The sequence below is a fragment of the Streptomyces sp. NPDC048600 genome, assembly GCF_055587025.1.
Genome location: NZ_JBVJGZ010000004.1, coordinates 303,688 through 361,358, shown reverse-complemented (window position 1 = coordinate 361,358; position 57,671 = coordinate 303,688). Strand labels below are relative to the sequence as shown.

31 protein-coding genes (1 of these 31 running past the window's edge) are annotated in these 57,671 nt (G+C 72.9%); 17 read left to right on the top strand and 14 right to left on the bottom strand.

Annotated features, from left to right (window positions below):
* Together ACZ6SQ_RS07690 and ACZ6SQ_RS07685 are read right to left on the bottom strand one after the other, a co-directional pair.
* A protein-coding gene (locus ACZ6SQ_RS07690) for a pectate lyase family protein (RefSeq protein ID WP_469557703.1) crosses the window boundary here: on the bottom strand, positions 1–629 show its start. Its footprint begins 922 nt before the window's first position; only the first 629 of its 1,551 coding nucleotides appear in the window; the start codon lies at positions 627–629; the stop codon falls past the left edge of the window.
* 209 nt (positions 630–838) lie between these two features.
* Complete coding sequence (locus ACZ6SQ_RS07685; RefSeq protein WP_469557702.1) at positions 839–1,954, bottom strand: NUDIX hydrolase; 1,116 nt, start codon at positions 1,952–1,954, stop codon at positions 839–841.
* Between the two features lie 77 nt (positions 1,955–2,031).
* On the opposite strand from ACZ6SQ_RS07685, the gene ACZ6SQ_RS07680 reads away from it, so the two are divergent.
* Complete coding sequence (locus ACZ6SQ_RS07680) at positions 2,032–3,234, top strand: MalY/PatB family protein (protein WP_469557701.1); 1,203 nt, start codon at positions 2,032–2,034, stop codon at positions 3,232–3,234.
* 481 nt (positions 3,235–3,715) lie between these two features.
* The gene (locus ACZ6SQ_RS07675) at positions 3,716–6,721 is read left to right on the top strand and encodes a carbohydrate binding domain-containing protein (protein WP_469557699.1); all 3,006 of its coding nucleotides are present in this window, start codon (positions 3,716–3,718) and stop codon (positions 6,719–6,721) included.
* 54 nt (positions 6,722–6,775) lie between these two features.
* On the opposite strand, the gene ACZ6SQ_RS07670 is transcribed toward ACZ6SQ_RS07675, so the two are convergent.
* From ACZ6SQ_RS07670 to ACZ6SQ_RS07655, 4 genes are all read right to left on the bottom strand, one after another.
* Positions 6,776–8,305, bottom strand: a complete 1,530-nt coding sequence (locus ACZ6SQ_RS07670) for a hypothetical protein (protein WP_469557698.1) — start codon at positions 8,303–8,305, stop codon at positions 6,776–6,778.
* Entirely contained in the window at positions 8,305–9,480 is a 1,176-nt protein-coding gene (locus ACZ6SQ_RS07665; protein ID WP_469557696.1) for an FAD-dependent monooxygenase, read from the bottom strand. The genes ACZ6SQ_RS07670 and ACZ6SQ_RS07665 overlap by 1 nt, the downstream gene beginning before the upstream one ends.
* A 224-nt stretch (positions 9,481–9,704) precedes the next feature.
* Complete coding sequence (locus ACZ6SQ_RS07660) at positions 9,705–10,985, bottom strand: MFS transporter (protein WP_469557694.1); 1,281 nt, start codon at positions 10,983–10,985, stop codon at positions 9,705–9,707.
* Positions 10,986–11,145: 160 nt separating this feature from the next.
* Positions 11,146–11,823, bottom strand: a complete 678-nt coding sequence (locus ACZ6SQ_RS07655) for an ArsR/SmtB family transcription factor (protein WP_469557692.1) — start codon at positions 11,821–11,823, stop codon at positions 11,146–11,148.
* Positions 11,824–12,177: 354 nt separating this feature from the next.
* Between ACZ6SQ_RS07655 and ACZ6SQ_RS07650 the strand changes: the two genes are divergently transcribed.
* Positions 12,178–13,014, top strand: a complete 837-nt coding sequence (locus ACZ6SQ_RS07650; protein ID WP_469557690.1) for an SDR family NAD(P)-dependent oxidoreductase — start codon at positions 12,178–12,180, stop codon at positions 13,012–13,014.
* Positions 13,015–13,051: 37 nt separating this feature from the next.
* Here ACZ6SQ_RS07650 and ACZ6SQ_RS07645 read toward each other — a convergent pair whose 3' ends face one another.
* Positions 13,052–14,194 carry an FAD-dependent oxidoreductase gene (locus ACZ6SQ_RS07645; protein WP_469557687.1) on the bottom strand — a complete coding sequence of 381 codons (1,143 nt, stop codon included), beginning with the start codon at positions 14,192–14,194 and terminating at the stop codon, positions 13,052–13,054.
* Positions 14,195–14,440: 246 nt separating this feature from the next.
* Between ACZ6SQ_RS07645 and ACZ6SQ_RS07640 the strand changes: the two genes are divergently transcribed.
* The 4 genes from ACZ6SQ_RS07640 (at position 14,441) to ACZ6SQ_RS07625 (ending at position 18,573) form a co-directional block, all read left to right on the top strand.
* Positions 14,441–15,397, top strand: a complete 957-nt coding sequence (locus tag ACZ6SQ_RS07640; RefSeq protein WP_469557685.1) for an AfsR/SARP family transcriptional regulator — start codon at positions 14,441–14,443, stop codon at positions 15,395–15,397.
* Between the two features lie 83 nt (positions 15,398–15,480).
* Positions 15,481–15,906 carry a type II toxin-antitoxin system RatA family toxin gene (locus tag ACZ6SQ_RS07635; protein WP_386382313.1) on the top strand — a complete coding sequence of 142 codons (426 nt, stop codon included), beginning with the start codon at positions 15,481–15,483 and terminating at the stop codon, positions 15,904–15,906.
* Between the two features lie 5 nt (positions 15,907–15,911).
* Positions 15,912–17,153: an aspartate aminotransferase family protein gene (locus ACZ6SQ_RS07630; protein WP_469557683.1), complete on the top strand. Its 1,242-nt coding sequence runs from the start codon at positions 15,912–15,914 to the stop codon at positions 17,151–17,153.
* Positions 17,154–17,388: 235 nt separating this feature from the next.
* A complete protein-coding gene (locus tag ACZ6SQ_RS07625; protein ID WP_469557680.1) occupies positions 17,389–18,573 on the top strand; it encodes a thioester reductase domain-containing protein in 1,185 nt (394 codons plus the stop codon).
* Positions 18,574–18,644: 71 nt separating this feature from the next.
* Here the strand turns inward: ACZ6SQ_RS07625 and ACZ6SQ_RS07620 are convergent, their stop codons facing one another.
* From ACZ6SQ_RS07620 to ACZ6SQ_RS07605, 4 genes are all read right to left on the bottom strand, one after another.
* Positions 18,645–21,575 carry a helix-turn-helix transcriptional regulator gene (locus ACZ6SQ_RS07620; RefSeq protein ID WP_469557678.1) on the bottom strand — a complete coding sequence of 977 codons (2,931 nt, stop codon included), beginning with the start codon at positions 21,573–21,575 and terminating at the stop codon, positions 18,645–18,647.
* 396 nt (positions 21,576–21,971) lie between these two features.
* Positions 21,972–23,708, bottom strand: a complete 1,737-nt coding sequence (locus tag ACZ6SQ_RS07615; protein WP_469557676.1) for an ABC transporter ATP-binding protein — start codon at positions 23,706–23,708, stop codon at positions 21,972–21,974.
* The gene (locus ACZ6SQ_RS07610; RefSeq protein ID WP_469557674.1) at positions 23,708–25,501 is read right to left on the bottom strand and encodes an ABC transporter ATP-binding protein; all 1,794 of its coding nucleotides are present in this window, start codon (positions 25,499–25,501) and stop codon (positions 23,708–23,710) included. Before ACZ6SQ_RS07610 ends, ACZ6SQ_RS07615 begins: the two co-directional genes overlap by 1 nt.
* Positions 25,502–25,692: 191 nt before the next feature.
* The gene (locus tag ACZ6SQ_RS07605; protein WP_469557673.1) at positions 25,693–27,816 is read right to left on the bottom strand and encodes an MMPL family transporter; all 2,124 of its coding nucleotides are present in this window, start codon (positions 27,814–27,816) and stop codon (positions 25,693–25,695) included.
* 319 nt (positions 27,817–28,135) lie between these two features.
* Between ACZ6SQ_RS07605 and ACZ6SQ_RS07600 the strand changes: the two genes are divergently transcribed.
* The 9 genes from ACZ6SQ_RS07600 (at position 28,136) to ACZ6SQ_RS07560 (ending at position 52,897) form a co-directional block, all read left to right on the top strand.
* Entirely contained in the window at positions 28,136–28,750 is a 615-nt protein-coding gene (locus tag ACZ6SQ_RS07600) for a TetR/AcrR family transcriptional regulator (protein ID WP_469557671.1), read from the top strand.
* 169 nt (positions 28,751–28,919) lie between these two features.
* Entirely contained in the window at positions 28,920–30,245 is a 1,326-nt protein-coding gene (locus ACZ6SQ_RS07595; protein WP_469557669.1) for a BTAD domain-containing putative transcriptional regulator, read from the top strand.
* A 517-nt stretch (positions 30,246–30,762) separates the two neighbouring features.
* Positions 30,763–31,029: an acyl carrier protein gene (locus ACZ6SQ_RS07590; RefSeq protein ID WP_386382340.1), complete on the top strand. Its 267-nt coding sequence runs from the start codon at positions 30,763–30,765 to the stop codon at positions 31,027–31,029.
* A gap of 359 nt (positions 31,030–31,388) precedes the next feature.
* Positions 31,389–38,558, top strand: a complete 7,170-nt coding sequence (locus tag ACZ6SQ_RS07585) for an SDR family NAD(P)-dependent oxidoreductase (protein WP_469557667.1) — start codon at positions 31,389–31,391, stop codon at positions 38,556–38,558.
* A 97-nt stretch (positions 38,559–38,655) separates the two neighbouring features.
* Positions 38,656–46,209 carry a beta-ketoacyl synthase N-terminal-like domain-containing protein gene (locus ACZ6SQ_RS07580; RefSeq protein WP_469557665.1) on the top strand — a complete coding sequence of 2,518 codons (7,554 nt, stop codon included), beginning with the start codon at positions 38,656–38,658 and terminating at the stop codon, positions 46,207–46,209.
* 51 nt (positions 46,210–46,260) lie between these two features.
* Positions 46,261–47,886: a PfaD family polyunsaturated fatty acid/polyketide biosynthesis protein gene (locus tag ACZ6SQ_RS07575; RefSeq protein ID WP_469557663.1), complete on the top strand. Its 1,626-nt coding sequence runs from the start codon at positions 46,261–46,263 to the stop codon at positions 47,884–47,886.
* Positions 47,883–49,571, top strand: coding sequence for an acyl-CoA dehydrogenase family protein (locus tag ACZ6SQ_RS07570; RefSeq protein WP_469557661.1), 1,689 nt, complete (start codon positions 47,883–47,885; stop codon positions 49,569–49,571). Before ACZ6SQ_RS07575 ends, ACZ6SQ_RS07570 begins: the two co-directional genes overlap by 4 nt.
* 207 nt (positions 49,572–49,778) lie before the next feature.
* Positions 49,779–51,554, top strand: a complete 1,776-nt coding sequence (locus tag ACZ6SQ_RS07565) for an acyl-CoA dehydrogenase family protein (protein WP_469557659.1) — start codon at positions 49,779–49,781, stop codon at positions 51,552–51,554.
* 53 nt (positions 51,555–51,607) lie between these two features.
* Positions 51,608–52,897 (top strand): NAD(P)/FAD-dependent oxidoreductase, encoded by a 1,290-nt coding sequence (locus tag ACZ6SQ_RS07560; RefSeq protein WP_469557658.1) that lies wholly within the window; start codon positions 51,608–51,610, stop codon positions 52,895–52,897.
* Between the two features lie 78 nt (positions 52,898–52,975).
* On the opposite strand, the gene ACZ6SQ_RS07555 is transcribed toward ACZ6SQ_RS07560, so the two are convergent.
* From ACZ6SQ_RS07555 to ACZ6SQ_RS07545, 3 genes are all read right to left on the bottom strand, one after another.
* On the bottom strand, positions 52,976–53,872 hold the full coding sequence (locus ACZ6SQ_RS07555; RefSeq protein WP_469557656.1) for an AfsR/SARP family transcriptional regulator: 897 nt from the start codon (positions 53,870–53,872) through the stop codon (positions 52,976–52,978).
* 174 nt (positions 53,873–54,046) lie between these two features.
* A complete protein-coding gene (locus ACZ6SQ_RS07550) occupies positions 54,047–54,712 on the bottom strand; it encodes a MerR family transcriptional regulator (protein WP_389331824.1) in 666 nt (221 codons plus the stop codon).
* Positions 54,713–55,068: 356 nt separating this feature from the next.
* Positions 55,069–56,610 carry an MFS transporter gene (locus ACZ6SQ_RS07545; RefSeq protein WP_469557653.1) on the bottom strand — a complete coding sequence of 514 codons (1,542 nt, stop codon included), beginning with the start codon at positions 56,608–56,610 and terminating at the stop codon, positions 55,069–55,071.
* A 263-nt stretch (positions 56,611–56,873) separates the two neighbouring features.
* Here ACZ6SQ_RS07545 and ACZ6SQ_RS07540 point away from each other — a divergent pair, with 263 nt between their 5' ends.
* Positions 56,874–57,575, top strand: a complete 702-nt coding sequence (locus ACZ6SQ_RS07540) for a TetR/AcrR family transcriptional regulator (RefSeq protein WP_469557651.1) — start codon at positions 56,874–56,876, stop codon at positions 57,573–57,575.
* Positions 57,576–57,671 lie beyond the last annotated feature (96 nt).

The window sequence follows — 57,671 nt, the reverse complement described above, 5'->3', positions numbered from 1 at the left end:
CGCAGGACGCTGTAGGACAGGGTCACGTACTGGGTGTTGTCCTTCATGTCGAACAGACCGTCGTAGCCCTCCGATTCACCGCCCGAGGCCTCCAGGGTCGTGTGGTCGACCCATACGTTGCGGACGCCGCTCTCCATGCCGATGGCGTCGCCGCCGTTGGACGTGGGGGAGCCGGACTTCTTGACGTTCCGCACGGTCACGTTCTGGATGATGATGTTGCTGGACTCACGTATGTGGATGCCCAGTTGGTCGAAGACCGCGCCGGAGCCGACCCCGACGATCGTGACGTTGCTGATCTGCTTGAGCTCGATCACGCCGTCGGCGGTGTTGCAGCTGGAGCCGGAGACCTTGCTGGTGTTGGCGTGGTTGATGGTTCCCTCGACCTGGATGACGATCGGGGTGCTGCTGTCGGCGCGGCCGCACAGGGCCGCGTGGATCGCCGTTCCGGTGGTGGCCCGGACCGTCTGGCCGCCCGCGCCGCCGGTGGTGCCGCCGTTCTGGGTCGCGTAGCCGGTGGCACCGGCGGTGGCCGCCGACGCCTCGTGCGTCGTCAGGACCGCGCCGGTCGCGGCGGCCAGAGCCAGTGTGGCCAGCGCCGCATGGAGTCGCACTGCGACTGGTCGTCTCATTCTCGCCTGCCCATTCGTCGTCATGCAGGGGGAAGTCCACGTGGATAGAAAGCGCTTGCTCTGGAAGGTAGGGGGTTTGTTTCAGACACGTCAATAGACGCGTACTTGATTCCTGTTCATTGATATGAACCAGCGAGGCTCGGTCGGACGTCACGCCGCCTCGTCCGAACCGGAGCCCCTCATCGGTGAGTCGGCGAGAGGCCCTGGCGTCAGCGCGTGCGGCGTACGGCCCTGGCCTCCGCGCGTTCCACCGCGCCCCGTCCGTGGGTGTGGACCAGGGCCAGATGGAACAGGGCGGGGGTGACCGGGGCCCAGCGGTGCAGTCGGTCCGGTCGGAGCAGGAGGTCGACGACGTCCGCAGGGCGGAAGGGTACGTACTCCATGCCCTGGTGCTCCCAGCGGTCGGCCACGCCGTGCGAGACGCGGGAGCGCAGGGCGTCGCCGGTGAGTTCCTTCAGGTGGGCGGCGAAGTGGGCGCTCCACTGGCGGCGGCCCACGTCCAGGACGAAGGCCAGCAGGGTGAGGCCGTACTCGTGCGGTTCCAGGGATAGTTCCTCGCGCATACCGCGCCGGGCCACCTCGTGCAGATCGGGTGCGCCCCGCCCGGCCGAGTCGATGTGCCGGGACAGGCCCTCGTTCACGGAGGACCCCCACAGGCCGGGGCCGGAGCGCACGCTGTCCGACCGGCGGCTCACCACGAGCAGATGGTCGGCGGTCACCACGGCCACGTTCACACCGAAGCTGCACTGGAGGAAGACGGGAGCCTCCAGCGGCCGGTCGGGGTCGAGGTAGCGCTCGCGCGGGGTGGTTCCGTCCGGGAGCCGGCGGTCGAGCTGCTGGGCCGCGAGGAAGGTGAAGTAGTCGGTGGGGCGCAGCCGCAGCGTGACGTCCGCGTCCTCCTCCAGTGCCGTACGCGAGATCTCCAGGCCCTCCACGGCGTAGCGCGGGCCGTTCCAGGCGCGCACCCGGGTTCCGGACGAGTGCGCCGCGGACTCCTCGGCCTCGATCTCCGCCCGCCAGGGCGCCATGTCCGCCGGGAGGGCGACCTCACCCTCCAGCACCTGCACCCGGACCGTCTCCGGCGCGATGCCGTGCACGCCGTCACCCTCGACCACCAGGGCGGGCGTCTGCAACGGCCCGATCGCGAAGGTCGACCACGAGGCCGCCCCCGGGTCGCCCTGCCGGTACGTCAGACTGCGCACCCGGGTGGCGGACCGCCGTCTGAACCTGAACCAGGCGTCCTGGAGGGGCTGTTGGAGCAGCGTCGTGCACAGGATGCCCAGCAGCGCGCCGACGGTGCCGTTGACAAGATCGATTCCACTCACGGAGGGGCAGCGTATCGGCCTCGACAGGCCGGATGAACAGGAGTGCGGTGAACCGGTGTTCGCCTACGTTGAGTTCCATGGACACTCCTCGAGACACCCCGGCCGCCGCGAACCCGCTGCGCGTGCTGTCCCTGGACCGGTTGCGGCGCCGTACGAGCGTGAAGTGGCGGACGTACCCCGACGACGTACTCCCGCTGTGGGTGGCGGAGATGGACGTGCCACTCGCCGAGCCCGCCGCACGGGCGATCACCGACGCGGTCGCGCTGGGGGACACCGGATACCCGGTCGGCGGCGAGGAGTACGCGGCGGCGCTGGGGGAGTTCGCCAGGAAGCGGTGGGAGTGGGACGGACTCGCCGTGGAGCGGACGGCGATCGTGCCGGACGTGATGCTGGGTGTCGTCGAGATGCTGAGGCTCGTCTCGGGACCGGAGGACCCCGTCGTCGTCAACTGCCCTGTCTATCCGCCCTTCTACCAGTTCGTCAGGAGCATGGGTCGGCCGGTCGTCGAGGCGCCGCTGGGCGCCGACGGGCGGATCGACCCGCAGGCGCTGGACGACGCCTTCGCGCGGGCCGCCGGGAGCCGGGCACGCTCCGGGGGAGGGGGAGTGCGGCCCGTGTACCTCCTGTGCAGTCCCCACAATCCGACCGGTGTGCTGCACACGCGTGCGGAGCTGACGGAGGTCGCCCGGCTCGCGCGGGTGCACGGTGTGCGGGTCGTCGCCGACGAGATCCACGCGCCGCTCGTGGCGCGCGGCGCGACCTTCGTGCCGTACCTGAGCGTGCCCGGGGCCGAGAACGGGCTGTCGCTGATGTCGGCGTCCAAGGCGTGGAACCTGGCCGGACTGAAGGCCGCCGTCGCCGTCGCCGGCCCCGAGGCGGCGGAGGATCTCGCCCGGCTCCCCGAGGAGGTCTCGCACGGGCCCAGCCATCTCGGCGTCCTGGCCCACACCGCCGCCCTGCGCGACGGCGGGGACTGGCTCGACGGGCTGTTGGCGGGTCTCGACGAGAACCGGGCGCTGCTGGGCGAGTTGCTCGCCGAGTATCTGCCCGGTGTGCGCTACACGCCGGGCCAGGCCACGTATCTCGCCTGGCTCGACTGCCGCGGGCTCGGGGTGGGCGGCGATCCGGCCGCCGTGTTCCTCGAGCGCGGCCGGGTCGCCCTGAACTCGGGCATCCCGTTCGGCACGGGCGGGGCGGGCTTCGTCCGGCTGAACCTCGCGACCTCGCCGGAGGTGCTCACCGAGGCCGTCCGGCGGATGGGGTCCTCCGTGCGTGTGTAAGGGGCGTTGCCTGAGCGGTGCCCCTGAGGATCGCCTCGGTCGCTGATCGGCCGGGTTCCGGCGTGACCCGGCCGGGGTGCCGGTTGATCGTCTCCGTTCGTACCTGACCTGGCCCGGGTCCCGGTTGATCGTCTCCGTTCGTACCTGACCCGGCCCGGGTCCCGGCGGATCGCCTCCGCGCGCACCTCACCCGGCGGCCCTCGAGCCGCGTTCGCTGATCGCGTTTCAGTCGCCCCCGCGTCGCACTCCGAGTCGCGCCGGAGCGTTTCCGTGTGCCCCCAACTCCCGCTCTCACCACCACGGTTGGCCGAGTGCGCCCGCGTTCCCGCAGCGAGGCGCCCCCGCCGTCGTCGATTCTGCGACAACTCTTTACCGGCTCAATTTCTTGCACTACTTTTCGGCAAGATTCAGCAAGCCTTTTCAGCTCACGGCGTCCCCGGGCGGACGCCGGAGTTTCCCCTGCCTGCCTTCAGGAGCCGCCGTGTCCATCCACCGCCCCCCGCTCCCGCCCCGAAGAAAGCGCTCACCCCTGCCCGCTGCCCTGGTCGCCGCGCTACTGGGACTGTTCGCCGCCGTGCTCCCCGCACTGCCCGTCGCCCCGGCGGCCGCCGCCACGACCGCGGCCGACACCGCGACCGTGTACTACTACACGCCGACCCGGAACTGGTCGGCCTACAACCTGCACTGGGCCCCGGACGGCGGCAGCTGGACGACCGTCCCCGGCACCCGGATGACCGCCGCCTGCGCCGACTGGGTCTCGCTGACCGTCGACCTCGGCACGGCCACCACCTGGCAGGCGACCTTCAACAACGGGTCGGGCACCTGGGACAACAACAACGGCGCCAACTACCGCCTCGGCACCGGCACGGTGACCGTGAAGGACGGTGTCGTCGCCCACAGCGACCCGTGCGGTTCGACCGAGCCCCCGCAGGGCAATGCGGCGACCGTCTGGTACTCGACCACGAACGTCGCCTGGCCCACCGTCAACCTGCACTGGGCGCCCACCGGCGGCAGTTGGACCACCGTCCCCGGGGTCGGCATGGAAGCCGCCTGCACCGGCTGGGTGAAGAAGACCGTGGACCTTGGCACCGCCACCACCTGGCAGGCGACCTTCAACAACGGCAACGGCGTCTGGGACAACAACAACGGCGCCAACTACCAGCTCGCACAGGGCAATACACGAGTCAAGGACCGTGTGATCACCGCGAGCGCGACCGACCCCTGTGTCACCACGGACCCCGACACCACCGCGCCGACGGCACCCACGGGCGTGAGCGCGAGCGTCACCGGCACCTCCGCCGTGGTCACCTGGAACGCCGCCGGCGACAACATCGGCGTCACCGGCTACCAGGTCACCCGCACCGGAGGCACACGCGGCACCTCGGTGACCGACACCAGCTCCACCGTCGAGTCGCAGAGCGGCCTGGAGGCGAGCACCCGGTACTGCTGGACCGTGAAGGCCCGCGACGCGGCCGGCAACCTGTCCGACCCGAGCGGCTCCGGGTGCGCCACCACCGGAGACACCCCGCCGCCCGCCCCCTCCGGAAGCCCGCTCGGCGGCGACCCCCGCAAGGACCCCATCTACTTCGTGATGACGGCCCGCTTCAACGACGGTGACAGCTCCAACAACCGCGGCGGCAGCCAGCACACCAAGTCCGGCAACGCCGCCAACAACGACCCCATGTTCCGCGGCGACTTCAAGGGCCTGGTCCAGAAGCTCGACTACATCAAGGGCCTCGGCTTCTCCGCGATCTGGATCACCCCGGTCGTGCTCAACCGCTCCGACTACGACTACCACGGCTACCACGGCTACGACTTCTACAAGGTCGACCCGCGCCTGGAGTCCGCCGGCGCCTCCTACCAGGACCTGATCGACGCGGCCCACGCCAAGGGCATGAAGATCTACCAGGACGTGGTCTACAACCACTCCTCCCGCTGGGGCGCCAAGGGCCTGTTCACGCCCACCGTCTACGGGGTGCGCGACTCCCAGTGGAGCTGGTACTACGACGCGCCCAACTCCGGCTTCGAGTACGACGGTCTGACCGTCGACCCCGTCTCGGGCAAGTCGTACTACAACGGCGATCTGTGGTCCACGGCCGAGCCCAGCGGCAACACCTGCCTCAACTGGGGCAAGCCGACCGGCGGCAGGAGTGCCGAGGGCTACACCCTCTACAACTGCCAGTGGCCGAGCCCCACCTCCAAGATGTTCCCGTCGAAGTACTACCACCAGTGCTGGCTCGGCAACTGGGAGGGCGAGGACTCCCGTTCCTGCTGGCTGCACGAGGACCTGGCCGACTTCAACACCGAGAACGCCGAGGTGCAGAACTACCTGATCGGCGCCTACGACAAGTACATCGACATGGGCGTGGACGGCTTCCGCGTCGACACCGCCGTACACGTGCCCCGCGTCACCTGGAACCGCCGGTTCCTGCCCGCGATCTTCGACCGGGTGACCCGCTCCCACGGCGCCGACAAGGCGAAGGACTTCTTCGTCTTCGGCGAGGTCGCGGCCTTCGTCAACGACAAGTGGAACCACGGCTCGGTGAACCACTCCGCGCAGTTCTTCACCTGGAAGGAGAGCCGGGAGTACACCTCCGACGACGTGCAGGCGGCGCTCGACCAGTACAACTACGAGCAGAACCTCGGCCCGGCCGGGCAGCCCACGTCGTCCAACGCCTTCCTGAACGGCAACAGCTACCACACCCCGGACCACAGCCGGTTCAGCGGCATGAACATCATCGACATGCGGATGCACAACAACTTCGGCTACGCGTCCAACGCCTTCAACAACGGCAGGGACTCCGACGACGCCACCAACGACGCCACCTACAACGTCGTCTACGTCGACAGCCACGACTACGGCCCCAACAAGTCGAACACGCGCTACAGCGGCGGCACCGACGCCTGGGCCGAGAACATGTCCCTGATGTGGACCTTCCGCGGCATCCCCACCCTGTACTACGGCTCGGAGACCGAGTTCCAGGCCGGCAAGCAGATCGACTGCGGCCCCAGCTGCCCGCTGGCGGGCACGGGCCGTGCCTACTACGGCGACAAGATCGCCGGCGAGGTCACCGCGAGCGACTTCTCCAAGGTCACCAGCGCCGGTGGAGCCGTGGCCACCACGCTCCAGCAGCCCCTGGTCAGGCATGTGCAGCGGCTCAACCAGATCCGCCGCGCGATCCCCGCGCTCCAGATGGGCCAGTACTCCACCGAGGGCGTGAGCGGTGACATGGCCTTCAAGCGCCGGTACACCGCGAACGGTGTCGACAGCTACGCCCTGGTCTCCGTCGGCAACGGCGCCACCTTCTCCGGTGTCCTCAACGGCACCTACAAGGAGGCTGTGACCGGCCAGACCGTCACCGTCACCAACGGCACCCTGAGCGCCCCCGCCTCCGGCAAGGGCAACCTGCGTGTCTACGTGCTCGACCTCGGCGGCGCCAATGCGGCGCCCGGCAAGATCGGCACGGACGGGCCGTACCTGAAGTAGTGTCCGGCGGCCGGGCGGCAGGGCGTGATGCGCTCTGCCGCCCGGTTCCGCACGTCAGCCGTCCGACGGCCGCGCGCACAGGTACGGCCGCGCGAGCAGCAGCCCCGTGGCCGTCAGCACGATGCCGAGGTGGACCGGCGCGAGATGGACGAAGTCGGTGTAGCCGATGGCCCCGTGCACCACCACGGCGGGGAGGAAACCCGCGGCCGCGGCCACGGCCAGGCTCCAGAACACCCAGGCCTCGCCCCGCCGCCAGCCCCACAGGGACACCAGCGTGATCGCCACCGCGGCGGACATCAGGGCGCCCCCGAAGCCCGCCCGGTCATGGGCGACGAACGGCACGAGGCGGTCGTTGACGGCCTCCAGGGCCTGCCCGCTGGTGCCCAGGAAGGTCAGGTCGGTCGGCACGAACACGCCGGTCAGACCGACGACCGAGATCACCGCCCCGCCGACGAACAGCCCCGCGCCGGTGACGATCAGCAGCAACTGGCCGACCAGCGCCCGCCGCCGCTCCCGCTCCGGCCCCTCGGGCACGGCACGCCAGCGCGGGGTGCGCGGGGCTCGGCGGACCCCGGCCACGAACATCGGGAACAGCACCAGGGCCGTCGCCGTGTGCAGCGGCTCCACGAACCCGGTGGCCAGGAAGTAGAACAGGGTCGGGAAGCCGATCGCCCCCGACACCAGATACGCCTCCCGGGCCCAGGACCGGCCCTGCCGGACGCCGCCCGCCGCGAGGCCGGTGTAGAGGGCGCCGATCGCCACCATCGTGCCGGCCATGGTGATCCGGTCGTGCTGGACGAAGTGCACCAGATGGTGGTTGGCGGCGTGCAGTTCGTGCACGCTCATGCCGAGGTAGTCGCGGTCGTACCAGAGCAGTACGGGGCCCAGGGTGATCGCCGCGGCGCCCAGTCCGGCGACCGTCATGCCCAGTCCGACCAGCAGGCCCCAGATCCAGGCGGGCCAGCGGCGCGGGTCGGGTCCGGCGTCCTTGAGGCCCGGCGCGGGCTCGGTGGGTGTGGCCGCCTCGGTGACCCGGGCGAACCAGCCGGGCCCGGCCGAGACCAGTACCGAGGGCCGCGCCAGCACGACCGCCTCCGGGTCGTCGAGCGCGGCGGCCGCGGAGCTCACCGACGGGTCGGACACCCGGAGCAGACGCGGGTCGTCGTCGCCGGTGAAGCCGTCGACGTGCGGTGCGAGCGCGGCCCGGGCCTGCGGGTCCGCCGTGCGGACGACCAGCGGTATCGCCCGGCCGGCGGCGGCCCGCCGCACGGTCCCGACGTCGGCCGCCGAGACCGGCCCGACCTCCACGACACCGGCCCCGAGCGGCGGCACGGCACGGACGGTCTCGTGGGCGAGCGCGGGCGGCACGCGGACACCGAGGCGGACCGCCACGGGCACGCCGGCGACCTCACCGGCGAGCCGCCCGGGCGGATGACGGTGGCCGAACCCCCGCGCGATCAGCCGCGCGCCGCCCGGGCGGGAGCCGATCGAGGCCAGCAGCCGCAGGGCCGTGCGCTGCGAACGCCGCTCGCCGAGCAGGGCGGCGGCCGCGCCGCGCAGGGGGTGATACGTCCAGTCCGGCATCAGTGTCTCTCGTTCTCGGTCACCGGTCCGCCGGGCGCCTGCCAGCCCAGGACCGGGGTCATGGAGCGCAGCGTCGCCCGCACCGGGGTGAGCCGGGCGGCCGTGTCGCGCAGCAGTGCCGCGGGTGGCCACGCCAACTGGCCGACCGTGCCCAGCCGGGCCGAGCGCCGTGCCACGGACTGGGCCCTCGGGCGACGTGCCAGATCGTAGGCGCGCAGCGCGGTGGCGGTGTCCGGGTGCGTGTCCAGGCAGTGGGCGAGGGTGACCGCGTCCTCCAGCGCCTGGCACGCGCCCTGGCCCAGGTTGGGCGTCATCGCGTGGGCCGCGTCGCCCAGCAGCGCGATCCGGCCGCCCACGAAGGTGTCCAGCGGCGGAAGTTCGTACAGGTCGTGACGGAGCACCACGTCCGCGGGGACGGCGGCGAGCAGCGCGGGGATCGGGTCCGGCCATGCCCCGAACCGGCGCAGCACCTCGGCGTACTCGGAGGAGCCGGTGGGTGTGCCCTCCGGCAGGGTCGCGGTGCCGAAGCAGTACATGCGCCCGCCCGGCAGCGCCGTGTAGCCGAAGCGCTCGCCGCGGCCCCAGGTGGCGGCGCCCTCGACGGGCGGTCCGGGGAGGGGTTCGGTGACCATGCGCCAGGCGGTGTAACCGGCGTACCGGGGGCCGGGCGCGTCCGGCAGGAGGGTCCGGCGGACCGCGCTGCGCAGCCCGTCGGCTCCCACGACCAGGTCGGAGCGGGACGTACCGCCCCGGTGCTCCACGACGACCCGGGGCCCGTCCTCGTGGACGGCCGACACCTCGCCGCCCGGCCGCAGACACTCGGCGGGCAGCGCCTCGGCGAGCGCGCGGAGCAGGTCCGCGCGGTGCAGGACGGCCAGGGGGTGACCGAAGCGCCGTGCCAGCTCGGTGTTGTCCGTACGGGACAGCCAGCGGCCCCGTAGGTCGCGTACGCCGCCCGCGGTCTCCACCGCGCCGAGCGCTCGGACCCGTTCGGCCAGCCCGAGCGCGGCCAGCGCGCGGAAGGCGTTCGGCCAGAGGGAGATGCCCGCGCCGATCTCGGTGAACTCCGGCGCGCGTTCGAGGACTTCGACGCGCCAGCCCCTTCGGTGCAGGGCGACGGCCGCGGCGAGGCCGCCGATCCCGCCGCCGACGACGGTCGCGGCGCGCTGCGGCATGGTTCCTCGCTCTGCTTCGGGGCGCCCGGCCCGGATGCCCGGTGGTCGGTGAGCCGCCCGCCCGGAGCGCGCTCGCGCGCGCGTCCGGTCGAGCGGCGTCCCATGGCAACACGCTGAAACACGCGTGTCAAAGCGCGGTGAGGGGTACCGCGCTCCGGCGACCGGCCGGGTGAGCGGGCCGGTGGTGTTCTCGTGCCACGGGGCGCGCTGCGCCCTGCCGGGCGTCAGCGCCGGTACGCCGTCGCCGCGACGGCCGGCAGCAGGGCGAGGGCGAGCACGCCGCCGGTGAGGGCGAGGACGGGGTAGCTGCCGACGGCGACCAGGAAGCCGGAGGCCATGCCGCCGGTGGCCCCGGCGACGGCGATGGACACGTCGACCATGCCCTGCGTACGGGCGCGGTTGGCCAGCGGCACCGCGTCGGTGATGATCGCGGTGCCGGACACCAGCCCCAGGTTCCAGCCGAGTCCGAGCAGGGCCAGGGCCAGAGTGAGCAGCGCCAGCGAGTCGGCCGGTGCCATGGCGGCGAGGACACCGGCGGCCAGCAGGGTGAGGCCGGACGCGGCGGCGATCCGCAGCCGGCCGTACCGGTCGACGAGCCAGCCGGTGAGCGGCGAGGGCAGGTACATGGCGCCGATGTGGATCGCGATCACCAGCCCGGAGGCGGCCGTGCCATGGCCGTGCTCGGCCATGTGGATCGGCGTCATCGTCATGATCGCGACCATCACCAGCTGGGTCAGCACCATGACGAGCCCGCCGAGCACCACGCCGCCCCGGCCGTCGCGCTCCGACACGGTGGAGGCCTTCGCGGTGGCTCCCGCGCCGCCGGCGGGTTCGGCGGCGGCCACGGCGCGGGCCGTCAGCAGCGGGTCCGGCCGCAGCCAGACCGCCAGCACCAGCGCGGCCAGGGCGTAGGCGGCGCCGGACAGCAGGAAGGGCCCGGCCAGCCGGGGGATGCCCAGGGGTTCGGCGAAGTCGCCCATGGGGGCTGCCAGGTTGGGGCCCGCGACACCGCCGAGGGTGGTGGCGACCAGGACCCGGGACAGGGCACGGGCGCGGTGGTCGGGGCGGGCGAGGTCGGCCCCGGCGTACCGGGCCTGGAGGTTGGTGGCGGTGCCGGCGCCGTACACGAACAGGGCGACGAACAGCAGCACCGGGCTGTCCAGCACGGCGGCCGCGATCACCAGGCCGCTGCCGACGGCCCCGGCGAGATACCCGGCGGCGAGGCCGGGGCGGCGGCCGTGCGACTGCGAGACCCGGCCGATCGTGACGGCGGTCAGCGCGGAGCCGGCGGTGAACAGGGCGCTGGGCAGTCCGGCCAGGCTCGTCGTGCCGAGCATGTCCTGGGCGAGCAGGGCCCCCACGGTGACACCGGCCGCGAGACCGGCACCGCTGAGGACCTGGGAGGCGACGAGCACCCGCAGGATGCGGCGCTGCGCCTGGTCGGCGTCGGGGACGTCGGATATGAGGCCGCCTCGGGTGCCGGCGGCCGGTACGGGTCTGGTCATGCGCCCTTCCGGGTGGCTGGGTGCGCGGGCCCGACGGGTGCGGGTGGCGCCGGTACGGTGCTGCCGGGACGGTGCGCGCGCTCCCGCGTGGAGCGTGACGGCCTCCCGGGACGGTGCGCGCGCTCCCGCGGGAAGCGGGACGGCCTCCGGGGCGCTGGGCTCACGCCGAGTCCCCTTCGTCTACGGGCAGTTCGGCCAGGCGCCACTCCAGCATCCCGTCGTTCAGACGGATCGCGCGGCGGCCGTGGCCGGTCAGCAGGCGTACCGCGTCATGGGCCAGTACGCAGTACTCGCCGCGGCAGTAGACGACGATCTCCGTCCCCTCGGGCAACTCGCCGATCCGGTCGGCCAGTTCCCCGACCGGGATGGAGCGGGCGCCGGGGATGTGCCCGGCCCGGTACTCCTCGGCCGGCCGTACGTCCAGCAGCACCACGTCCCCCGCCGCCACCCGGGCGCGCAGCTCCTCGCGGCCGACCTCCGGCGCCTCGTCCTCGCCGAGGTAGGCGTCCCGGGCCGCGGGCACGGCGGACTGGTGGGCCTCTGCGACCTTGCGCAGCAGCGCGAACAGCTGGGCCACGTCCTCACCGGCGAGCCGGTAGTGGATGCGTACGCCCGCGCGGCGGGTGGCGACGAAGCCGGCCTGCTTGAGGGTCTGGAGATGCGCGGAGGCGGTGGTCAGGTTCAGCCCCGCCGCCTTGGCCAGGGCGTCGACCGTGCGCTCGCCCTGGGCCAGCAGATCGAGCAGTTCCAGGCGCTTTCCGCTGGCCAGGGCCTTGCCGCTGGCCGCGAACGCGTCATAGAGCCGTGCCTTCGAGTCGGTCGGGGTGTCCTTCGCCATGCCATCCTCCATAAATCCATGGAATAGTGTAGATGAGACGGCGTGACGAGGCGGGCTGGTGGCTCACCTCTCCGGCCCCTCCCCGCCGGCCCGCCCGACACGCGCACCGGATCGTCGTAGGGACATGTGCCGCGTACGACCCCGCCGCCTCCCCGGACGGCCTGCGCGGCTCCGAGGGCACCTTCTCGCTCTGCGGCTTGCACTCGACGAGGAGGACGGGCGCGCGCAGGGCATGTCGGGCGGATCCCCGCCCGCCGGACGGCGTCAGCCTCTGTCAGGGCACGGGCGTGCCCCGCGAACCGCTGACTAGCGTGTCGCCCGCCCGCCGCCGCAGAGCCGAATGGGGATCCAGACATGGACAGCACGGCCGGTCCGACCGCCCTCGTCACCGGAGCCTCCTCCGGACTCGGCAGCGAGTTCGCGATCCAGCTCGCCGCCCGGGGGCACGACGTGATCCTGCTCGCCCGCTCCCGTGACCGGCTGGAGTCGCTCGCCGAGCGGATCGGCGCCGTCCATGGCGTCAAGACGCACGTCCTGGTGGCGGACCTGTCGCGGGCCGACGCGGGCCGCCGGGTCGCCGAGGAACTCGCGGAGCGCGGACTCCGGGTGGACGTCCTGATCAACAACGCGGGGTTCGGCACCACCGGCCGCTTCGAGGAGATCGACCCGGGCCGTGACCACGACCAGCTGATGGTGAACGTGGTCGCGCTCGTCGACCTCACCCACGCCGTCCTGCCCGGCATGCTCGCGCGGGGCGGCGGCAAGGTGCTCAACGTCGGCTCCACCGCCGGGTACCAGCCCAGCCCGTACCTGGCGGTGTACAGCGCCGGCAAGACCTTCGTGCTCAACTTCTCGCTCGCGCTGCGCCAGGAGCTCCGCGGGCGCGGCGTCCATGTCACCGCCCTGTGCCCGGGGCCGGTGGAGACCCGGTTCTTCGAGGTGATCGGCACCCGCAACGCGGCCGTCGTGGGCCGGTTCACCACTCCGGAGCCCGTGGTGCGGGCCGGGCTGCGGGCGCTGGAGCGCAACCGGGCCTATGCCACTCCGGGGGCGGGCAACGCGTTCATGGCCCACTTCAACCCGCGCCGCCCGCGCAACCTGGTCGCCTGGGTGGGGGAGCGCGTCTGCCGCAAGGCGCTGCAGCCCGAGCGGGACCGGCCTGCCGCGGTGCGCGACGGCGCCACGGCCTGAACGGCTGCCCGCCGGCCAGGCCGATGCCGTGCGCCGCTCAGCCGAAACGTCCCGGCGACAGGAACTCCACGGGCGTACCCGGGCGTTCGCCCCGCACCAGGTCCGCCACCGCCTCACCGGCTCCCGGTGCGTGGGCCGGACCGTGGGACCCGGCGCCGGCCGCGAGCAGGATGCGGGTGTCGTCGCCGACGGCCCCGAGCAGCGGCAGCCCGTCCGGGGTGCGCGTCTGGGTGCCCACCGTGATCCGCGACGGCGGGCTCTGCAGGCCCGGCACCTTCGCGGGCAGCAGCCTGGCCACGTCCTGCCAGTCGTCCGGCGTCACCGAACGGTCGGTGTCCTCCGGGTCCAGCGGCTTCGGCGTCAGCCGCAGATCCTCCAGACCGAGCCGGACACCGTACCCGCCCTCCTCGCCGCTGCCCCAGAGCACCCGGGCGTCGTCCAGCTCGCGCCGGAACGCCGGGAACACCTCCAGGTCGAAGCTGCCGTCCGGCTCGATCGGCCGGAACCGGGTGAACGGCGCCCGCACGGTCGCGAGCGGCAGCCCGGACAGCGCCGCCGGCAGCCACGAGCCGGCCGCCACCACCAGGTGACGCACCTTCACCAGCCTCTGAGGAGTCCGCAGATGAACGCCCCCGGTCACCACCTCCGCCTGGAGCACCCGGGTGTCCGGATACAGCCGGGCGCCCGCGTCGCGTGCCTGCGCCACCATGGCCCGCACGGCCCGCTCCGCGTGCACCAGACCCGCACCCGGGTCCCACACGCCCGTGTGATGACCGGGCACACCGGTGTGCCTCGGGTACTGCATACGCAGCGCGTTCGCGGTGAACGTACGCACCTTCAGGCCGTGCGCGTGGGCCGCCCGCAGCGCGCCGCCGGCGACAGGCCCGGCCTCCGGGCCGATCGACAGACCGCCGCACGGCTGGAACACCCGGTCCCCGCGTGCCCCGTCCAGCTCCGTCCACAGCTCGCGCGAGCGCAGGGCCAGCGGGACGAGGCCGGGGTGCTCCGCGCAGGCCAGCCGGAACATGTGCGGGCCGCCGTGCGACGAGCCGAGCGCGTGACCGGGCGTGCGGCGCTCGAATCCGAGGACGTCCACCCCCCGCACCGCCAGCCGCCACAGCGCCGCCGCGCCCCACGCGCCGAGCCCCACGACCGCGGCTTCGGCATCCCATCGAGGCATGCCACCAACTCCCTTCATAGCGGGGTGAGTTCAGCATCAGCGGACCATGAGCGGCCCGGACCGGGCGTGAGTGCGCACCACTCACACACGGCCGCTCCCCACGTCCGAGGGCGCCCGCACACAGGCCCGCACCGGCCCCACGGCCGTACGGCTTTGGAGTACCTGAGCACTCATGCACCCACCCCCTCCCGCGTGATGACCTCAGGGTGTCGCTCGGTGCGACCCGTGACACCGGTGGAGGTTTGGATGCAGTTCCGGGTACTGGGGACCCCTGGGATCTACGACGACACCAGGCGGTGCGGCGTACGGCTGACAAGTCCCAAACAGCGCGTCCTGCTGGGCGCGTTGCTGGTGCGCACGGGAACGCCGGTGCCGACCGACGAGCTGATCCGCGAGCTGTGGGGCGAGGACGCGCCCGAGAAGGCCGGCAACGCCCTTCAGGCGCACGTGTCACGGCTGCGCCAGCACCTCGTCGAGGCCGAACCGGCGCGGGCCAACTCGCCGCGCCTGGTGGCCCGGGGAGCCGGCTATGTGCTCCAGGCGCGCCCCGACGAACTGGACAGCGTCCGGTTCCGGCTCCAGGTCACCCGCGCCCGCCGCCAGCTGGAGAACGACCCGGGCGGCGCGTCCGTACTGCTTCGCCGGGCCCTGTCGCTGTGGCGCGGCCCCGCGCTCGACGGCGGCCCGCACGGCCCGCTGTGCGCGCCCGCCGCCGCCCGTCTGGAGGAGGAGCGGATGCTGGCGCTGGAGGATCTGTGCGACGCGTCGCTGCGCATGGGCGAGCACCAGCGGGTCGTGGCCCGCCTCGAGGAACTGGTGGCGGCCCACCCGCTGCGCCGCCGCCTCCGTGAGCAGCTCGCCCTCGCCCTCCAGCGCTGCGGCCGCCCCACCGAGGCACGCGCGGTCCAGGACTCCCCGTACCGGGGCGCCGAGCACGCCGGCCTCGGCTCCCGCGCGGTCCTGCCCGGCAATGTGCGCCTGCTCAGCCAGGCGGCCGCCGGCCGGGCCACCACCGCCCCCCTCGCGCACCCGGCGGCCCCTGAGGCGTCCGCGGCACCGGAGGAGCCCGGCCACGAACTGCTGCGGCTGCGGCTGCGTGTGGAGGAACTGACCTCCCAGCAGCGGATGCTGCGCTCGGAGATGGACCGCCTGCTGACGCTCCTGGAGGCCCGCACCGGCGCACGCGACCGGGACTCCGCCTGACCCGTCCGGCCCCGCGCCGGCACACGACCCGGCCGCGGGCCCGCCGCCCGGGGCACCTCGCACAGTGAGAAAGGGAAGACTTCATGGCCGTACTGCACACCACCCTGCGAGGCGGTGGCACACCCGATCAGGTGTGGTCCGTGCTCCGGGAGATCGCTACGTACCCGGAGTTCATGGACGGCGTCAACGAGGTGACCGTCACCGGGGAGGACGGCGACAAGCGCACCAGCAGCTGGATCGTGGAGCTCAAGGGCTCCGAGATGGAGTGGGACCAGGAGGACGTCCTGGACCCCGCCGCCCGCCGCTTCGCGTTCCGGCAGACCGACGGTGACCTCGCCCACTACGAGGGCTACTGGCAGGTCCACGAGGACGCCGAGGGCACCGCGCTGGAGCTCAACGTGGAGTTCGACGTCGGCCTGCCCATGGTGGAGGAGATGATCCACCCCGCCGTGGCCAGGGCGCTGGAGAGCTACCAGCAGGGCATCGTCGACCGGAGCCGGGAGGCCTGACGGACATGAGCGCTTTGCCTGCGGCCGACGCCAAGGAGACCTTCCGTCGCGTCAAGCGCCACTTCTCGCCCGCCCTCGCCGTCGCCGGGAAGTTCACCGGCCAGGGCGCGGTCGAGGCCTTCGCCGAGCACTGCCGTGTCGTCCTGTCCGACGGGCGCTCGGTGCTGGACTTCGGCAGCTACGCGGTCGCCCTGCTCGGGCACCGCCACCCGGACGTCGTGGCGGCCGTGCGCGACCGGCTCGACGTGATGACCACCTCCACCCGGACCGTGCAGAGCCCGGTGCCGCCGCTGGCCGCGCAGACGCTGACCGAGTACCTCGGCGGCGGCCTGGACCGCGTGTTCTTCGGCTGCGGCGGGGCCGACGCCGTCGAGGTGTCCGTCAAGCTCGCCCGGATGGCCACCGGCCGGATGACCGTGGTCGCGGTGCAGGGGGCGTTCCACGGCAAGACCCTCGGCGCGCTCGCGCTGACCGACAACCCCCGCTTCAAGAAGGGCATCGAACCCCTTCTCCAGGGTGTCGTCCATGTCTCGCCGGACGACCCGGAGGCCGTGGCGAACGCCGTGCGCGAGCACGACGTGGCCGCGGTGATCTTCGAGCCGGTGCAGGCCGAGAACGGCGTACGCCTGCTCGACGAGGCCGTCCTCGCCCGCTGGTGCGAGGACGCGCACGCGGCCGGCGCGCTGGTCGTCGCCGACGAGATCCAGGTCGGCCTGCGCCGCTGCGGCCCGCGCTCGGTCGCGCTGGACGCCGGGCTGCCGGTGGACGCCGTCCTGCTCGGCAAGCCGCTCGGCGGCGGAGTCGTGCCGGTCTCGGCCGCCGTGTGCAACGACAAGTTGTACGCGCCCCTGCTGTCCGACCCGCTGCTGCACACCGCCACCTTCAGCGGTCACCCGCTGGGCACCGCGGTGATCCCGGTGGCGCTGGAGGCCATCGAGCGGCAGGCGGGCAACGGCGAACGCGTCGAGTCGGCGCTGCGCGAGGGCCTCGAGGCCCTGCGCGAGCAGTACCCCGACGCGCTGGTCGAGGTGCGCGGGCGCGGCCTGCTGTGGGGCATGGACTTCCGCTCCCCGGAGATGGCCGGCGAGGTCCTGACCGGGCTCGCGCAGCTCGGTCTCGTGGTGTCGCCGTGCATCAGCCGGCCCACCACCATCCGGCTGCTGCCGCCGATCGTCGCCGGCGACCAGGAGATCAAGGAGGCGCTGTCGCTGCTCGGCGAGGCGGTCGCCCGCGCAGCCGCGATCTGACGCCCCGGGCCCGTCCGGCCACCGGCCGCCCGCGGCACGCGGCCCGGACGGGCCCGGAGAACACCCGACACATGCCTGCCCGCCCCGCGGACAGGTCCAGCGCCCCGCACTCCGCCCGTCGCCCGCCCCCGGCCGCGACGGGCGGAGCCCTGCGCGCCCGGCACCGGACGCGCACGCCGCTCCCGGCGACCCGGCCGGGAGCCGGAACGCCATCCGGAAGGAACGGAAACACACCATGACTTCGACGACACTCAAAGGCGTCGCCGAGGAGTTCGACGCCGACACCGTGCTGGCCGACGACATCACCGGCTACGACGCGCCCGCGCCGCAGGACGTGTCCGAGGTCCTGCTCACCGGCGCGACCGGCTTCCTCGGGGCGTTCCTGCTGCGCGACCTGCTGGAGCGCGGCCTCGTCGTGCACTGCCTCGTCCGGGGCAAGAACGCGGAGACCGCCCGCACCCGGCTCACCGCCAACCTGGAGCGCTACGACCTCCTGGAAGGCCTGCGCCTCGACCTGGACCGTGTCCGGGTGCACACCGGGGACGTGGCCCAGCCGCGGCTGGGCATGACCGACGAGGCCCACGCCGCCCTCGCCGCCCGGGTCGACGCCGTCTACCACGCCGCCGCCAAGGTCAACTTCCTCACCGTCTACAAGTGGCTGCGCAAGGCCACCGTGGACGCCACCCACGAGGTCCTGCGGTTCTCGCAGGCCGCCCGCGCCACCCTGCACCACGTCTCCACCACGGGTGTGTTCCTGCCCGCCGAGGACGGCACCCCGCGCGGCGAACTCGGCCGCACCGGCCCGCCGGAGGACCTCGCCCTCGGCTACACCAAGAGCAAGTGGGTCTCCGAGCAGCTGGTGCTTCAGGCCCGGCGCCGCGGTGTGCCCGTGACCATCCACCGGCCCGGCCAGGTCTGGGGCGACTCGCGCAGCGGCGCGTGCCAGCCCAACGACTTCGTCTGGCGGTTCATGAAGGGCGCCATCCAGACCGGTGTGTACCCGCGCCGGTTCCGGCTGCGCATGAACATGGTGCCGATCGACTACGTCAGCGCCGCCATCGTCGCCCTGTCCCGCGACCCCGAGGCGCTCGGCGGTGTCTACCACCAGGTCAGCCCCCGCTCCCTGGACGCCGACGAACTGCTCGGTCTGCTGCGCCGGGCGGGCTACGACCTCAAGGAGACCAGCACACTGCGCTGGATGAAGGCCGTCGCCGCGGACGTCAACAACTCCATGCTGCCGCTGATGCGGGTCCTCGTGGACACCGAGAAGACCGAACTCGCCGAGTTCGCCGACGAGCTCACCCGTGAGCGGCTCAAGGGCACGGACGTGACCTGCCCGGACATCGACGACCGGGTGTTCGCCGCCTACGTCGGCTACTTCGTGCGCAACGGGATGCTGCCCGCCCCGACGGGCCGCTGACCCGCCCGACGAGCGACCGGAGCCGCCGGCTGACAAGGGATCAGCCGGCGGCTCCGCTGCGGCGGCGAGGGTCAGGTCGTACGGCCCGGCCCGGCCTGACGGGGCGAGGGGGCGTAGGCACGGGCCCCCTCCGGACGGGCCAGCAGCGACAGCGGCCCGCCCAGCAGCATGGCCGCCTCCGTGGTGTGCCGGCGCGGCGGTGCCGGATCGCCGCCGGACTGCCAGGAACGCTGCCGGGGCAGGGCGGGAGCGCCCTCCGACAGCAGGGACGCGCCCTGAAGTCCCCGCAGCAGATGACTGCGGGCGGTGATGCCGAGCTTGTGATAGATGCGGTGCAGATGGTTCTCCACCGTGCGCACGGAGACCACCAGACGCCCGGCGATGTCCCGGTTGGACAGCCCCGTGGCGGCCAGCGCGGCGACCTCCCGCTCCCGTGGGGTGAGCGGGGCGAGTTCCTGCTGGCGGGGGCTCTCCGGGGTCAGCCACGGAGGCAGTACCGCGCTCGGCGCGCGCAGCAGCTCCGTGCAGGCGGCCGTGGCCTCGCGGCCCTTGCGCCGCTGGCCCGCGGTCTTGAAGGCCCGGGCGGCCTGTGCCGCGGCCTCCGCGGCCAGCGGCAGCGCGCCCATGTCGCGCAGCCGCTCGGAGACCCGGTGCAGGGCGGCCCCGTCCGACTCCGCGAGCGCCCGGATGTGGTCGCCGACCACCTCCACGATCCCGCCCGCCCGCCGGGCCACCTCCAGCAGACCCAGGTCGGGACGGCGTACGGCGGCGCCCTCGGTGATACGGGCCGCGAGATGCAGGGCGAACACGGCCCGCACGACACGGCCGGCGTCCCGGGCCCGCTCGGCCACCGCCAGCGCCTGGGCCACGGCGCCGGTCCGGTCGCCGGAGTGGGCGCGGACCAGGGCGTGCTCGTAGGCGATCTCGTCCTCGGCGACGGGGGAGGGCACCGCGCCGCCGCGGGCCGCGCGGATCTCCACCAGGGTGCGCAGCGCCTCCGCGCAGCGGCCCGACTCGGCGAGCGCGCCCGCGAGCTGGGCCAGCGGCCAGGCCTGCGCCGTGGGGTACTCCAGCGGCGCCTCCGCGGCGATGGTCTGCCGCAGCAGCGTGACCGCCTGCTCGGGCCGGCCGAGCAGCCGCAGCACCCGGGCGTGGTCGAGCACGCTCTGCATCATCATGGGCCGGGTGTCGAACAGGTCGCGGTGCATGGTGTCGAGCGCGTCGGCGGCGCCGCGCAGATGGCCGAGCAGGTAGGAGCAACGCGCGGAGACCGCGCCCGTGATGAGCCGGGCGTCGACGTCCCAGTCCGCCGAGGCGTCCTGGTAGCGCCGCACCAGCGCCAGCGCGCCCGCCGGGTCGCCCACCTCGGCACGGGCGAACGCCACGGTGGGCAGCAGCACGGGAGCCACGGCGACATCGGCGGGATCCGGTGCCCCGAGCACCTCGTCCCCGATGGCGACGGCCTCCTGGAGCCGGTCGGACAGTACGGCGATGACCGCCCGGCTGGCGTCCAGGACACCGGCGTTGCCCGGGCCCACGGCGGCGACGGCGTGGGTGAGGACCGCCTCGGCGTCGGCGATGCGGCGCAGGGACCAGGCCATGTTGATGACCCGGGTGTGCACGGCGCTGACGTACTCGTCGAGCGGCAGGGGCACGTCGGTGCCCATGCCCGCCGCCAGCACCTGGTCGGCGTCCTCGAACGCACCCTTGCCGACCAGCACCTGGCCCAGCAGCAGGGCGGCGCGGATACGGTCCCCCGCCCCGGCCGGGCCCAGGGCGCTCGCTCGTGTCACGACGCGGCGTACGAGGGCGGCGTGTCCCGCGGAGTCGGGGAGCGGGGCGTGGAAGGAGGAGTCGGCGTCCGAGGGGGAGTCCTGGAGGCCGACCAGGCACAGCCGCTCCGCCAGGGGGAAGTCCCGGCGGCGGATCGCGGTGCGGGCCGCGGCGAGCAGCTGCTCGTGCGGGGGGACCAGACCGGACTCCAGGCGCAGCGAGATGATGCGCAGCACGTCCTCCTCCCGACGGGTTCCGGTGCGTTCGAGCGCGTCGGCGAGCTCGCGGCGCAGCCGCTGCGCGGTCAGGTCCGACATCCCGGAGGCCACCACCGCGCGGCTGAGAGGCACCGCGAGGCGCAGGCTCACCCGGGCCCGGCTGCGCTCGACGCGCACGATGCCGCGCAGGTCGAGCGACTCGGCGGCCTTGGCCAGTCCGAAGGAGGTGACGATCTCCGCCTCCAGCGGCTCGGCCAGGGCGAGCATGTGGACCAGTTCGTTCTCCTCGGCGTCGAGGCCGCGCAGCCCCACCCGGACGACGTCGGCGAGGCGTCGGCCCGGCGCGCCGGTCAGGCCCAGCCAGCTCCAGGTGCCGTCGACGCAGCGCAGCGAGCCGTCCTCGAGGGCGTGCTCGACGAGTTCACGGAGCATCAGGGCGTTGCCGTGGGTGGTGCTCCACAGCCGCTCCAGGGTGAAGGTGTCGACATGGCCGCCGAGCCGGGCGTGCAGCACGGAGTCCAGGGCGGTGGAGTCGAACGGCGCCACCTCGATGCGGTCGACGAGCCGCTCGACCCACAGCCGGTCGAGACCGGCCGGGGCCGGGGCGTCGTGCCGGGCCGTGGCCAGCACTCCCAGCCGGCCGGCCGCCACCAGGCGGTGCAGCCGGTCGCTGGAGGCCGGGTCGGCCAGGTGGGCGTCGTCGATGCCCACGATGGGATGGTCGGAGTGTGCGGTGCCCCGGGTGGTCGGTTCCATGAACTCGAGGCATTCGGCGAGGGAGCCGAACCCGCGAGCCCTGGTGCCGCTGTTCCAGCTGGCCCCGCCGACCGAGAGGACGGTCCGCCCCTCGTCGGCGGCCCTGCGCAGCGCGTTGGCCAGCAGGCTGCTCTTGCCGACCCCGGCCGGGCCGACGAGCAGTGCTCCGCCGCCGCGTACCAGGGCCTGGTGGATCGAGTCGAGCTCCTTTTCTCTAGCCGCTATTCGCCAGTGATTGGCATCATCCGTTGACATCTGATTTCAAGCCCCCGCTCGAAACAGTACTGTGCGGTGAATTCTTGGAAGCTACCCGGCGGTTGAGGCGACGACTGGACCCCTTTTTGTTAAGGGATGAACTTTTCAAGCCTTGCTGCATTCTTGCTCGAACAGCCTATGCGCCTCGGGAAAAGCCAATCTTGATTCCTTTCGACGGCCGCTGGAACCGTAGATGCGCCTGATGAAAGGCGGGGCGGCCGACGAATACCGGAAGTCGAGCGGCAACTCGAACCGGCAATCCCGTGTCCGCCGGGTCGCAACCCGGTGGAGATGTGCGGGTGGTTCCGGTCCACCGGCGGACTCGTATCGACATCCGCCGGTGTGTTTCGGTCAGTCGCTCGGGTGTGTTTCGGTCAGTTCATTCACAGGACACCCTCAGGCCCACTCGCGGGCGAGCCGCCAGTCGCCGGCCCGGCTGCGCCCGGCCCAGAACGAGGCGTACCTGCCGTTCCGTTCGAGCAGCGCGTCGTGCGAGCCGCTCTCGGTGATCCGGCCCTCGTCGAGGAACAGGATCTGGTCGGCCGCGGCGACGGTCCGCAGCCGGTGCGCGATCACCAGCAGGGTCCGCCCCGCGGTCAGCGCGGTCAGGGCCTCCTGGACGGCCAGTTCGTTCTCCGGGTCGAGCGCGGAGGTCGCCTCGTCCAGCAGCACGATCGGGGCGTCCTTGAGGATGGCGCGCGCGATGGAGACGCGCTGGCGCTCGCCGCCGGACAGCAGCGCTCCGCCCTCGCCGACGGTCGCCTCCCAGCCCTCGGGGAGCCGGTGAACGATCTCGTCCACCCTGGCCAGCCGTGCCGCCGCGCGGACCTCGGCGTCGCTCGCCCCGGGCCGCCCGAGGCGGATGTTCTCCAGGATCGTGCCCTGGAAGAGGTACACGTCCTGGAAGACCACGGAGATCCGGGACATCAGCTCCTCCGGCTCGATCTCGCGCACGTCCGCACCGCCGATCCGCACGGTGCCGGAGTCGACGTCCCAGAACCGGGGGATCAGCTTGCCGATCGTGGTCTTGCCGGACCCGGACGGGCCGACCAGCGCGGTCATCGTCCCCTCCGGCAAGGTCATGTTCACACCCGTCAGCACGGGACGGTCGCCGTAGCCGAAGCGGACGTCGTCGAAGGAGACCGTGTTGTCGGCCGGCGCCCTCGGCCGCTCGGGCCGCGGCAGCGTGGGCTCGGCGAGCAGTTCGGCGACCTGCTCCAGCGCGTGGCGCGCCGAGCGCAGGGCCGAGCCGAGCACCGCGGTCTCCGCCAGCGGTTCGGTGAACCGGACGGCGAGCACCAGGACCGCCAGCAGCCGGGCGGCGTCCAGGTCGCCGTCGAGCGCCAGATAGGTGCCGGTGACCAGGACCACGGTGAACGCCGCCTGGATCACCAGGGCGAAGCCGACCAGACCGGGCACCCCGGTGACCAGCGAACGCCGTGAGGCCTCGGCCTGGGTGCGCAGCGCGTCGCCCAGCCGCCCCGACTCCGGCGCCCCGCCGCGGCCGAACACCCGCAGCACGGGCTGGAGCTGGGCGTACTCCACCACCCGGCCGCCGGTCTCGGCCTGCGCCGCGTGCCGGATCTCGTCGGCGGTGCCCGTCAGCCGGGTGCTCCACCGGTAGACCAGCGCGATGACCGGCACGGTCAGCGTCGCCGCCAGCGCCAGCCGCCAGTCGAACAGGTACATCGCGGCGACCACCGTCAGCGGGGTCACATAGCTGGTCACCAGCGGGCGCAGCAGATGCGCGGGCACGCCCATGATGTCCATGACGTTCTTCGTGGCCAGCTGCCCGAGCCGGCCCACCTGCTCCGGGACGAACCACCCGAGCGGCAGCTCCGCCACCCGGTCGCCGATGCGGTGGTGCAGGCTCCGCGAGAGCGAGGCGCCCGCCGCGAAACCGGTGCGCATGCTGTCGAAGTAGGCCAGGCCGTACAGCGCGGCCACGCCGAGCAGCGCCCACATCCACGGCCAGACCTCGTCGGGGTCCGGGCCGAGGAGCGCCTCCAGCAGCGGTACGAGCAGGGCGAAGGCGATGCCCTGGAGCACCGCGCCGGCCACCAGTCCGGTGACCATGCGGCGCAGCGGGCGGGCGTGCTCGGGGCCCACCACGTCGATGAGTCGACGGATCATCAGCTGTTGCCTCCCGCCAGGGTGATGCCCGCGGGCTCGGTCGCCGCGGAGCCGTGCGGCCGCCAGCCGGCGGTGCGCTGCTGGGCCCGCCACATGCGGGCGTACAGCCCGTCGGCGGCGAGCAGTTGCTCGTGCCGGCCGGACTCGACGATGCGGCCGTCGTCCAGGACGGCGATCCGGTCCGCGTCGACGACGCTGGGCAGCCGGTGGGCGATCATCAGCACGATCTTCCCTCGGGTCAGTACGGACAGCGCGTCCTGCACCTCGGCCTCCGAGTGCGGGTCGGCGTGGGCCGCGGCCTCGTCCAGGACGATGACCGGGGTGTCGGCGAGCAGGGCCCGGGCGATGGACACCCGCTGCGCCTCGCCGCCGGAGAGCTGGGCGTCCTCGCCGACGACCGAGTCGTAGCCGCGCGGCAGCGCCTGAAGGACATGGTCGACGCCGACCGCGCGGGCCGCCTCGCGGACCTCCTCCGGGCTCGCCCCGGGGCGGCCCATGCGGATGTTGGCGGTCACGGTGTCCCGGGTCAGCCGTACGTCCTGGAAGACGAAGGCGATCCGGCTGTAGAGGTCCTCCAGCGCCATGCTCCGGATGTCGACGCCGCCGACGGTGATGGAGCCCTCGGTCACGTCCGCGAACCGGGGGAGCAGGGTGGCCAGGGTGCTCTTGCCGGACCCGGACGGGCCGACCAGCGCGGTGACCGTGCCCGGCGCGAGTTCCAGGTCGATCCCGGCGACGGCGTCGCGTGTGCCGTCGTAGGAGTAGCTGACGCCCCGGTAGCTGATGTGGTTCCCCTCGGGGGCCGTGGGGGCGGCCGGGACGGGCAGTTCCTCGGTGTCCAGGATCGAGGCGACCCGCTCGGCGGCGCCCTTGGCGAAGCGCAGTTCGTAACTCGCGTAGAACAGCGACAGGATCGGGGCCGTCAGGCCGATTCCCAGCAGGACGAACGGCAGCAGATCGACACCGTCGATCCAGCCCTGGGTGACGAACACCGCGCCGCCGACCAGCGTGGTGGCGAGCCCGGCGACGGGGGAGAGCACGATCTCGGCCGCGGCCTTGGAGCCGTGCGTGGAGCGCACCCAGTCGAGGAAGAAGGCGGAGAAGTCGTCGGCGGCCCTCGCGAACTCGCCGTGGGCGCGCCGGGTCTGGCCGAAGGTCTTGACGACCGAGATGCCCTGCACGAACTCGACCGCGCTGCCGTTGATGCGGCCCATCGCCCGGTCGTACTCGGGCAGATGCTTCGCCATGCCGGCCATGGTCGCGCTGTACAGCGTGAGTCCGACGAGCAGCGGGGCGAGCGTCACCAGGGTCATCCGCCAGTCCACCGCGAACAGGTAGACCAGGGACGTCGTCGGGATGACGACGGCCGCGGTGATGTCGAGGACCGAGTGGGCGACGAGGTGGTGCATCGCCTCCACGTCGTCCTGCACGGCCTTCTTCACCTGACCGGAGTTACGCGCGGAGAACCAGCCCAGCGGAACGCGGCCGAGGCGGTCGACGAGCGAACTCCGCAGGTGCGCCTGGAGCTTGTCGTCGGCGTAGTGGGAGACGGCGCCCGAGGCCAGCAGGAAGGCCAGCCGGACCAGCAGGGCTGCTGCCCCGATCCAGGTGACGGTCCAGGCGTCGCCGGTGTTGACGGGTCCGTCGTCGAGCAGGATCCGGCCGAGTTCGGCGATGGCGATGAACGGCACGACCGCGGCGATCGCCGAGACGGTCTGTGCCGCGATCGCCCACCGCAGCCTGCCCCTGATCGGGCGGAGAATCGCGCCGAGTGCGGCCTTTTCCGCGGCCATCCGGTCCTCCAGGAGGTGCGAGCTGTTAGACGGTGTCTAACCGTCTGTGCGACTGTACCGTCCGACAGTGACAGCGCGTCAAGCGCCGCAGTACGGAGCGGGTTTCGGTGGGGCCGGCGCGCTCGGCGCCGGCCTCGGAAGGGGGCCGGAGTACCGCGGGGGATGTCGGCACTCCGGCCCCGGCGCGGGGGTCAGACGGAGACCGGCGCGGGCCTCGCGGCCTCGGGCGCGGCGTCCGTCTCCTTGATGCCGTAGCGGCTGTAGAAGCGGGCCAGCGGGCCCGGGGCCCACCAGCCGGCCCGGCCGAGCAGCTTCATCACGGCGGGCACCAGCAGGATGCGTACCACGGCCACGTCCAGCAGGATCGCGAAGACCATGCCGACACCGAAGAGCTTCATGGTGAGCACACCGCTGGTCGCCATCGCCGCGAGCGGCACGCACATCAGCAGCGCGGCGCTCACGATCAGGCGGCCGATGCCCTGGAGGCCGGTGGCGACGGCGGCCGTCGGGTCGTCCAGCAGGTCGTACTGCTCGCGGATCCGGGAGACCAGGAACACCTCGTAGTCCATGGACAGTCCGAAGATCAGCGCGAACAGCATGATCGGCATGTTCGGCTCGATGTTGCCGGTCGGGTCGAAGCGGATCACGTCCTGCAGATGGCCGTCCTGGAAGATCCAGACCAGCACACCGAAGGTGGCCGACAGTGCCAGCAGGTTCATCAGGATGGCCTTCAGCGGCAGCAGCACCGAGCCGAAGGCGAGGAAGAGCAGCAGATAGGTGGCCACGGCGACATAGAGCAGCATCAGCGGCAGGGTCTCGCCGAGAGCGTCCAGAGTGTCGTCGAACACCGCCGTCTCACCGCCGAAGTAGGCCTTGGCGCCGGGCGGCGGGGCCACGTCCTCGAGGCGGTTCACCAGCTCGCGGGCCTCGGGGGAGACGGCCGTTCCGTCGAAGTTCACCGAGACGCGGGCGGTGGTGCCCTCGGCGCCGCTGATCTGCGCGCCCTTGGCGCCCTTCACCTGGCCGAGGCGGTCGGCGTACGCCTGGAGGGCCGCGCCCTGCTCCTGGGAGCCGGCGGGGCTCTTCAGCACGAGCACGGAGTCGATCGACTTGACGCCGTTGTCGTCGAAGTCGCGTTCCAGCATGTTGTGGACCTGGCGGCCCTCGGCGCTGTTCGGCAGCTGCCGCGCGTCGTTGGCGCCGAACTCGATCCGCAGGAACGGCACGGCCAGGGCCAGCAGCACGGCCAGCGTGCCGACCGCCACGATCGCCGGGCGGCGCATCAGACCGTGGGCGAGGCGGTACCAGCCGCCCTCCTCGGTGGACCTGGCCCGGGTGTCCTTCGAACGGCGGCGCAGCGACAGCGCGTTGACCTTCGGGCCCAGCACCGCGAGCGCCGCGGGCAGCGCGATCAGGGAGAAGAACACCGACAGCACGACCGAGGCGACACCGCCGTAGGCCATCGACTTCAGGAACCCGAAGGGGAAGAAGGTCATGCCGGCCAGGGCCACCGCCACGGTGATGCCCGAGACGACCACCGTACGGCCGGCCGTGGCGACGGTCCGGGCGATGGCCTCCTCGCCGCTGTGGCCGCGCGCCAGCTCCTCGCGGTAGCGGCTCACGATCAGCAGTCCGTAGTCGATGGCGACCGCGAGACCGAGGACCGTGACCAGGCTCATCGCGAACACCGAGACGTCGGTGAGCTGGGCGAAGATCCGCAGGACGGCCATCGAGCCGAGGATCGACAGACCGCCGACGACCAGCGGCAGGGAGGCCGCGGCCAGTCCGCCGAAGACGATCACCAGGAGGATGAACAGCACGGGGAAGGACAGGCCTTCGGCCGCGCCGAGGTCCTTGCCGATCTCCTCGCCGGCCTGGTGGCCGGTCGGCACCGGACCGCCGCGCAGGCTCTCCACGCCGGGCGCGGCGAGCTTGTCGATGACCGCCTTGTACGACTCCTCCTTGGCGTTGTCGTTGTCGCCCTGGAGGTTGAGCGCCACATAGGTCGCGTGGCGGTCCCGGCTGACCATCGAGGGCATCTTGGTCATCCAGAAGTGCGCGACGCCCGTGACCTCGGACTTCGGCAGCTTCTCCAACTGGCCCACGACCGCGTCCCGGAAGCCCGGGTCGTCGACCGTGCGGTCCTTGTCGCGGTAGACGACGACCGCGTCCGGCGCGCGCTGGGGGAAGGCCTTCTCCGCCAGTTGGGCCGCGCGACGGCTGTCCGATCCCGGGTCCTCGAATCCGCCTGGCTTCATGTCGCCGAAGACGCCGACTCCGTAGGCGCCCGAGACGACCGCGAAGAGCAGCGTCAATACGAGTAGAGGCCCTCGCCTCCGGTGGATGAAACGCCCCAGCCCCTCAAACATGGGTCTCCCTAGTTCGTCCGGCGAGCGCGTCACTGGCCGGATGTGTCCGGCCGCCGCGTGGCGACCGTAACACCGTTTTTATCGCCTCCTCCAGGGCTCTTGCACACTGTCTAACGCGATTCGCTCCAGGTGCTGCCCTCTGACCTGCGGTGATGCCGCTTGAAATTTCCCCTTGACCCACTCGAGACCTGCTGGAGGGGGTCACTGATGTCTGCTGACGTGTCAGGGGCCGTGATTCATAACGGCGTTGCGGTACTGTTGGGGAATGGTCAGGCCGAAGACACATGACGAAGCGCTGCGCCAGCGGCTGATCCACCGAGCGGCCGCCACGGTCTTCGACCGCGGCGTGGCGGCGCTGAGCCTGCGGCAGCTGGCGGCCGACGTGAAGACGTCGACGACCGCGGTCTACTCGCTGTTCGGCAACAAGGCGGGGCTGCTCGACAGCCTCTTCCAGGAGGCCACCCGGCTGTTCGTCGCGCACCTCGGCGCGGTCCAGCCCACCGCCGACCCCGCCGACGACGTCGTACGCCTCGGACTCGCCTACCGCGAGTACGCACTCGCGAACCCGCATCTGTACGCGATTCTCTTCTCCGACCCCGCGACGCGGTTCGGCGCCGCCTCGCGCGAGGACAGCAGCAGGGACGCCGTGGAGACCTACCAGCCGCTCGTGGACGCCGTGCGGCGCGGTCAGGAGGACGGCCGCTTCACCGAGCGCGCGGCCGCCGAGGCGGTCGCCCTGTTCTGCTGGGGCACCGCGCACGGGCTGGTCTCGCTCGAACTCGCCGGCCAGGAGGCGCCCGGACTGACCGCCGAGGCCGGATACGAACGCACACTGCGCGCGGTGGTCGAGGGTTGGCGGGTGCCCGCGGCGGCCGTCTGATTTCACGGAACTACCACCGGTTACAGGCCGAAATCCCATTGTCTGCCGCGCGATCACGCGATCCGGGCATGCCGTGCGCCGCCTGAGGCTACTCTCCGCATCGAAGTGGCCTGTTCGACGCGTTCGACGGAGCCCGTCGCCGGACGCAGGCGCCCGAAAGGCGGACTAGATGGTTGATGGACGGTGGGGGGACGCGCTGCGCGAGGCGCGCGTCCGCGCGGGGCTGACCCAGGACGAGGTGGCTCATCGGGCCGGGGTGAGCGTCAGGACCGTGCGCCACATCGAGCGCGGCCATGTCGAACCCCGCAAGGACACCCTCACCCGGCTGTGCCGGGTCCTGGGCTACGACCCCGCCGCGGTCGCCGGCAGCGACCCGTCGGCGTCCCGGCTGCCGTACGAGATCCGCCTGCTGGGCCCGCTCGCCGTGCTGCGGGCCGGGGTGACGGTGGCCATGCCGCTCAAACAGCGCGTGCTGCTCGGCCTGCTGGCGGTCCAGCCCGACCGGATCGTCAGTCACGACGAGATAGCCGACGCCCTGTGGAGCGGCGACGCGCCTCAGGGCTACCAGCACCTCGTGTACACCTACGTCGCCCGGCTGCGGCGGATCGTCACCCCCGGCGACGGCCACTGGATCTCCACCGTGCGCGGGGGATACGTCCTCAGCAGCCGCGCGATGCCGCTGGACCTGCGCCGGTTCGAGGACGACTCCGCCCGGGCCGGCAGCATGGCCGCGGCCGACCCGGCGGGCGCCCTGGACGCCTACGGGCGGGCCTTACGGCGCTGGCAGGGACGTCTCCTCGAGGACCTCCCCGCCCTCTGGCAGCACCCCGCCGTCGTCCGGGTCGCCCTGCGCCACATCGATGTGGCCATCGACTTCGCCGACCTGGCGCTCAGCCTCGGACAGCCCGCCCGGGTCATCGAACCGCTCACCATCGCCTCGCACGCCGACCCGCTGCACGAGGCGCTCCAGGCCCGCGTCATGCTCGGCCTGGCCGGTTCCGGCCGTCGCGCCGCCGCGCTGCGGCTCTACGACGACCTCCGCGTCCGCCTGCTCGCCGAACTCGGCGTCCAACCGGGGGAGGAGCTCGCCCACGCCCGCGAGAAGGTCCTGGCCGGGCAGAGATCGGCCGAGGGCGAGCAGCCGCCGGAGAGACGCGCGGAGCACTCCTCGCCGCTCCGCCGCGACAGCATCCCGTGCCGCCACGGCGACCCCGCCGCCTGCGCCCCGCCGATCCGCATCACGGCCCCCCTGCCGGTGACGGCCCAGGAGGCCGACGCCGACGCCCCGGCCCCCGGCCCCGCCGCGGCCCGTGACACCGGAGTCGACACGGTCTCGGTCGCCAGGGCGCTGCCCGGCTCCGCCGCGATGCGCGGACCCGGCGCCGCGCAGCTCGACGCCGTTCCGGCCCAGGGCGCGGGGAACGACGCCGAGCGGGACCGTGCCGTTCGCGCCACGAACGCCGATCCCTCCTCCGGCCCGCACGGCGATCGCTGACCGGTTTCCGGTCCCCACCCCTGGTCGGGGCGCACCCCCGCTCGCCCCGCCCCAGTCCCGGAACAGTCCCCGGAACAGCGTCATTCATCCGGAGTTCGCTATTCCCCACTGCCGTAATCCGCATTTCCCGGGTACCCGTCACCGCATTTGTTTCCTTCGCATTTCCCATTCCGCGGCAGAGGTGGCTGACACGGCCGCTGACATGATTGCGCCAGGCTGACACGGGCTCCACGCATCGGGGCCGCACGCGATAAGACCGCAGGTCGGCGCGCGACAGCCGGCGCGAGTCGGATCGGACTCATTCTCCGGCGAAGCTCGAGTCCGTTTTGCCGACCGTGAGTTCGGTTGCCCGAACGGTTCTGCGGCCCTATGTTCGCAGCCGCCTGCACGACCTGTTTCGAAGGCGTGCCGCGGGCCCCGCCCGTGAAATCCCCCGCACGCCCCGCGCGGTGCACCCGCGGGCGTTCTCCCGGTCGACTCCGCAGGCGCGCGACACACCGTTCGGAGAGGATCGGAAATGGTTAAGGTTACGGCCGCCGAAGCGCAGAAGTGGCTGATCGAGGAGATCGCGCAGCGCCTGGGCGTGGACCCGTCCGAGGTCCCGCCGGACCAGTACTTCGACGAGCTCGACCTCGACAGCACCGCCGCGCTGATCATCGCCGGCGAGATGGAGAAGTGGCTCGGCTTCGAGCTCGGAACCACCGCGCTGTGGTACCACCCCACCATCGAGGCGCTGTCCGCCCACATCGCCGAGGAGTCGCAGGCGCGCGCGGCCGCGGTCTGAACGCCTCCCCGGCCGACGACCACCGCCCTGGGCGCGTGGCACCCGGAGTTCATCCCCCAGCCGGGTGAGAACCGCCCAGGGCGGTGTACCAGGCCCCGGCCGCACCGGGGGCAGGGGGAGCACACCCCGGCCCCGCGCACGCGAGACCCCGGGCGGCCCCCGCCCGCCCGGCACACCGCCCGAGGACGCCCGCCCCCGCCGCCCCCACCGCCGGGCGGGCGCCCCGACGGCCGCACGGCCCCGCGCGGGCCCGCCCCGCGGCCGTCCGCCACCCGGCCCCGAACCCCCGGACCGGGACGGCCGTGCACCGCCACCGCACCGAACCCATCACCGTTCGCCCGGAACCAGAGAGACTCGCCGTGAACTCATCGCAGGAATCCGACCTCGACCGTCGGCTAGCCCGGGACCCCATCGCCATCGTCGGCCTCTCCGCGCTCTACCCGAAGTCCAGCAACCTGCGGGAGTTCTGGGCCAACGTCGTCTCGGCCGCCGACTGCATCGACGACGTGCCGGCCGGACACTGGGACGTCGACGAGCACTTCGACCCCGACCCCACGGTCCCCGACAAGACGTACTCCCGGCGCGGCGGCTTCATCCCCGACGTGCCCTTCAACCCGCTGGAGTTCGGCCTGCCGCCGAACACCCTGGAGGTCACCGACGTCCTCCAGCTCCTCAGCCTCGTCGTCACGCGCGAGCTGCTGAAGGACGCGGGCGCCGACCAGGAGTGGTACGACAAGTCCCGCACCGGCGTCGTCCTCGGCATCACCGGCGCCAACCAGCTCACCCAGCCGCTCACCGCGCGGCTGCAGAGCGGCGTGCTCAAGGAGGTCGTCCGCAGCTGCGGCCTGACCGAGCGCGACGCCGAGGAGATCGTCGCCAAGTTCCGCCTGGCGTACGCCCCCTGGGAGGAGAACTCCTTCCCCGGCATGCTCGGCAACGTCGTCGCCGGCCGGATCGCCAACCGGTTCGACCTCGGCGGCATCAACATGACGATCGACGCCGCCTGCGCGAGTTCGCTCGGCGCGGTCCGCAGCGCCGCCAGCGAACTCCTCGAGCGCCGCGCCGACACCATGCTGGTGGGCGGCTGCGACGCCGAGAACACGATCTTCATGTACCTGTGCTTCAGCAAGACGCCCGCGCTCTCCAAGTCCGGGCGCATCCGCCCGTTCGACAAGGACGCCGACGGCACCCTGATCGGCGAGGGCATCGGCATGCTCGCCCTGCGCCGCCTCGCCGACGCCGAGCGCGACGGCAACAAGGTCTACGCCGTCCTGCGCGGCATCGGCACCTCCAGCGACGGCCGCTTCAAGTCCATCTACGCCCCGCGCAAGGAGGGCCAGATGGTCGCCCTGCGCCGCGCGTACGAGGACGCCGACTGCTCGCCCGAGAGCATCGAGCTGTTCGAGGCGCACGGCACCGGCACCGCCGTCGGCGACGCCACCGAGCTGAGCGCCCTGTCCGCGGTCGTCTCCGAGAGCACCGAGGACATCCGCTACGCCGCCGTCGGCAGCGTCAAGTCCCAGATCGGGCACACCAAGGCCGCCGCGGGCGCCGCCGGCATGATCAAGCTGGCCCTCGCCCTGCACCACAAGGTGCTGCCGCCCACCATCAACGTCGACGAGCCCAACCCGGCGATCGACTTCGCCACCGGCCCGTTCTACGTCAACTCCGAGGCCCGCCCCTGGATCCGCACCCCCGAGCGCCCCAAGCGCCGGGCCGCGATCTCCTCGTTCGGCTTCGGCGGCACCAACTTCCACATGGTGCTGGAGGAGCACGGCGACGGCGACGACCTGCGCGTCGCCTTCCCCGTGTCCGCCGTGCATCTGTGGCACGCCCCCGACACCGCCGCCCTCGCCGCACTCCTCGCCTCCGGCGCACCCGCGAACGGCGGCCCCGCCCCCGGGGGCAGCGCCCGCGTCGCCTTCGTCGCCCGCACCGAGCAGGAGCTCACCGCGCTGCGCGACCTCGCCGTCAGCGAGCTGCGCGCCCGCCCGGACGCCGACGCGTGGCAGCACCCCAAGGGCGTGTACTACCGCAGCGGTGCCGCCCGGACGGGCAAGGTCGCCGCGCTGTTCGCCGGACAGGGCAGCCAGTACGTCGACCTCGGCAGGAGCGCCGTCATGGCGCTGCCGCCGCTGCGCGCCGCGTTCGACGCCGCCAACCGGCACTTCGAGGGCTCGGTGGCGCTGTCCCGCATCGCCTTCCCGCCGCCCGCGTTCGACGACGCCGGCCGGGGCGAGCAGGAGACCGCGCTGCGCGCCACCGCCTACGCCCAGCCCGCCATCGGCGCGCTGTCCGCGGGCCAGTTCCGCTACCTCACCGAACTCGGCTTCGCCGCCGAGGGTTTCCTCGGCCACAGTTTCGGCGAACTGACCGCACTGTGGGCGGCCGGCGCCCTCGCGGACGAGGCCTACTTCGCCCTCGCCCGCGCCCGCGGCAACGCCATGGCCCCGCCGGAGCGGGCCGGCTTCGACGCCGGCGCGATGGCCGCGGTCTCGGCGCCCGAGGAGAGGGTCGCCGAACTCGTCGCCGCCCGCCGTGACGTGGTGGTCTGCAACCGCAACGCCGCCGACCAGATCGTCGTGGGCGGTCCCACCGACGAGGTCGAGAAGGTCGTCGCCGACGCCACCGCGGCAGGACTGCGCGCGAGCCGGCTGCCGGTGTCCGCCGCCTTCCACACGCCGTTCGTCGGACACGCCGTCGAGGCCTTCCGCGCCGACGTGGACCGCGTCGAGGTCACCCGCCCGAACGCCACGGTGTACGCCAACACCCGGGACGCCGCCTACGGCGACGACGTGGCCGCCAACCGCAAGGTGCTCACCGAGCAGCTCATCAACCCGGTCGACTTCGCCGCCCGCGTGGAGGAGATGTACGCCGCCGGGCACCGGGTGTTCGTCGAGTTCGGCCCCAAGTCCGTGCTGACACAGCTCGTCCGCCGCATCCTCGGCGAGCGCGAGCACACCGCCGTCGCCCTGGACGCGGGCCCCGGCCGCGACGCCGACACCGCGCTCAAGCAGGGTGTCGCCCAGCTCGCCGTGCTCGGCCTGCCGCTCGCCACCGCCGACCGCTATGTGGCGGCCCCGGCCGTCGAGGCGCCGGCCAAGGGCATGCAGATCCTGCTCAACGGCATCAACTACGTCTCGCCCGAACGCCGCGCCGCCTACCGCGACGCCATCGACAACGGCTACCGCGTCACCGTCCCGACGCTGCCGGGCGCGAACAACGGCACCAACGGCACTGCGGCGCCGCGGACCCCGGCCCCCGCGCCGCAGACCCCGGCCCCCGCACGACCGGCCCCGGCCCCGAGCGCGCCGCTCCCGGCCGTCGCCCAGCAGGCCCAGCCGGTCACCGCCGCCCAGCCGGTCACCGCCGCCCGGCCGGTGCCCTCGGCCGCCCCCGCCGCCGCGCAGACCGCCCCCGGCTCCCTCGCCACCGCGGTCGCGCCCGCCCGGCCCGTACCGACACCCGCTCCCGCTCCGACCGCCTTGGAGACACCCCACGTGGACAGCGACCGCCTCGCAGGGCTCGTGGCCGACCACCTCGCCCTGCACGACGACTACCTCAACAGCCAGCTGGAGAGCGCCGAGCGCCTCACCGGCGTACTGGAGCGGGCCGCCGAACAGGGGCAGCTCGGCGAGGTGCTGCCCGGTGTGAACGCCGTCAAGGAGCACGGCCTCGACATCGGCCGCAGCCACCTGCGCGCCAACGAGATTCTGCGCGACCTGGCCGCCCTGGAGATGCGCACGGCCGGCTCCGCCCCGGCCGCCCCCGCGCGTCCCGAGGCCCCGCGCGCCCCGCAGCAGCCCGCGCTCGCCGCCCCGGTGGCGCCCGCCCCGGCCGCGCTGGCCCCCGCCCCGGTCACGCCGGCCCCTGCCGTGACTCCGGCGCCCGTTGCCGCTCCGGCCGCCCCGACGACGGCCCCGGCACCTGCGGCCCGTGTCGCCGAGCCGGTCGCCCAGCCCGCCGCCGCACCTGCCGCCCCCGCGGGCCCCGACTCCGGTGCGGTGTCCGCCGCGCTGCTGGACGTCGTCGGTCAGAAGACCGGTTACCCGACGGACATGCTCGACCTGGACATGGACGTCGAGGCGGATCTGGGGATCGACTCGATCAAGCGGGTCGAGATCATGGGTGTGATGCAGGAGCGCTTCGGCGCCGGTGTCGCCGCCGGTCCGGAGGCGCTCGCCGAGCTGCGGACGCTGCGTCAGATCGTCGACTTCATGGCCGACGCCGCTCCGGCCGGTGACGCCCAGGCCGCTGCCGCCCCCGCGGGCCCGGACTCCGGTGCGGTGTCGGCGGCGCTGCTGGACGTCGTGGGTCAGAAGACCGGTTACCCGACGGACATGCTCGACCTGGACATGGACGTCGAGGCGGACTTGGGGATCGACTCGATCAAGCGGGTCGAGATCATGGGTGTGATGCAGGAGCGCTTCGGCGCGGGTGTCGCGGCCGGTCCGGAGGCGCTGGCCGAGCTGCGGACGCTGCGTCAGATCGTCGACTTCATGGCCGACGCCGCTCCGGCCGGTGACGCCCCGGCCGCTGTCGGCTCCGCCGGTCCCGACTCCGGTGCGGTGTCCGCCGCGCTGCTGGACGTCGTGGGTGAGAAGACCGGTTATCCGGCCGAGATGCTGGATCTCGACATGGATGTCGAGGCGGATCTGGGGATCGACTCGATCAAGCGGGTCGAGATCATGGGTGTGATGCAGGAGCGCTTCGGCGCGGGTGTCGCGGCCGGTCCGGAGGCCCTTGCCGAGCTGCGGACGCTGCGTCAGATCGTCGACTTCATGGCCGACGGCGCCCCCGCCGACGCGGCCTCCGCCCCTGCTCCGGTCGTCGGCCCCGACTCGGGTGCCGTCTCGTCCGCGCTGCTGGACGTCGTGGGTGAGAAGACCGGTTATCCGGCCGAGATGCTGGATCTCGACATGGATGTCGAGGCGGACTTGGGGATCGACTCGATCAAGCGGGTCGAGATCATGGGTGTGATGCAGGAGCGCTTCGGCGCCGGTGTCGCAGCCGGTCCCGAGCAACTCGCCGAACTGCGCACCCTGCGCCAGATCGTCGACTTCATGGCCGGCGACGCGGAGACCACGGCCCCGGCCGCCGTGAGCGCCGCCCCCGCCGCCGAGCCCGCCGCCGCCAAGCCCTCTGGCGGCATCGGCCGGGCCCAGGCCGCGCTGGTCGGCCTGCCCACCCCCGACCTGCTGACCGACGCCTACGCGCCGGGTTCCGCCGCGCTGATCGTGGACGACGGCTCCGACCTGGCGCCCGCGTTCGCCGCCCGCCTCGTCGAGAGCGGACGCCCGGTGCACGTCCTGCGCCTGCCCGGAGTCGCCCAGCGCGTCGAGGGCGTCAAGGACCACGCGCTCACCGGCTGGGGCGTCACCGAGCTGGCCGAGCGCATGGAAGCGGTCCTCGCCGACCGCGTCACCCTGGTGGTCGACCTGTCCGCCGCGCACCTCGGCGACTGGTCCGAGGCCACCCGGCGCCTCGCGCACACCCTGCTCGTCGCCAAGCACGCGGTCCAGCCGCTGACCGCCGCCGCCGAGTCGGGCCGTGCCGCGTTCGTCACCGTCACCCGCCTCGACGGCTCCTTCGGTCTCACCGGCGTCGCCGAGGAACTCGCCGTCGCCGCGGGCGTCACCGGTCTGGTCAAGACCCTCGCGGTCGAGGCGCCCCGGCTGTTCTGCCGCTCCGTCGACCTGTCCGCGGGCCTCAGCCCCGAGGCCGGTGCCGCCCTCCTCGCCGACGAACTGCACGACGTGGTCGCCGACCTGACCCAGGTCGGCCACGACGGCACCCACCGCGTCGGCCTCGGCCTCGCCGAGGAGAGCCTCCACCGGGGCGCGGACGACGTCCCGGCACTCGGCTCCGACGACCTGGTCGTGGTGACCGGCGGCGGCCGCGGCATCACCGCCGCCTGCACCGTCGAACTGGCCCGCCGCCACCGCCCCGGACTGCTCCTGATCGGCCGCACCCCGCCGGCCGACGAACCCGCCTGGGCGCAGGGCGTCGAGGACGGCGGACTCAAGGCCGCCGCCGCCGCGCAGCTGAAGGCCACCGGCGAGAAGCCCACCCCCAAGCGCGTCGAGCAGCTCTACGGCGCCGTCGTCGGAGCCAGGGAGATCCGCCGCACGCTGGCCGACATCCAGGCCGCCGGCAGCACCGTCGAGTACCTGGCCGTCGACATCACCGACCCGGCCGCCACGGCCGCCGCGCTCGCCCCGTACAAGGAGCGCGTCACCGGTCTGGTGCACGGCGCCGGTGTCCTCGCCGACCAGCTGATCGCCAACAAGAAGGCCTCCGAGATCGAGCGGGTCTTCGCACCGAAGCTGGCCGGCCTGCGCTCGGTGGCCGCCGCCCTGGACACCGACCTCCTGCGGCACGTCGTGCTGTTCTCCTCGGTGGCCGGCTTCTTCGGCAACCGGGGCCAGTCCGACTACGCGATGGCCAACGAGACCCTCAACGCCTGGGCCTCCTCCTTCAAGCGGCGTCACCCCGGTGCCCGCGTCACCTCCCTCAACTGGGGCGCCTGGGACAGCGGCATGGTCTCCCCGCAGATCAAGGCCGTCTTCAAGGAGCGCGGCATCACGCTGATCCCGGTCGACACCGGAGCGAAGCTGTTCACCGAGCAGTTCGACGCGGGGCGCGCCGCCGACGTGGTCACGGTCCTCGGCCCGACGACCCCGCTGTCCGAGCCCGAGCGGCCCGCACAGCACGGCACGGTCACCGTCCGGCGCTCCATCGCCGGGCTGGTGGACGACCCGATCGTCGCCGACCACGTCATCGGCGGCACCCCGGTGCTGCCCGCCGTGGTCGCCCTCGGCTGGGCGATCGGCGCCGTCGAGCGCTCCACCGGCACCGAGGTCCGCGAGGTCCGCGACTTCTCCGTCCGCAAGGGCATCCTGTTCGACGACACCCTGCCCGAGCGGCCTGAGCTGGCGATGACGCCCGCCGGTGACAGTGTCGAGGTCGCCGTCCAGGCCGCCGACGCCAAGGGCGCCGTACGACCGCACTACGCGGCCGTCGTCACCCCGGGCACCACGCCCGCCCCGGCCACCGTCGCGGGTCTGCCCGCTCTCGGCTCCGGCCGCGACGGCGCGAGCCTCTACACGGACGGCACCCTCTTCCACGGTCCCGCGCTGCGCGGTGTGCGCCGGGTGCTGGCCGAGGACGAGTCCCGGCTGGTCCTGGAGTGCGAGCTGACCGAACTGCGGCCCGAGGGCGGCGCGTTCGGCGGCACCCGGTTCGCGCCCGGCACCGCCGACCTGCTGCTCCAGGCCGGCCTGGTGTGGGTGCGGCTGTTCCGCGGCACCGCCGGACTGCCCCTGTCCGTCGCCCGCGTCGCACTGCACCGGCCGCTGCCCGACGGCGCCCCGTTCCTGCTCGTCGTCGAGCCGGCCGAGGGCGGCAGCTCCAGCACCGCCGCCCTGAACGTCACGGCGTGCGCCCCCGACGGGACGGTGCTGACCCGCTTCGACGGCGTCAAGGTCGTCTCCGCCCCGCAGCTCGCGGACAAGTTCCTCAACGGCTGACCCCGCCTCGTCTCCGACGCACGCGTCGGGCCGGGCCCGGACGGCACCCCCAGGCCGTCCCGGCCCGGCCACCCCCAGAAGGGACCCGAGAGCTCTCATGAGCAAGTACGCCATCGTTGGCCTCGCCTGCCTGTTCCCCGGAGCGGAGTCGCCCGCCGAGTTCTGGCGCAACCTCCGCTCCGGTGAGGACAGCCGCAAGGAGGGCGGGACGGAGGTCTTCGGCCCCGGCCCCGAGGCCCGGGACATCGATCCCCAGCACGAGATCTACTGCACGCGGGGCGGATTCGTCACCGACTTCGCCTTCGACCCCACCGGCTACCGCCTGGACGCCGACCGCCTCGCCGGGCTCGACCGCATCTTCCACTGGACGCTGCACGTGGCCCGCGAGGCACTGCGCGACAGCGGCCACGGCGACCGGCAGGACGTCCTCGCCCGCACCGGCCTCGTCCTCGGCAACTACTCCTTCCCCACACCGACTTCGGCCCAGGTCAGCGTCCCCCTCGTGCAGGAGGCGGTGCTGGAGGGCCTGCGCCGGGCGGGCCACCCCCCGCTCGGCGCTCTGGCGCACGCGCAGGACCGTATCGACGGGGAGCGGCTCAACACCGAGGACCTGATGGTCAGCGGCGCCCCCGCCACCCTCGCCGCGACCGCCCTCGGACTCGGCGGCCCCCGCTACAACCTCGACGCCGCCTGCTCCTCCGCCCTGTACGCGCTCAAGCTGGCCTGCGACCACCTCGCCGCCGGACAGGCCGACCTGGTCCTGGCCGGCGGTGTCTGCGCGCCCGACCCCACGCTGATCCACCTGTCCTTCGGCGACCTCCAGGCCTACCCGCGCGACGGCTTCAGCCAGCCCTTCGACGGCCGCTCCGGCGGCATCCTCACCGGACAGGGCGCCGGCATGTTCGCCGTGAAGCGGCTGGAGGACGCCGTACGCGACGGCGACCGCGTCCACGCCGTCGTCGACGGCATCGGCCTGTCCAACGACGGCAGCGGCCGCCATCTGCTGGTCCCGCAGGGCCACGGACAGCTCCAGTCCTACGAACTCGCGTACGCCGACGCCGGCGTCGACCCCGCGGCCGTCGACTACCTGGAGTGCCACGCCACCGGCACCCCGATCGGCGACGCCACCGAGGCGCAGTCCGTCGCCGACTTCTTCGGCGAGGCAGGCCGCGTCCCGCTGCTGGGCTCCGTCAAGGGCAACATCGGCCACCTGCTCACCGTCGCCGGACTGAGCAGCATGCTGAAGGTCGTCCTCGCCATGGGGCAGGGACACATCCCGCCGACCATCGGCGTCGGACAGCCGATCAGCTCCAAGGACGGCCGCGTCGGCCCCGACGCCCTGGTGCGCGAGGGCCGCGACTGGCCCGAGACGGCCGGTCCCCGCCGGGCGGGGGTCTCCGCGTTCGGCTTCGGCGGCACCAACGCCCACGTGGTGCTCTCCCAGCCCGACGGCACCGCCCCCGCCGCCGAGCCGCGGACCCCCGTGCCCGCGCTCGACATCGTCGGACTCGGCGCCCACTTCGGCTCCTTCGACTCCCTGGACGCCTACGAGCGGGCCGTGCACGCCGGTGCCGACACGGTGGGTCCGCTGCCCGAGCGTCGCTGGCGCGGCCTGGACCAGACCCGCGGCGGCTCCCTCGACCACGGCGCCGGAGTCTCGCCCGAGGCCCTGCCGCAGGGCGCGTTCGTCGACGGCCTGGGCATCGACCCGATGGACCTCAAGATCCCCCCGGCCGACCTGCGCACCTACAACCTCCAGCACGCGCTCGCCATCAAGGTCGCCGACGAGGCTCTGAAGGACGCCGGATACAGCCGCGCGGTCCCCAAGGGACAGAGCGCGCCCGACCCGCGACGGATCGCGGTCGTCGTCGCCATGGAGACCGAGCCCTTCACCCATCTGCGCATCACCCGCTACGGCCTGGGCACGTTCATCCGCCAGGAGTTCGCGCGCGCGGGCATCGAGGTCGACGAGGCGGAGCTGGCCCGGCTGACCGCCGTCGGCCGTGACGCGGTGGTCGACCCGATCGTCGCCAACGAGGTGCTCAGCTACATCGGCAACGTGATGGCCAGCCGCATCTCCTCCCTGTGGAACCTCACCGGCCCGTCCTTCACCGTCTCCTCCGACGGCTCCGGCACCGCCGAGGCCCTCCAGGTCGCCCGCCTGCTGCTGCTCGACCCCGGCATCGAGGCCGTCCTCGTCGGCGCCGTCGACCTCGCGGGCTCCGCCGAGAACCTGCTGCTGCGCCCCGACGTGGTCGCCGAGGCCGGGCTCACCTTCCAGGAGGGCGCCCAGGGCCGCCGGATCGGCGAGGGCGCCGGCGCGGTCGTCGTCACCCGCCCCGACAGCGGGGACCGGCCCGTCTACGCCCGCCTGGAGTCCCTGGCGATCCGGCACGCCGACCCGGTCGACGGCGCGGTCCCCGAGGCCGACGCCGGCACCTACGCGGCCGCTGCGAGCGAGGCCTACACCGCCGCCGGGATCACCGCCTCCGACATCGGCTACGTCGAGGCGCACGCGGGCGGCACCGACACCCAGGACCGCGCCGAGATCGAGGGCCTCGCCCAGGTGCACCCGGCAGGCGCCCACCAGGTCGCCCTCGGCAGCGCCAAGGCCCAGATCGGCGACGCCGGCTGCGCGGCCGGCATGGCCGGACTGATCCGTACCGTCCTCGGGCTGCACCACGGCTACGTCCCCGGCACCCGCGGCTGGACCCGCCCGGCCGACCAACTCACCGCCGGCTTCGAGGCGTCGGGCCTGTACGTGCCGGACACCTCCCGCCCCTGGCTGCGGGCGCGGCGCGACTCACGCCGCTACGCGGCCGTCGGCTTCATCGGCGCCGCGGGCGCCCACGGCCACCTGGTGCTCTCCGCCCGGACCTCACGCGGCGCCCTCGTGCCGCGCGACTGGCGGCGGGCCGGCGGACCCGTCGTGCTGCCGCTGTCCGCCGACTCCTTCGACGGACTGCTCGCCACGGTCGCCCGGCACCGCGCCCTGCTCGACGACGGCGCCGACCCCTACGCCCTGGCCCGCGACGCCGGCCGGCAGCTGCCCGGCCGCACCCTGCGCGCCGTCCTGGTCGGCCGCGACCGCGACGAACTGGCCGCCCAGCTCGAACTGGCCGCCCGCGGGCTGCCCGCCGCACACGCCGAGGGCGGTGAATGGGCCACCCCCGCCGGAAGCTGCTTCACCGCGAACCCGATCGGCCCGGAGGGGAAGGTCGCCCTGGTCTACCCGGGCGCCTTCAACTCCTACCCCGGCCTCGGCCAGGAGCTGTTCCGCGCCTTCCCCGGACTCCTCGACACGTTCGAGGACATGGCCGACGAGCCCGAGCTGCACCTTCGCGCCGCGGCCCTCTACCCGCGCTCGCAGGCCGCCCTCGGCCGCCGCGAACTGATGGCGCTGGAGGGCTCGCTCGGCGACGACATCCCCTTCATGCTCGCCACCGGCACCAGCTTCTCCATCCTCTACACCGACCTCGTCCGCGAGGTCCTCGGCGTCAAGGCGCACGGCGGCTTCGGCTACAGCCTGGGCGAGTCCAGCATGCTGTTCGCCACCCGGGGCTGGCTCCCCGAGAGCCGCGACGACGCCCTGATCAGCGGCACGCCCGTGTTCAAGCACCGCCTGGTCGGCGCCAAGGACACCGTGCGCGAGGCCTGGGGCATCGGCGCCGACGTCCCCGACGAGCGGGTGTGGTCCAGCCACGTCCTGCTCACCGACGCGGAGACGGTCCGCACCGCCCTCAAGGGCTACGACCGGGTCTTCCTCACCCACATCAACACGCCGAAGGAACTGGTCGTCGCCGGCGACCCGGCCCAGTGCCGCGCGCTGATCGAGGAACTCGGCTGCCCGGCCGCGCGCTCGCCCGTCGGCGCGGTCATGCACTGCTCCGTCGTGAACGCCGACTTCGACGCCCTCGCCGGGCTGAACAGCTACCCGACCGGCTCGTTCGGCGACCTGGAGCTGCTCAGCGCGTACGACTACGCGCCGCTGCCCGCCGTGGACCGCGCGGAGACCGCCCGCCGGATCGCGACGACCCTGTGCGCGCCGATCGACTTCCCGCGTCTGGTGCGCACCGCCTACGACCGGGGCTTCCGCTACTTCCTGGAGGCCGGACCCAGCGCGACCTGCGCCCGCTGGGTCCGCGAGACCCTCGGCGACGCCCGGCACATGGCCGCGCCCCTGGACCGCCGCAGGGTGCCCGCCACCCGCTCGATCGCCCAGCTCGCGGCCCGGCTCACCGCGCACGGCCTGGACCTGGACTGGGACGCGCTACTCGCCGCGACCGCCGCCGACGCTCCGGCCCGGCCGACCCGCTTCCGGGTGGGCGGCGCCGACCCGGCCCCGGCCCGGATCGCGCGGGAACTGGCGCGCGGCACGCGGACCGCGGATGCCACGGCAACGGAGGCGCCGGCCGCCGGTCCGGCTCCGGTGCCGACGGCAGCGGGCTCCGGCGCCCCGGCGAGCGGCCCGGTGGCCGGACAGGGTGCGGGCTCCGGCGCGTCGACGTCCGCCTCGACCAGCTCTGCGCCGGATGCCGTCGGCGCCTCGCCCACCGACAGCTCACCGGTCACCGGTCACGTCCCCGGCCGCACGGCCGTGCCCTCGGGCCCGGCCCGGGCCGGCTCCGGAGAAGGGGGCAGGCCCGGCTCGCCGCAGGCGCCCCGCAGACACCACGCCGCCGCGCACGCGGCCCCGACCGCCCCCGCCCCGTCCGCACCGCCGGAGGACTCCGCACTCATGCACGCCGACCCGACCCTCGCCGACGCCGAGGTCATCGCCTTCGACGGCACACCCGTCTCGACCGTGCCCTGGTCCCAGCCCCCGCGCCGGAGCGCCTCCGAAGCCCCCCGCGCCGCCGCGCCGGCCGGACCGGAGATGGCCGCCCCGGCGCCCGCGGGCCCGGCCGCCCGGCAGTCCGGCGCGGCGTCCGAGACGCCCGCCGCCGACCTGGTGCGCGAGATCCGCCGTCAGATGCTGGACACCCACTCGGTGGTGATGGAGACCCAGCACATCCTCCAGTCCGCCACCCTCGGCCGGGTCGAGTCCCTGCTCGACGGCACCACCCCGGCCTCGCCGACGCCGCGCGCGCTCCCGGCCCCCGCCGAGCCCGCCGCCCTGGCCCCGGCCGTCGAACGCCCCGCCCTCCCGGCCGCGCCCCCGGCCCCCGCGGCGCCCGCCACGGCGATCCCCGCCGCCCCGGCCGCGTCCGCCCCCGCCGCCCCCGTGACCCCGGAGCCCGCGCCCGCCGCCGACCGTGAGGTCAAGGAGGGCGTGATCTGGGACGAGGCGGACCTGCTGGAGTTCGCCGTCGGCTCGGTCGCCAAGGTGTTCGGCCCCGAGTTCGGCGTGATCGACGGCTACGGCAAGCGCGTACGACTGCCCGCGCCGCCCTACCACTTCGTCACCCGGGTCACCGACATCGAGGGCACCACGGGCGAGTTCAAGCCCGCCAAGATCGTCACCGAGTACGACGTGCCCGAGGACGCCTGGTACGCCGTCGACGGCTATGTGCCCCCGGCCGTCACCGTCGAGGCCGGCCAGTGCGACCTGCTGCTCGTCAGCTACCTCGGCATCGACTTCCGCAACAAGGGCGAGCGGGTCTACCGCCTGCTCGACAGCACCCTGGTCTTCCGGGGCTTCCTGCCCCGCGTCGGCCAGACCCTGCGCTACGAGATCTCCATCGACCGCTTCGTCCACCAGGGCGAGACGACGATCTTCTTCTTCAGCTACCAGTGCTACGCCGACGGCGAGCTGATCCTCGAACTGCGCGACGCCTGCGCCGGGTTCTTCACCCAGGCCGAGCTGGACACCCCGCTCGGCGTGGTGATGACCGAGAAGGAGAAGAAGGCCCGCGCGGCCCTGCCCAAGGGCTACTTCAAGCCGCTCGCCCACACGGACAAGAACCACCTCACCGCCGAGGACCTGGAGCTGCTCGCCCAGGGCCGCCCCGGCGACGTCTTCGGCCCGGACCACGCCCAGGACCCCGGCATCAACCCGGCCCTCAGGCTGCCCGACGCCAAGATGCGCATGATCGACGAGGTCGACATCGACCGCAAGGGCGGTCTGCGCGGCCTCGGCAGGATCACCGCGACGAAGAACCTCCAGCCCGACGGCTGGTACTTCCTCTGCCACTTCCCCGACGACCACGTCCTCGCGGGCTCCCTGGTCGCCGAGGGCGCGGTGCAGCTCCTCCAGATCTACCTGATGCACCAGGGCATGCACCTCACGCTCCCCGACGCCCGCTTCACCTGTGTCACCGATACCCCGATCGAGGTCCAGGTCCGCGGCCAGATCACACAGAAGGACGCCAAGATCCGGTACGAGGTCGAGGTCATGGAGCTGACGCTCCTGCCGCGCGCCACGGTCATCGCCGACGTCCTGATCTACCTGGACGACAAGCCGGTCGTGCGCATGAAGAACCTCGGCCTCCAGGTCCGGGAGAAGGAGGGCACGCCGTACCGCCCGGAGACCGGCGGCGTCCCGCAGTTCCTCGGCCGCCGCAACCGCGACGGCGAGGCCGCGATGATCAACGAGATGCACCTCGCGCACGCCGCGAAGGGCCTGCTCGACATCGCGATGGGCCCCGAGTTCGAGGTCTACCGCACGTCCAGGGCCCCCTACATCCCCAACGGCGACTTCCAGTTCGTCGACCGTGTGATGTCCCTGGAGGGCACCCGCGGCGACCTGTCGCCCGGCTCGGTGATGGTGACCGAGTACGACTCGCCGGCCGACGCCTGGTACTACGAGCAGAACTCCTTCCCGCACATGCCGAACTGCGTGTACATGGAGTCCTCGCTCCAGGCCGCGATCTTCCTCGGCTACTACCTCGGCGCCACCCTGAAGAACACCGACGAGCAGTACCGCATCCGCAACCTCGACGGCCGAGCCACCCTGGTCAAGGACATCGACCTGCGCGGCAAGACCATCCGGCACACCTCGAAGCTCCTGATGACCAGCGCCGTCCACGGCGCCGTCCTGCAGAACTTCTCCTACGAACTCTCCGCCGACGGCGAGGTGTTCTACACCGGCGAGTCCCTCTTCGGCTACTTCAGCGACGCGGCCCTCGTCAACCAGGTCGGCCTCGACAACGGCAAGTACGTCGCCCCCTGGATGGAGACCGAGAAGCCGGCCGCCGACCGGGTGCGACGCATCGAACTGCCCGAGGGCGCCCCGGCGTTCACCGACCCCACCGGCGGCTCGCTGCACCTGCCCGGCGAGAAGTTCGCCCTCGTCGACCACGTCGACCTGATCACCGACGGCGGCAAGCACGGCCGCGGCTATGTGCACGGCTACCGGGCGGTCCGTCCCGACGAGTGGTACTTCGACTGCCACTTCCACCGCGACCCGGTGATGCCCGGCTCGCTCGGCGTCGAGGCGGTCCTGCAGGCGATGCGCCTGTTCGTCCTGGAGCAGAACCTCGCCGAGGGCATCGAGAACCCGCGCTTCGCCATGGCGACCGACGTGGAGACCTCCTGGAAGTACCGCGGCCAGATCCTGCGCCACGACAAGGAGCTGTTCTTCGACGTGCACGTCAAGGACATCCGCAAGGAGGCCGACCGCCTCGTCGTCGTCGCCGACGCCGACCTGTGGAAGCCCGGCCTGCGCATCTACGAACTCATCGACCTGGCCATCGAGGTCCGCACCGCCTGACGCCTGACGGCCCACCCGCCCCGCCGCTCAGCCAAGGAGCTTCGTTTTCCCATGGATATTCGCGACACCCCTCTCCGCTGGTACGGAGAGCGGTACCCGAGCACGGACCCGGCCGGGATCTACCACGCCCTGGCCGACCTCGACGAGCCGTGCTTCGTCACCGTCACACCCGGTGGCATCGGCGCCGTCTCCGGCGGCTTCGCCGCGGCCGAGGGCGACGGCCTGCCGCTGCTGGCCGCCGCCGAGCCGCTGCCGGCGCACCGCCTCGGCTCCGCCGCCTTCCGCGCCGCCCACGGCGTCGAACAGGCCTACATGGCGGGCGCCATGGCCGGCGGCATCGCCTCCGCCGACATGGTGATCGCCCTCGCCCGGGAGGGCTTCCTCGCCTCCTTCGGCGCGGCCGGCCTGCTGCCCGAGCACATCGAGCGCGCCATCGCCCGCTTCGCCGCCGAGATCCCCGGACTGCCGTACGCGGTCAATCTGATCCACTCGCCCAGCGAGGACCGCCTCGAGCGGGAGGCCGTCGAGCTGTTCCTGCGCCACGGGGTGCGCTGCGTGGAGGCCTCCGCCTTCATGGACCTCACCCCGCACGTGGTGCGCTACCGGGTCGCCGGGCTGCGGCCCGGCCCCGACGGCCGGCCCGTCGCCGAGAACCGGATCATCGCCAAGGTCTCCCGCGCCGAGGTGGCCGAGCGCTTCATGCGGCCCGCCCCGGCCGCCGTGGTCGGCGCCCTGCTGGAGCAGGGTCTGATCACCGCCGAGCAGGCCGCGCTCGCCCACCATGTGCCGCTCGCCGACGACATTACCGTGGAGGCCGACTCCGGCGGCCACACCGACCGCCGGCCGCTGCCCGCGCTGCTGCCCACCATCCTGCGGCTGCGCGACACCGTGCAGCGCGAGTTCCGCTACGCCGTTCCCGTCCGGGTCGGCGCGGGCGGGGGCCTCGGCACCCCGGTCGCCGTCGCCGCAGCCTTCTCGATGGGCGCCGCGTACGTGGTCACCGGCTCCGTCAACCAGTCCTGCATCGAGTCCGGGGCGTCCGCCAAGTCCAAGGAGATGCTGGCCGTCGCCGGCATCGCCGACTGCGAGATGGCACCGGCCGCGGACATGTTCGAGATGGGCGTCGAGCTCCAGGTCCTCAAGAAGGGCACGCTCTTCGCGATGCGCGCCAAGCGCCTGTACGAGCTCTACCAGACGTACGACGGCCTGGAGGCCATCCCCGAGGCCGACCGCGCCAAGCTGGAGCAGCAGATCTTCCGGCGCTCGCTGGAGGACGTCTGGCAGGAGTGCGTCACCTACTTCACCCGCCGCGACCCCGAGCAGCTCCAGCGGGCCGCGGGCAGCCCCAAGCGGCGGATGGCGCTGGTGTTCCGCTGGTACCTGGGCATGTCCTCGCGCTGGGCCGTCACCGGTGACGAGAGCCGGATCATGGACTTCCAGGTCTGGTGCGGCCCGGCCATGGGCAGCTTCAACGACTGGGTGACCGGCAGCTATCTGAAGACCCCCGGCAATCGGCGGGTCGCCGAGGTCGCCCACCACCTGATGCGCGGCGCGGCCTTCCACACCCGGCTCGCCCAGCTGCGCACCGCGGGCGTGCACATCCCCGCCTCCGCCGCCGACTACCGGCCCGTCCCGCTGGAGAGCCCGGCGCACGGATCCTCGGTGGGGCTGCGGTGAGCGCCCTGACCCCCGAGGAGCTCGAGGAGCGGCTCGGCGACCCGGCCGACGACGCCAACCCGCACGGCTTCGCCGCCGCCGTCGCCCGCGACGAGCAGGACGCCTTCCCCGAGGAGCTCTGCGCGGAACTGGTGGCCTGCGGGTTCCACCTCAACTACCTGCCCGCGGCCTGGGGCGGCACCTTCGAGTCCTTCGACCGCAGCCTCACCCTGGTGCGCGCGGCCGCCCGCCGGGACGTCAACATCATGCCCGGCACGATGTTCAGCATCATCGCCGCGACCTGCCTCCAGCTGCACGGCAGCCCGGCGCAGCAGCACCGGGCCGCCGCGATCCTGCGCGGCGGCGGCGCTGTCGCCTTCGCGCTCACCGAGGCCGCGCACGGCAGCGACCTGCTCACCAACGAGGTCCGCCTCGGCCCCGAGGGCCGGCTGTCCGGCGAGAAGTGGATGGTCGGCCTCGGGCTGCGCGCGCAGGCGGTCTACGTCGTGGCCCGCACCGGCGAGCGCGGCCCCGCCGCGTTCTCCGCGGTGCTGCTGGAGGCCGCGGACGTGCCCGAGGGCACGCTGGAGCGGGTGCCCGCGCCCCTGACCGGCGGTATGCGCGGCATCGACCTGGCCACCCTCCGCTTCCTCGACACGCCCGTTCCAGAGAGCGCGCTGGTCGGCAAGCAGGGCGAGGGCCTGGAGGCGGCGGTCAAGGCCCAGCAGGCGGTCCGCCTGATGAGCATGGCCGGCAGCCTCGGCATCGCCGACACCGCCGTACGGCTGAGTCTCGGCTTCGCCGTCGAGCGCACCGTCGGCCGTACCGTGCTCGTCGAATCCCCTCACCCCCGGCGGGAGCTGGCGGTGGCGTCGGCGGCGCTGCTGGCGGCCGACGCGGTGGCGCTCGGCGCGGCGCGCGGGGTGCACGTGGTGCCCGAGTCGTTCAGCGTGTGGGCGCTGGCCGCCAAGCACGTCGTCGCCGAGGCCTGCGACGAACTGATCCGGCACTGCGGCACCGTCCTCGCCACCCGGTCGGTGCTGCGCGAGGGCGAACGCGGGGCGGGGCTGTTCCAGAAGCTCCAGCGCGACTCGGCCGTCGTCCGCGTCATCGACGCCAGCACCCTGTCCAACCTGCGGTCGTACGCGGGTCAGCTGCCGACCCTGACCGGCGGCGACGGCGGCGAGCCCGACCCGGCGGTGCTGGACACCGTGTTCCGGCTGGACGCGCCGCTGCCGCCGTACGAGCCGGCCCGGCTCGACATGTTCGCCCGGGGCTTCGACCCGCTCCTGGCCGGACTGCCCAAGGCCGCGGCGGAACTGGCCGGGAGCGAGATCGCCGACCTCGCGGCCACGCTGACCGAGGCCGTCACCGGTCTCGGGGACCTGGTGCGCGAAGCCCAGCGGCGCGGCGCGGACCCCAACGCGCTCGTGGACGCCGCCGAGCGGTACGCCTGGCTGCACGCGGCCGCGACCTGTGTCCACCTGTGGCACGCCAACCGCGGCAGCTCCCTCTACGGCACCGAGCCCGGCTCCACCGGCTGGCTGGGTGCCGTCCTCGGCTACCTCCTCGCCCGCGCCGACGGCACCGACCCGCGCCGCCACGGCGCCCGGCTGGCCCCCGCCCTCGACGCGGTCCTCGCGCTGCGGGAGGTCGACCGCATGTTCACCGCGGCGCCCGTACGCCTGGCCGCCTCCACCCGCTAGGGGGCTTCTGACGAATCTCCGCGGCGTCGCGACGCCCGGCACGCACTCTCGCCGCACCGGCCGAAAGTCCGAGTACGCCCAGTACGAGGGCTTCCGGCCGGCACTCCCCCAGCCTTCGGCCGGGGGGACCCCCAGAGCACGCACCGGACGCCGCTCCTTCTTCCACGGAGATACATCAGAAGCCCCCTCACCCGAACAGGAGCACTCATGTCCAAGGCCGATCTGGTCGCCCTGGTCGCCGACCTGGAGCGGTACCTCGGCGACCCCTACGAGGCGGGCACCAGGATGTCGTTCGCCCGGGTCCTGGAGAGCGACGAGCGCGAGGAGTACCCCCACTCCTTCGTCAACCAGCTGCGCCGCTTCGGCGTCCACGTGTACTCGCTGCCCGCCGAGCAGGGCGGGAAGGCGGGCAACGTGGAGACCGGGTTCAACCTGATGCGGATGGTGGCCCGCCGCGACCCCACGACCGCCACCGCCATCGTCATCACCAACCTCAGCTTCATGCCCGTGTGGACCGCCGGCACCGACGAGCAGAAGCGGCTGCTCATCGAGGACTTCAAGCACGGAGGCGGACTGTCCTGGGGCCTGTCCGAGCGCGACCACGGCAGTGACCTGCTCGCCAACGAGACGACCGCCGAGAAGGTCGACGGCGGCTATCTGCTCACCGGCGAGAAGTGGCTCATCGGCAACGCCACCGTGGCCGGGAAGATGGCCGTCTTCGCCCGCACGGGCAAGCGGCCGGGACCGGCCGCCTACTCGATCTTCATCCTGGACAAGCACACCGCCGCCCCGGAGACGATCGAGGAGCTCCCGGTCGAGACCCTGCACGGCCTGCGTGCCCTCGACCTCAGCGGCATCCGTCTCAAGGGCGCCTTCGTGCCCGACGAGTGGCGGATCGGCCGCGAGGGCGAGGGGCTGGAGATCGCCCTGAAGTCCAGCCAGGCCATGCGCGCGGTCATCTCCAGCCTCGCCCTGGGCGCCGTCGACACCACCCTGCGGGTCAACCTCGACTTCACCGAGAACCGCGTCCTGTTCGGCGACCCGGTCAGCGACGTTCCCTACACCCGCCGCCAGCTGACCGAGGCGTTCGCCGACCTGATGGTCGCCGACGCGGTCAGCCTCGGCGCCTCACGCGGGCTCCAGGCCGCCCCGGAGCAGGTCAGCGTGGTGTCGTCGGTGGCCAAGTACCTGCTTCCGACGATGCTGGAGAAGTCCATGTCCGAGCTGAACACCGTGCTCGGCGCACGGATGTTCCTGCGCGGCCAGGGCCACTACTCCATGCACCAGAAGATGCTGCGCGACCTGCTGGTCACCAACTTCGCCGACGGCAACACCGTGGTGAACCTGCGCAACCTCGGCCAGCAGCTCGACGGCCTGCTCACCAAGGCGGCCACCGCCGACGCCGGGCTGCGCGGCGCCGCCGCCGAGCGCGTCGCCGTGCTGTTCGGCATGGACGCCGAACTCCCGGTCTACCAGCCCTGGAAGCAGGAGCTGTTCAGCCGCGGCCTCGACGACGCGGTACTCGCCGCCCCCGACGGCCTGGAGAGGCTCCGCTCCCTCGCCGAGGACGCCAAGGACGACGCCGAACGCGACCGGCTGCGCCGGGCCGCCGCCGTGGCCGAGGTGCTCCTGGAGCGGATCGCCCCGCTCGCCGAGCGCGCCACCCGGCTCAAGGCCGACCTCGGCCGCGGCTACTCCCAGTCGCCCGAACTGTTCGCGCTGGCCAAGGAGTACTGCCTGGTCCACGCCGCGGCCGCCTGTGTGCACACCTACGTCCACTCGCACGACGTGCTGGAGGACCCGCTGCCCAGCGGCGCGGTCCTGCTGCTCCAGCTGGAGCGGCTGCGCCGGCAGCTGTGGCCCGCCGAACTGGTCACCGACCAGGACGACATCGACGAGGTCATGCGCGTGCTGCGGCACCTCTACCGCGAGAACCGCATGTTCTCGCACTGGCAGTTCCCGCTCGGCGAGCGCGCGTTCTGACCGGCGCCCCACCGATCACCCCTGTTCGACACCGACCCGTGAAGGACCAGATCATGACCCCTCCCACCACCCCTCGTATCGCCGTCGTCGGTGCCGGTGTCTCGGGCGTCTCCGCGGCCTACCACCTGCGCGACCACGCGTCGATCACGCTGTTCGACCGTGAGGACCGCATCGGCGGCCACGCCAACACCGTCGAGGTCGAGGAGAACGGCCGGATCCTCGGCATCGACACCGCCTTCGTCGTGTTCAACCGGCCCGCCTACACCAACCTGTGCGAGTTCTTCGACGAGCTCGGCGTCGAGCAGGTCGAGCACAAGGGCGCGTTCAACTTCTTCGACCTGGACTCCGGCATGGAGTACGGCACAGGCGAGCTGGGCCTGTCCGAGGAGGAGGTGGTGGCCCGCTACCCGGAGGAGTTCCAGACCATCTGGCGCGAGGCCCGCCGCTTCCACACCGAGGGCCGCCGCGACTTCGTGCGCAAGAAGGCCGACATCCCCCTCGGCGAGTACCTCGACAAGAACGGCTACAGCCAGGCGTTCCGCACGTCCTACGTCATCCTGCTGTGCTCCGCGGTCTGGTCGATCCCGGCCGAGCTGATCTGGCAGATGCCCGCCAGCACCGCCATCGCGTTCTTCATGGGCCACGACGAGGGCGGTCTCGGCGGACAGCACGTCGACTGGCGTACCGTCGGCGGCGGTTCGGTCAACTACGTCCGCAAGGCGCTGGCCGCCATCGGCCCCGAGATCCGCACCGGCGAGCCCGTCACCCGTATCCATCAGGGCGACGACTCGGTGACGGTCACCACCGCCGACGGCAGCGAGCGGTTCGACTACGTCGTGATCGGCGCCCACGCGGACGAGGCCCTCGCCATGCTGGAGAACCCGACCGAGCGGCAGCGCGAGGTGCTCTCCAAGGTCCGCTACAACGGCTCGCGGGTCGTCCTGCACACCGACCCCTCGGTGATGCCGGGCAACCGCGAGCGCTGGGAGGCGTGGAACTACGGCAAGGTCGCCGTCGACGGCCAGGACCGCACCTACGTCGCCTACTACATGAACAAGCTCCACGGATTCACCGCGGAGAAGGACTACTTCGTCACCCTCGACTACCCGCTCGAGGTGGCCGCGGACACCGTCATCGCCGAATTCCCCTACACCCACCCGATCATCGACAACCCGGTGCGCGAGATGCAGAAGGACATCTACGACGTGAACAACGGAACCCGGGTCAAGCTGGCCGGCGCGTACTTCCACGCGAAGCGCCACGGAGTCGACCAGATCGGTTCCCACGAGGCCGGTTACTCCTCCGGAATGGACGTCGCCCAGCGTCTCGTCTCCGAACTCTGAGCATTTCCCCGGCAAAAGCATCGCGCCCCCGCTCCGGCGGGGGCGCGATGCGCGTTTCGGGAATCCTGCCCACCTGTCTCACAACGCGGTGAGGGCCTTTCCGTTGAACAGTTCCTGGAGATAGCCGGCCACCGACAGCACGGGCGGCAGCTCCACGGATTCGGCCACGCGCGCGTGCGCGGCTCCGTCCCGGGGCGGGGCGGCCGGCGCGGCCAGGACGGCGGAGCGGGCGCCGATCTGCTCCAGCCGGGCGGTGAGCAGCGGCGTACGGTCGGCGCCGCCGGGCAGATGACGGCGGGCCCGCCGGTAGACGGCGATGGCCTCGGCCTCCCGCCCGCAGCGGCACAGGGCGAGCATCAGCTGGTCGTGGAACGGCTCGTGCAGCGGGTGCGCCGCGCTGACCTCCTCCAGCTCGCCCACGATCTCGCGGTGCCGGCCCGCGCGCAGGGCGCAGTCGAAGAGCAGCTCCAGGGCCTCCTCCCGCTCCTCCTCGAGGCGGGCAGCCAGCCGCGCCGCCAGCGGCCCGTGCACGGCCCCTTCCAGCGCCGCGCCGCGCCACAGCCCGAGGGCGTCCCGCAGCGGCTCGCAGGCCCCCTCGGGGTCCCGCACGGCGGTGCCGCGCGCGTGCTCCAGAGCGCTGCGGAAGAGTCCGAAGTCGGTTTCGTCGGACCGGGCATGGAGCAGATATCCGGAGTCCCGCGCTACCAGCCGCGGTGTGCCCGCGCGGTCCGGCTCCGCCGCGCCCAGTGCCCGGCGCAGCAGAGAGGCATGGGCGTTCAGCGAGTTCGCCGTCTTGACGGGGGACCTGGCCCCCCAGAGTTCACGGACGAGTTCATGTCTCGGTATCGGCTCGCCCGGCCGGGTGAGCAGGGCGCCGAGAAGCCGTCGCTGTTTGGGGGCGCTCAGCGGGGTGCGGAGCCGGCGGATACCGTCGTACAGCTCGGGCGGGCCCAGAATCCGGAACTGCATCGTCATTGCCTTCCCGGTGAACGAGGGGGGCGTTGGCGCATCGCGCCGGCCATTTCGTTTCGAGAAGACCATGCGGGGGGCCGGTGCCGCATGAGTGCGATTACTTAATCCCGTGCCTCGTTCCGGGTGCCGGAATTCCCTGAACGGCCTTGTGGACAAGGACGGTTGAGTACCGCTCACTCAGTCCGGGCCGGGCTCCTCCCGAGCCGCCTCCAGGGCGCCGTAGCGCAGATGCGACTCGGCCTCCTGGGCGAGGCGGCGCAGCGCGAGCAGGGCGGGTTCGAGCAGGAAGGTGAGCAGTACGGCCTGCTCCGCCTTCTCCAACGGGTCCAGCGGGGCGCGCAGTTGGTCGAGGTCCAGCGCGGCGATGCCGTGGACGAGCCGGGCGTAGGGGAGGAGGAACCGCCAGTCGTAGTCCATGCCGAGGGAGCGCAGGGTGAGCAGGGTGTGGTCGAGGACCTGGCGGGCGGGGTTGTGCTCGGTGACCGACCAGCCCAGTTCGGCGAGCAGTGCGTCGGTCTCGGAGTCGCCGGGCGGGGTCTCGCAGAGGGCCTGGCCACCCGGGTCGGTGCCCAGCGGCCACATGCCGGACACCAGGCCGAGCAGGGTGTGGACGTCGGTCTGTTCCTCCGTGACGGCGTTCACGACGTTCTTGGCGGCGCTGACGGACAGTCCGCGCACGCCTATCAGGGCGCGGACCAGCTTCAGTCTGCGTACGTGCTGTTCGTCGTACTCGGCCTGGGTCGCGGCCGTGGGCCGGCCCGGTGGCAACAGCCCTTCGCGGAGGTAGTACTTGATGGTCGCGACGGGGACGCCACTGAGTCGGCTCAGTTCCTTGATGCGCACGGGTTTTCGCTCTTCCCTGGCTATTGGGTAGTGCCACTGTCTAAACTGGATAGTGTGACTCGCCAGTTGGGGAGGCGATGTTATCGCGCCCGTGTCCGTACGCGGTAGGGCGGTTGTCATACCCCCCGAGCGAGGGGTTGTCGCACCCTCCCCCGCGAGCGCACTCTGAACACCCGGCCCGGAGAAGCCCCCGCCTCCGGGCCGGGTTCCCTTTTGTCGCGCGACTTCGCCGGTCGTAGCGGCTGTTGGCTCACCGCACGCCTCAGGGGCCGCCCGGACGTACCGGGCGGCCCCTGAGGTGGTGACCTGCTGCCGGACCGGCCTCCCGGCCCGGCCCGCGTGGTGGTGACGCGGCGTCAGACGGACTTCACGGCGCGGTTCTCGCCGACCGGTGCCGCGTCCGGGGCCTGCGCCGGGACCGCGGCGGCCGACGGACGTACGACGAGCAGGACCAGTACGCCCGCCAGCAGCGCGGCCACACCGCTCGCCAGGAACGCCTGGTCCAGTCCGGCGGCGTAGGCGTCCTCCACGACCTTGCCCGCGGCGTCGCGCGCACCCGCGGACACCTCGGCGATCGCGGCCGAGGGCTGGCCCGCGGTGACGAGCCCGGCGGCCTCGTCGGCGTCGGGGAACAGGCCGCTGTCGGTCAGCCGCGTGGCGACCGTGGCGGAGATGATCGCGGCCACGGCCGGGATGCCGAGCGCGAAGCCCAGCTGGCGGAAGGTGTTGGCGGCGCCGCCCGCCATGCCCGCCCGGTCGGCCGGCGCGGAGGCGAGGGCGGCCGAGGCGAGGATCGGCGAGGCGATGCCGACGCCGATGCCGGTGACGATGAAGCCGGGCAGCAGCGCGATCCAGCCGGAGGAGCCGGTGACCGTCATCTCCAGCAGCGTGCCGCCGCCGATCAGCAGCAGACCGCCGCCGATCGGGATGTGCGGCGGCACGTTCGACAGGAACCGGCCCGCGAGGCCCGCCGCGACGAACGACATCCCGCTCAGCGGCGTCAGGATCAGACCCGCCTTCACCGGGCTGTAGTCCAGCACGGACTGCGCCCACACCGAGACGAACACCAGGTTGGCGAAGGCGGCCGCGCTGAACACGGCGGCGCCGAACATCAGACCGCCGAAGGACGGCGAGCGCATCAGGCTCAGGTCCAGCATCGGGTCCCGCCTGCCGCGCTCCACCAGCACGAACAGCAGCAGCGCGACGACGGTGCCGCCGAACAGCAGCAGGGTGCCGGTCGCCGTCCAGCCGTCCTCGCCGGCCCGGATCAGGCCGTAGATCAGCAGCGTCGAGCCAAGGGTGAAGGTGAGGGTGCCCGGCAGGTCGAGGCGGCTCTGCGGGCGGGTGGCCGGGCCGGCGAGGTGTTTGACGCCGAGGAACAGGGCGACCGCGGCGACGGGCAGGTTGACCAGGAAGATCCAGCGCCAGTCGAGGTGCTCGGTGAGCAGACCGCCGATGATCGGGCCGGCCGCCGCGGCGGCGCCGTTGACCGCGCCCCACAGGCCGAACGCGATGCCACGGTCACGGCCCTCGTAATTGCCCGCCAGGAGCGCGGTGTTGGTGGCGAACATCGCCGAGGCGCCGAGGCCCTGCACGGCCCGTGCCGCGATCAGTATCTCGCTGCTGCCCGCGAGGCCGCAGGCCAGCGAGGCGGCCGCGAACACGGCGAGACCGGCCAGGTACACCCGGCGCGAGCCCTTGATGTCCGACAGCGAGCCGAGCGCCATCAGCAGCGCGGCCAGGACGAGCACATAGACGTCCACCACCCACTGGAGGGAGGTGAAGGACGTGTCCAGCGAGTCGGTCATCGACGGCAGCGCGACGCTGACGATGGTGACGTCGACCAGAAGCATGAAGGTGCCGAGGCACACGGCCAGCAGCGGCATCCATTTGCGCATGGAAGGCCTCTCGGAGCGGAGGTCGGAGCGCGGCGGGGGCACGAGAACAGCGGGCCGGCGCTCCACACGGCAGGGAAGAGTGCGCGGGGCGGGCGGGCAGCGCTGTGCGGAGAGCCCGGCCCACTCCAGTTAGACAGTGACTAATAGCCTACAACACCGTCTTAGACACTGACCAATAGGCTAGGGTTGGATCTCCCCCCTCTCTCTCAGAGCCGCCACACACCCGGCCCCGCCCGGGTGGTCCACAGCGTGAGGTAGTCGCCATGTCGCAGACGACGTCCCGCCGCAGGTCCCGCGCCTCGGCAGGGTTGCCGCCGATCACAGCGGACAAGATCATCGAGGCCGCGACGGAACTGACCGCCGAGCAAGGCCTCGACGGCTGGTCGATCCGCCAGATCTCCACCAAGCTCGACGTCTGGCCCGGCGTCGTCGCCCACCACGTCGGCGATCGGGAAGCCGTCGTCATGGGTGTCGTCGACCGGGTCATCTCCAGAATCCCGGTGCCCGACCGGCAGCTCCCCTGGCGGGAGTGGTTCAGCGCCCTGATGATCGAGGGGCGCGGCGTGCTGCGCGCCTATCCCGGCGTCGCGCGCCGGATGGTCGTGGTGGGGCCCAACGTCCCCGCCGCCCTGCCGACCATCGACACCGGGATCAAGGTGCTGCAGGCCGCCGGCTTCGGCGAGCAGTCCACCCTCATCTACCGCTATCTGCTGAACAGCGCCTTCATGCTCGTGGCCGTCGAGGACGACCGGGCCAACTTCCCCACCGCCCGTGTCGACATGCACCGCACGATGGCCGCCTTCGCCGACGACCAGGCCCGGCCCGGCCTCGCCGCGGCCGGCGCCGAGGCACTCAGCCAGGTCCGCGACCCGGCCGAACTCGCCCAGGAGGAACTGCGGTTCTTCCGCTTCACGGTGGAGCGCTCGCTGGACGGCGCCGAGGCGATGCTCGGCGGCGACCGCTGAAACGGCGAGGGGGGGGGGGGGGGGGGGGGGGGGGGGGGGGGGGGGGGTGGGGGGGGGGGGGGGGGTGTGCGGGGGGGGGGGGGGGGTGGGTGGGTT

Excerpts from the sequence above, each read along its gene's own strand:
- ACZ6SQ_RS07640 (WP_469557685.1), top strand. The coding sequence starts at position 14,441 with ATGCAGTTCCGGGTACTGGGGACCCCTGGGATCTACGACGACACCAGG.
- ACZ6SQ_RS07610 (WP_469557674.1), bottom strand. The coding sequence starts at position 25,501 with ATGGCCGCGGAAAAGGCCGCACTCGGCGCGATTCTCCGCCCGATCAGG.
- ACZ6SQ_RS07660 (WP_469557694.1), bottom strand. The coding sequence starts at position 10,985 with ATGACCAGACCCGTACCGGCCGCCGGCACCCGAGGCGGCCTCATATCC.
- ACZ6SQ_RS07615 (WP_469557676.1), bottom strand. The coding sequence starts at position 23,708 with ATGATCCGTCGACTCATCGACGTGGTGGGCCCCGAGCACGCCCGCCCG.
- ACZ6SQ_RS07575 (WP_469557663.1), top strand. The coding sequence starts at position 46,261 with ATGGATATTCGCGACACCCCTCTCCGCTGGTACGGAGAGCGGTACCCG.
- ACZ6SQ_RS07670 (WP_469557698.1), bottom strand. The coding sequence starts at position 8,305 with ATGCCGGACTGGACGTATCACCCCCTGCGCGGCGCGGCCGCCGCCCTG.
- ACZ6SQ_RS07635 (WP_386382313.1), top strand. The coding sequence starts at position 15,481 with ATGGCCGTACTGCACACCACCCTGCGAGGCGGTGGCACACCCGATCAG.
- ACZ6SQ_RS07540 (WP_469557651.1), top strand. The coding sequence starts at position 56,874 with ATGTCGCAGACGACGTCCCGCCGCAGGTCCCGCGCCTCGGCAGGGTTG.
- ACZ6SQ_RS07565 (WP_469557659.1), top strand. The coding sequence starts at position 49,779 with ATGTCCAAGGCCGATCTGGTCGCCCTGGTCGCCGACCTGGAGCGGTAC.
- ACZ6SQ_RS07545 (WP_469557653.1), bottom strand. The coding sequence starts at position 56,610 with ATGCGCAAATGGATGCCGCTGCTGGCCGTGTGCCTCGGCACCTTCATG.
- ACZ6SQ_RS07680 (WP_469557701.1), top strand. The coding sequence starts at position 2,032 with ATGGACACTCCTCGAGACACCCCGGCCGCCGCGAACCCGCTGCGCGTG.
- ACZ6SQ_RS07620 (WP_469557678.1), bottom strand. The coding sequence starts at position 21,575 with ATGTCAACGGATGATGCCAATCACTGGCGAATAGCGGCTAGAGAAAAG.
- ACZ6SQ_RS07580 (WP_469557665.1), top strand. The coding sequence starts at position 38,656 with ATGAGCAAGTACGCCATCGTTGGCCTCGCCTGCCTGTTCCCCGGAGCG.
- ACZ6SQ_RS07625 (WP_469557680.1), top strand. The coding sequence starts at position 17,389 with ATGACTTCGACGACACTCAAAGGCGTCGCCGAGGAGTTCGACGCCGAC.
- ACZ6SQ_RS07645 (WP_469557687.1), bottom strand. The coding sequence starts at position 14,194 with ATGCCTCGATGGGATGCCGAAGCCGCGGTCGTGGGGCTCGGCGCGTGG.
- ACZ6SQ_RS07555 (WP_469557656.1), bottom strand. The coding sequence starts at position 53,872 with ATGACGATGCAGTTCCGGATTCTGGGCCCGCCCGAGCTGTACGACGGT.
- ACZ6SQ_RS07590 (WP_386382340.1), top strand. The coding sequence starts at position 30,763 with ATGGTTAAGGTTACGGCCGCCGAAGCGCAGAAGTGGCTGATCGAGGAG.
- ACZ6SQ_RS07665 (WP_469557696.1), bottom strand. The coding sequence starts at position 9,480 with ATGCCGCAGCGCGCCGCGACCGTCGTCGGCGGCGGGATCGGCGGCCTC.
- ACZ6SQ_RS07560 (WP_469557658.1), top strand. The coding sequence starts at position 51,608 with ATGACCCCTCCCACCACCCCTCGTATCGCCGTCGTCGGTGCCGGTGTC.
- ACZ6SQ_RS07650 (WP_469557690.1), top strand. The coding sequence starts at position 12,178 with ATGGACAGCACGGCCGGTCCGACCGCCCTCGTCACCGGAGCCTCCTCC.
- ACZ6SQ_RS07600 (WP_469557671.1), top strand. The coding sequence starts at position 28,136 with ATGGTCAGGCCGAAGACACATGACGAAGCGCTGCGCCAGCGGCTGATC.
- ACZ6SQ_RS07630 (WP_469557683.1), top strand. The coding sequence starts at position 15,912 with ATGAGCGCTTTGCCTGCGGCCGACGCCAAGGAGACCTTCCGTCGCGTC.
- ACZ6SQ_RS07655 (WP_469557692.1), bottom strand. The coding sequence starts at position 11,823 with ATGGCGAAGGACACCCCGACCGACTCGAAGGCACGGCTCTATGACGCG.
- ACZ6SQ_RS07595 (WP_469557669.1), top strand. The coding sequence starts at position 28,920 with ATGGTTGATGGACGGTGGGGGGACGCGCTGCGCGAGGCGCGCGTCCGC.